Source organism: Segatella copri (genome assembly GCF_009494395.1).
Lineage (GTDB): Bacteria > Bacteroidota > Bacteroidia > Bacteroidales > Bacteroidaceae > Prevotella.
Genome location: NZ_VZCB01000076.1, coordinates 1 through 57,671 on the forward strand (window position 1 = coordinate 1; position 57,671 = coordinate 57,671).

Genomic DNA, 57,671 nt, shown 5'->3' on the forward strand with positions numbered 1-57,671 from the left:
TCAGCTGTTACTGCTTTTTTTGAATTATGCAAGGTATAAACGCGGAGCCGCTTACCTTGCATCAGGTGAAGAGTGGTGAAGAGTGGTGAAGAGTTGAGCTCACTCTTCACCACTCGCACCCCTTGTGTTTATCGGTGTTTCAAGCGATTTGGTGAAGAGTGAAGAGTGAAATCGAGAGTAGGATTTTTACGGGCAAAACAGCTCAAGCTGCAACCTCTATTCCAAATCACGATGATAGTCCTGTCGAAATTTTCCTCCCGACGTATTATTTTGGGCCCGGCAATGGCACAAAATTGCCCCAGTAGAGGGCAACATCGTGCCATAACCAGGCAATAACTGGAATGAGGCTACTTTCAAAAGCAAATGAAGCCTATTTCATTGACCGATGAAGCCTATTTCAATGGCAAACGAAGCTTGTTTCAATAATCGGTGAAGTTTTCCGACAGAACTACAATCCCAAATCTTGCATCAAAGACTGGTTTGCTTCGAACAGATCGGAATCAAAAAGGCTTTTTATATAGATAAAGGTGGTTGAAGATTTAGTATGCCCCAAAGCCTTGCTTATCAAGCTGATGTCCAGATGATGAAGATAAGCTATGCTTGCCCATGAATGACGAACCACGTAAGAAGATAAGGGTTTAGCCAGCCCCAGCATCTTAGACAACTGATGAAGATTGTAGTTGTACTGGCGCAATCGAGCCGTATATAGACGATGCTGTTGGGCAGAAACTGATGGTGAGGAAACAGTATCTTCCACCTTGTCTGAAAGTATCGGAAAGACAAATTCTGAATCTCTTTGTTCATATCGCATGATGATTTCAAGCATCGCAGGCAATAGTGCGACCTGTATCTGCTGTCCCGTCTTATGCCGGGCATAATAAATACATCCGTTTCGCAATTGGCTTTTCTTGAGATAGGCAATATCAACAAAAGGCATTCCCATCGCATAAAAAGAAAACAGGAAGATGTCACGAGCAAAGGAAAGAGAACTTCCAGGTTGTAGCGGCAAGGCTTTGAGCTGCAGAATTTCTGATTGTGAGATACAGCGTTTCTCGGTCTTGGTCCTCCCCGTAAACACTTTACTGAATGGAGCTATATTGAGAAACGGCAATACTCTATGATGCATAGCCCGCAAAGCCCGCATATAAGCAGAACATGTGTTCAGGCAGATATTGCGCCCCAGCAGCCATCGCTGATAGTTTTCCAGCTTTTCTGCCGTCATATCAGAAAAAAGCCAGTTGTCACTACCAATGAACTTTGTAAAGGAATGGGCAGCAGTAAGGTAATTACCAGCAACTTTAAAGCGTCCTTGCTGTTTTGCCCTCTCCACTTCACCTTTCACGAAGTCCCATCCAGGAATCTCCAACACAGCCTGCTCATCTGCCTGATTCGCAGAATCAGAAATCTTACCCTCACTCTTACTTCTTCCGAAACCGAATTCTAACTTGAAATACGCCATAACTTAAATGTTTAAATGATTAAAAATAAAGAATTTACGAAAATATACCCAAAGGTATGACACATCCTGTTAATTCCAATAGCTTTATTGTGAAAAATCACCGTTATCCCCATAAATCTCCACCTCGGGGCAAGAGGAGGGGACAAAAATATGATGATAACTCCTTGTGAGTAATCATATAAGAAAAATAGAGGGAAAGAAATTATAAACATTATATATTCATTTATTTAAAACGAGAGAGATTTATGGAAAAAAGACTCATGACAGTAGTTGCAGGTCTTGCTCTCAGTACGAGCATGGCTTTTGCACAAAGTCAAATCTCTGGTCACGTGACCTCTTCTGAGGACGGAAGCCCTGTTATCGGTGCTTCTATCAAGGTTGCGGGCACTAACACAGGTACAGTTACCGACATTGATGGTAACTTCTCTTTGAACGCTCCAGCTGGAGCTAAGTTGGAGATTACATACATCGGTATGCAATCTAAGACAGCCAAGGCTTCTTCTAACATGAAGATTGTTTTGGATGCAGACAACCATTCTTTGGATGACGTTGTTGTTGTGGCATACGGTACAGCTAAGCGCCAATCTATTACTGGTTCTGTTACTGCTGTTGATTCTAAGGATATCGAGAACCGTATCTCTACTTCTGTAACAGGTGCACTCGAAGGTGCTGCTCCTGGTGTACAGGTTAATAGTTCATACGGTGAGCCAGGTAAGGCTCCAACAATCCACATTCGTGGTGTCGGAACCTTGGTAAAGGATGCTGACCAGCCTCTTTATGTGGTAGATGGCGCAGCTTTCGATGGTAACATCTCTGAGTTGAACCCTAACGACATCGAGAGCATGTCTGTATTGAAGGATGCTGCTTCTGCTGCCCTTTATGGTAACCGTGCTGCCAATGGTGTTATCTTGATTACTACCAAGCGTGCAAAGTATGGCATCAAGCCTACTATCAATCTCCAGATCAACAACGGTGTTTACACTCGTGGTATTGGTGAGTATGAGCGCTTGAATGCAGACCAGTGGATGGAGGCATCTTGGTTGGCAATGAAGAACTACGCTATGTCTGGTTCTATGGGCCTGGATGCTACAGCTGCAGCTCAATACGCTACAACTCACTTGATTAGCGACTATGTAAAGCGAAATATCTACAATGCAAAGGATGATGCTCTGTTTGATGCAAATGGCAAGCTGATTGCTTCTCGCCTCTCTGGTTATGACGACCTCGATTGGCAGGATGGTGTAGAGCGTACCGGTCATCGTCAGGAGTACAATGTCTCTGGTGCTGTAAGTGGTGAGAAGTTTAATGTTTATGCTTCTGCAGGTTACTTGAACGAGAAGGGTTATACCAAGAACTCTGCTTTCGAGCGTTTCACTGGTCGTATCAACTCTAAGTTCACTCCAAACAAGTGGTTCGAAGGTGGCATCAACTTGAGTGGTAATGTTTCTAACCGACAGTTTAACGATAATGCGAGTGGTAATGCTTATGCTAACCCATTCTATATCACCCGTTACATGGCGCCAGTCTATCCTATGTATATGCATAATGCAGATGGTAGCTATGCGCTTGACGAGAATGGTGAAAAGCAGTTTGACGTTACTTCAGAGTACCTCTCTAACCGTAACATCGCATACGAGATGGTTGCGGACAAGGATAAGACTCGTCGTGCAGTAATCGATGCACAGGTTTATGGTAAGATTAATTTGCCATACAACTTCTCTGTGATGGTAAAGGCTAATGGTAACAATAGTACATCTAACCGCCAGTCTTACAACAACCCTAACATTGGTGATGGTGCTGCAAACAATGGTCGTTTGATTAGCTATGCATACCAGTATGCTACCTATACAGCCCAGGAGTTGTTGACATGGAATCAGACCTACGGTAAACACAACGTAGATGTTCTTGCCGGTCATGAGAACTATAGCTGGGAGAGAAAGATGACCCGTGGTATGAACACCAATATGGCTGTTGCAAACAACTTTGTTATGAGTAACTTCCTGACAAATTCATTCTTTGAGGGATTTGACGATGTAGATAAGACTGAGTCTTATTTGGGTCGTATCCGCTATAACTATGATGAGAAATACTTCGCAGACTTCTCATATCGTCGTGATGGTTCTTCTCGTTTTGCAAAGGATGCTCGCTGGGGTGATTTCTATTCATTCGGTTTGAACTGGAATGCCAAGAAAGAGAACTTCCTGCAGGATGTAGAATGGTTGAACGACTTGCGTGTACGTGCTTCTTATGGTGAGGTTGGTAACAATGCAGGTGTAAGCCTCTATGCTTATCAGGCTCTTTATGAGATAGATAAGAATGGTGGTAACACAGCCTTGATCAAGCAATCTTTAGCAGCTCCAAACATTAAGTGGGAGACAACTCAGACTGTAGACTTTGGTATTGAGGGTAGATTATTCAATCGATTGAACTTCAGCATCGGTTACTTCGACAAGCGTTCTAAGGATCTTCTTTTCGAGGTTCGTTTGCCATATTCAGCTGGTTCATACCCTCATAATCAAGACATGTCTAATATGTCACAGTATCAGAATATTGGTACCATCTCTAACCGTGGTTTCGAAATCGCTTTGAGTGGTGAGATTATCAAGAATCAGGATTGGAACTGGACCGTTTCTGCAGATGCTACCACCTTGAAGAATAAGGTAATCAAGTTGCCTGGAGGTAAGGATATTCTTCATGGCGTACAGAAGTATTCTGAGGGACACTCTGCATACGAGTTCTTTACCTATCACTTTGCAGGTGTTGACCAGATGACTGGTAATTCTTTGTATGATATTGCCGATGACAATGTTGAGGCAGCTAAGGCTGATGGTACACTTGTAACCATTAATGGCAAGAACTATACAACAGAGACTGCTAATGCTGAGCGTAAATGGGCTGGTACAGCTCTGCCTTCAGTGTATGGTTCATTCGGTACAAACCTCCGTTGGAAGGACTTGAGTCTTGGTGTATTGTTTACCTATAGCTTGGGTGGCAAGGTTTATGATGCTTCTTATAGAAGCTTGATGAGCACATCTTCTGCTTCTTCAGCATCAGCTAATCATAAGGACATCCTGAAGTCTTGGAATGGTGTGCCTGAGGGAATGACAGAGTCATCTCTAAATCGTCTCGACCCTAATGGAACTCCTGTCATCGACTTCAATCGCAGTACCTATAACAACGATACAAGCGACCGTTGGTTGACAAGTGCAGATTATCTCATCTTCAAGAATATCAATCTGACTTACAACTTGCCAAAGGCATGGATCCAGAGCATGGGTATCCAGGGCTTGCAGGTTAAGGCAGGTGCAGAGAACTTGTTCACACTTACCGCCCGTAAGGGTATGAACCCTCAGTACAGCTTCAATGGTGATTCTGATGATACATACGTAAGTGCACGTGTATTCAACTTCGGTTTGTCTGTAACATTCTAAGGGAATAATAAAATAAAGAGAAAATAAGATGAAAAATTATATAAATAAGATATTCGGTTGCGCTATTTTAGCTTCTGCAACAATGCTGGCATCTTGTGGCAGCGATTATCTCGAAACCAAACCGACAAGTTCTGTTGGTTCTGAGGATGCGGTAGCAACAACAGAGATGGGTTACAAGGCTTTGAATGGTATCGCTCGTTGCCAGACTACTCAGCATTATGCTTTCTCACAGGGCTTTGCTGGCGAGAATGCCATCATGCGTCTTTATGAGAACTTGCCAAGCCAGAATTATAATTATAATGCCTATGCAAATGGTTGGGCTCCTATCCATAATCAGACATTCCATAATAGAACTAACACAGTCTATGATGGATATGCTTGGTATTATTATTATCAGCTCATCGGTCAGGCTAACACAATCATTGCTCGTATTGATGCAGCAGCAGGAAGCGAGTCTGACAAGAAGTTTATCAAGGCTTCAGCCTTGGCTTTCCGTGCTTATAGCTACGAGAAGTTGATTCACTACTACTGCTATCGTTGGCAAGACAGTAACAATGGCGCTTCACAGGGCGTGGTTCTTCGTCTTGATGAATCTACAGGCGATGCTCCATTTGCAACATTGGCAGAAACAGTAAATCAGATTTACAAGGATTGCCAGGAAGCGATTACCTTGTTTGGCGAAAGTGGCATCGATCGTCCTGCAGCTGAGGTTTGGATTCCTAATGCAAACGTTGCTCATGCTGTTTATGCACGTGCAGCTTTGTTCCGTCAGGACTACCAGACTGCTGTTGATCAGGCTAAGCTTGCTAAGCAGAATTATCCTTTGATGAGCAATGCTGATTATAAGGCTGGTTTCTGTGAGCCAACATCTGAGTGGATTATGGGTAGTTATGGTGGTGATACTGAGAATAACTGGTATTGGTCATACGGTACACAGGGTGCTTGCAATGGTTACTATGCTACTGCAGAAGGCAATAACACAGGTGCTGGTACCATCGGCCATGAGTTGATTTCCCGCATTCCAAACAATGATGCCCGCAAGCAGAACTTCTTGACAGAGGATAAGTTCCCTAACCTTGACCTCTCTAAGGAGTCAAAATCTTACTATACATTTGGTATTCTTGGAATGATGGATGATGACATTTATGCACAGGCAGATTCTATCGTAAAGGCTCATGCTGTAAAAGGATTAAATGCACCTTATCAGGCTGGTTTCTATTACTTGGATGCCAATTTGAAGTTCTTTGTAACTGGCCTGCCAGGTGTCAGCTATTTGCCATTCATCCGCTCTAGCGAGATGGTACTGATTGAGGCTGAGGCAAATTACTTCCTGGGCAAGACTGCAGAGGCTCAGGCAGCATTGGTTGAGTTGAATGCTACTTCTGGTCGTAACCCAGAATATACCTGCACCAAGACTGGCGAGGAGCTTCTTTCAGAGATTCAGGACTATCGTTGTCTTGAGCTTTGGGGTGAGGGCTTCGAGTGGAGCGACTTCAAGCGTTGGAACAAGGCTGTTGTCCGCAAGTCATTTGCTGAAGGTGGTAATGCACATCCGTCTGTTGCCATCACTATCAATCCAGAGGATGGCAACAAGTGGACATGGGGCGTTCCTCTGAACGAGACCGACTACAATGCTGATGCAACTGCTCCAAAGATTAACTAATCAAATCTTTCGGAATAGTATAATATAATAAGGTGTATCCTTCTTGCCCAACATATCGGGCAAGCGGGATACACCTTTTTCTTTTTATCTCCCTCACCCTCAAACATTTTCCAATAAATCCTTGCTTCTTTCAGAAGAAAAGCGTATCTTTGCAGCAAGATTAGCTGCACTAGGCAATCTGAAAGCAAGCTTTCATTGCTCTCGCTGGCATAATCTATGCTAAAAATAAGATATTATGGAGTAATATAGAGTAAATCGCGTTTGGGTTGACGATGCCCATATTTGGGCAGAAACCCAAAATGGCTGGAAGGCTAACTATCCTTTCAGTCGTTGGAACCGTCTTGCTAACGCCACACCTGCCCAACGTAAGGCTTTCGTATTGAGCAGATATGGTATTCATTGGCCTGAATTAGACGAAGATTTATGCTTTGAAGGACTGTTCGCAGATGCTGGTATATACAAACCTTCAAATGCAGAAGATACTATTTATTATCAAACATAATAAAAGTTTTTTTGCTGCAGAAAGATAAGTGAATCATTAAAATAAGGAGGTAGATATGGACAAAAAGAAAAATGAAAACTTCTTTCTGAAACTTGTTAAGATTAAGAAAGAGATACGTGATTGTGTACAAAATGGAAGAGACCTGAAAGATGTAGAGAAAAACTATGGTATCAGATTCTCTAAACCCCTATAGTATTAAAAGATGACTGACCTGCTGAAGATTGATCATCGTAAGTGAGTATGACGCATTTCTTCGGAAGGAACGAAGAAGACAAAGAAACAAAAAGGCGACTATGAACATAGAGGAACTTGAAAGGCTTATAGCCAACGATGAAAACATACATTTGGAGTTGAAAAAAACTACAGGTGAGTTAAAAGATGGGATGCACACTGCCTGTGCATTCCTCAATGGTGCTGGCGGTTGGCTGGTGTTCGGCGTAGCCCCTAAGTCTCTTAAAATTCTCGGACAGGAGGTTACGGATAATACGCAAAGAGAGATTGCCCAAGCGTTGAGTGGTCTCGAACCAGCAGTTTCGATTGACATTCAATACATTGACGTGCCCGATAGACCTGACTGTCAAGTCATAGCAATGTATTTCGAAGCATTCGTTTGGGGAACGGCGCCTTATACCTATCATGGTAGCCCATATTATAAGGTTGAAAGTACCACAAAGCTGATGCCTCGTAATATGTTTGAGGAACGGCTGCGTGCCAACAAACCAAACTATTATGCCTGGGAGAGACAGACGGCTGACAACATAACCATTGATGATATGGATGAAAAACTCATCAGAGGAGCTATACGACTCGGCGTGGAGAAGAACCGCATGCCAGCCACGGCTTTGACAGAACCTCTTTCGGATGTACTCAGAAAACTTGAACTAATGAACGATGGCGTTCCCAATAACGCTGCTGCAGCCCTGTTTTCCACCAAATTAAGGGGTTACACGCAGATGCAGCTACGTTTGGCTCGTTTTCGCGGAATCAATAAGATAGAGTTCATCGACAACCAAAGGGTGGAAGGAAATTTCTTCCAACTCCTTGATGCCGGAATGGCTTTCTTTTTGAAGCACCTGAATATGAGTGGCAAAATTGTTGGCTTCCGTCGTGAGGAAAATATGGAGGTGCCAGCAGAAGCGTTGAGGGAAGCCCTTACAAACTGCCTTTGTCATAGGCAGTTTGAAAAGTACAACCTTACGCCAAGCATTGCCATATATGATGACCGAATTGAGATTGAGAATCCTGGTGTGTTGCCGCCACAGCTTAACACAGAAACAATCAAACTGTCACATAGTTCCTATCCATACAATCCAATTATGGCAGAAGTGCTTTACCGCACCACATTCCTAGAAAGTTGGGGTTCTGGCGCATTCCGTATTATGGAGGCTTGCAAGGCGCAGAATGCGCCTGAACCGAAGTGGAGCATCAACGGTGGCTTCATTTGCGTGACATTCGTGCGGCCTATAACCGATCCGATGAAGACTCCTGTGGGAATACAACTGGAATTAAATTTGAACCAAGTACGAACCAAGTACGAACCAAGTACGAACCAAGTACGAACCAAGTACGAACCAAGTAAAAGATTTAATTCTTGCTGTTTCTGAAGATTATTTATCAATAGGAGAAATGATGAAAACTTGTGGATTAAAGAGTCGACTGAGATTTAGGACAACCTACATTCTGCCAGCCCTCGACGAAGGGGCTATAGAGCGTAGATATCCTGATATTCCAAAACATCCTCGCCAACAATATAGGTTGACAGAACAAGCTATAGAGTGGAAACGTGAACAAAAGAAAAGTTCATAGACCTTTTGCCCATATTGAAGAAAGTACAATCACAAATTGTGACTTTGAACGCAGGGGTATGGCAAAAATAAAGAATGCAGAATAATTTAAAACAAGGAGGTAGAATATGGATTTATTTGATAGCAAAAGACAAGAAAGATTAGAGGCAGCAAGAAAGGCTTCTACTGCCAGTAAAGAAGCAGCAAGAAAATTTCTTATTGAGGCTGGAATATTGTTGCCAAACGGAGAAATTGCACCACATTTGAGATAAAGTTATGAACAAGGAGAATCTTTCATCAGTAGCGTTACTCTCTAATCAGGGAGATATGACTTCTTTTCGATATGGCAATAATAATATCCGATTTCGTTCTCCAAAATGCCTCAAACAATATACAGAGGTTAAGGAATGGGATAATGGATATATTGTTGTTATGGCAGATTATGAAGGTTTGGGCGAAACGGAAGAGTATATTGACCTTTTGCCCATATTGAAGAATCTGTATATCAATCCTGAGACTTTTCTCAAACCAATCAAGTCAGTAAAAATAGATTATCATGAAGGAAGAAGAAATTAAATCTGTAGCAGAAAAAGCTATGATGATTGTTTGCGGATATGCATTTTCGCAAAATGAAGAGGGCTTTATACGTGTAGTGTATCTACACCCGCCATACCATGCTCTTGTGATGACGAGCGAGGGGGAAGTAACAGAAACCAATATGGATGATATAGAAATCTGCATCGTTCAAAAGTATTGGAATCGAAATAAAAAATTAATGGAGCAAGCTTATGCCTAAATATTACGACTTTATGATATGTGGGTATTATCTCTATTTTACTTCCCATTGTATAGTAGAAGCTATGCATGTACATGCCAGTGACCGGCACTTAACTGAATCAGGTTCTGCTAAGTTATTTGTTATGGGAAATGGTGATACCATCGTAAAAGAGCAGGGTGTTCTGACCAATAAAGAATTGAGAATCATTCGTGAATTCATAAAAGACAACTATCAGGAAATGTTCTTAAAATGGTCGGAAATGAGCAATAATGGATTTTATCGTGGAGAATAATTAAAGATAAGGTGTATCCTTCTTGCTCAACATATCGGGCAAGCGAGGATACACCTTATTTTAAATATATATACGATATACTCCAGCTAGAATGTCTTGGAATACTTACTTTCTTCTAATGCCGTGTCGGAAACAGTAAACGAAGTGGTACTGCTATTATTGAAGAAATTACCCTCGTAACGGGTTAACTTACCCTTTACCAGATGTACATTGTCAAAATTGCACTCCTTGATGACCTTGCCATTCTTGTCCTTAGCCTGAGACTTTACATGAAGATTCTCTACATCATCAGCCTTCAAAAGCGTATAGACCGTGAAGAATAAATGCTTGTACTGGTACTTCTTGGCATCAAATACTCTTTCGTAATGGATAGGAGCCTCTGTCTTGCATGTGCCGGTAGCAGGATTGAATACCACACCGCAATCTCCGGAAATATCTATGGATTCGCCGGCTACATTTAATGGAGTTTCAATAGAGCTCCTGAGAACGAAGGCACTCACGCCCCGTGACAATGTTGCATCAAAATTCTGGTTGCTTACTTGAGGACTGACCGTAATATCCTTATAGGCATACACCATATCGGTGACCTGATCATTCGGAAATCTGACTTCGGTAGCCGACTTGATGGTAATACGATTATCTAAAGGCATAGGGGTTACTGCGGCTACAGCCACCATGTGGTAAGTGCCTTCAGGAACATCTAAGGTTACCTTGCCGAAATCATCGCCCAGACTGTCCTGTCTTACGACATAGCCTGAATCATTCTCGGAATCAATAGGTATCAATGCTACCTCCAGTTCTGAAAACCTGTGGCAGGCAGCCAAGGTCGTTTTGTTATCAGCACGGGTGGAATGCATACGTGCCGATGAGACATCTGAGGCAGAAGAGATATCTTCTATCGTTTTCTCGAAGAAGCTGATGCTTACCTCATGGTTCGTTACCTGTGATGATTCATTCATCACGTTTTCCTTGGAACAACTACATAAAAGTAGTATAGCGGAGACCAGCATCAGGCCTATGCTTTTACTGTTGTTCATCTGCTTCTTTTCGTTTGAGTCAGACGCCGGAACCCCCGGTATTATCGGCTAGTACGCATTTGAATGATACAAGCAAATAGCTTTTGTACTAACGTTGCACAAATATAGTGAAAATATGAATCCGTTGTACTTTTACTGACTTATTTCTTTGTTTCCTTAACAATTTATAACGAAAGAGGGCGATACACCATAGAGAATGCATCGCCCTTAGAAAGATTAAGTATGAATATCTAAACTGTAGAATCCATTTGGCATTGTGGCTTTCAATTACTTATCTACTGTAGAAGATACATTGTTCTTCTCGTAATAAGCCTTATATTCATTGCCACCATACTTGAGCCCGAGGTCTTCGCCTGCTATTCCATCGCAGAAACCCTTGTAAGCCCACTTGCGCTTGTAGTCCTTGTCGAAGAGGTTAGGCACCTGACCCTTGAGCCAGTATTCGTGCTCAGCCTCGTTATCAGACAAGCTCCAGATGGTAATACCGCTCTGCTGAGCTGCTGGTACGTTAGCCTTATAGCTCTCCATAATCATGCGGTAGGCATCGCTCTGTGCCTTGTACTGATTAGATGAAGGAGAAGCTGTGCCGAGAGAAAGATCGAGCTCTGTAACGCGAACCAGCTTGCCAGTAGCAGCCATGGTCTGGAACATAGCATCTACCTTCTCCTTGAGAGCTGCAATATTGGCTGCATTCTTCTCTGCATCATCGCTGCAGGAAAGAGATACGTGCATCTGGGTTCCGATACCGTCTACGATAGGAGTACCATTCTTCTCGTCGATTTCCTTGACGAACTTGATAAGAGCATCAAGCTTGTTAGGTGAGGTCTCCAGATTGTAGTCGTTCACGAAGAGCTTGGTCTCTGCTGGCAGATACTTGCGTGCCAACTGGAATGCCTTTACTGGGTAGTCCTTTACATAGTAGCCCCAGTACCAGTGGTTACTGCCCCAGTTGAGGGTCAAACCGTCTGCCTCTGTCTCTACAGGAGCTGCATCGTACATGGTCTGCTCATCTTCTGTCCATGTTCCACCGAAGATGCCTTCGTCGATTCCGCGATATTTGTTGCTGCCGTCAGCGATAGGCTCGTTGATGACATCGTAGCCATATGGAGTTACGTTCTTTTCCTTCAGGTGTTCTGCCATGCCCTTTACCCAGGCATCCATTGCACCTTCGAGAGCAGCCTGTTTCTCGGCAGCGCTCTTCAGAACAAAGTACTTGCGGCTGGCACGGGTAACCTTTCTTGCCTTACCGTTGGAAGCCTGGATGTACTGGATGCCTCTGGCTGCTGCATTCTGATCTTTGGCAAGTCCGAACTTGATATTATCAATGTAATAGGTGCCGCCTACCTTGCCATAGTTGAGGATGATGCGGTTGGCATCATCGTAAGCAGGGGTAAAGGTGAATTCGCATTTCACCCAATCGGTACCTACGCTGAAGGTATTGTAACCGCCCTGAGAACTGTATGTGGTTCCATTCTGATACTGGAACTGCAATTCACCTGCAGGAGAAGTAGACTTGGCATAGAACTGAATGATGTACTTCTTGCCTTCCTGCAGCGCATCGTCAAAGGTATAGGCACACTGAGCTTCCCAGGCATTGCCATCACCCTTGTTCTTCAAGGCGAGACCCTTGCTGTTGTTGTAACCAGCGCCTTCTTCTACTTCGGCACTTTCCTTGTTGCTACCCCAGGAACCCCAATTGCCTGTGGTTCCACCTTCAAAGTCAGATGCATCGCCTGCCATCACATTCTCCATAGGGTCATCCTGCTTCAAACCAAACTGGATGTCATCGATGGTATAGGTAGCTCCAACCTTACCAAAGTTGAGGATGATGCGGTTCACATCGTCATATTTGTCGATGGTAAATTCATACTGGAAGGTTTGCCAATCGGTACCAACAGTGAAGGAATTATATCCACCCTGAGAACCGTATGTACTGCCATTCTGATATTGGAACTGCAATTCTCCGGCAGGAGAAGTAGACTTTGCCTTGAACTTGATGACGTAGGTCTTGTTCATCTCCAAATAGTCATTGAAGGTATAGGCGCACTGAGCTTCCCAGGCATTGCCGTCACCCTTGTTTTTCAGAACGAGGGCTGCTGACCCATCCTGTCCGGCTCCTGATACAACTTCAGCACTTTCCTTGTTGCTGCCCCATGAGCCCCAACCGCCAGTGCTTCCACCATTGAAGTCGGATGCATCGCCAGAGAGAACATTGGCAATATCACCATCACTTTCTACTACGAGGGTAGGGGCGATGAGTGATTTCAGATAGCTTTGGTTCTGCTGGGTGTGCCAGAAGAAGTTATGACCGTAGAGCTTCATGTTGCCATCCAATGCTTCGATGAGCTTGTCCACAGTTGCGAAGTTCAGGGAACCGCTGTTGCCCATGATGGCATCGTTCTTCATGGCATTGCCAGGAGTAAAAATCTGATAGTTGGCATTGGCAAGGCTGCCTTCTCCATTGGCATTGTTGATATACAAGTCTGCACCCATGCCGATACCAATCAGCATGTTAGGAGTATTCTGCTGGGCATAGTCCTTGATGTTGTCGTAGTTGGCGATGACTTCCTTCACGGCAAGAGGAATCTCTGCTGAGGTTACGTCAGCGTGGTCGGCTGGCTTGCCCCATTCCATGAGCTGGTCGTCGCAACCAGTGAGTAGCATCACTGATGCTACTACTGGTATGAATATCTTATTGATTTTCATCATGATTTTCATTTAAGGGTTATTATTCTGTAGCTGTTTCGCCATCATTGAAGTCCTTTACTGCAATAGACTTGGTGCTGACAACGCGGAGGTTGTCGACATAAATCTTCTGGTTGAAGGTACTTGCCTTGTACTTGATGGCATCAGAGAATTCCAGGTCGCTGTTGACGAGGAATAATACCAGGTTCTTGTATGAACCGCTGTTGCGGTCTTCTACAATCTTCTGGAAGGTTACATCAGCTGCTTTCTCCGGGTCGTAGTTACCGAATGCTGTCATCGGAATGGTGATGGTCTGCCAGCGTTCACCGGTGGTGAATGGGGCATGAGAGCCATCCTTTTCATTCAACCATGGAATCCATACGGTAGCTGTGTTGGTATATTCATCGCTATACTTTGTAGCAGCAGAACCCCATCCATAGTTTGCCAGATTGTTCTGGAGAGAAATTTCGAGCTGACCCGTCAGATCCCAAGGTTCAGGACAGTAGATGTCGAACTGGATAGCTACTTCTGATGCCTTGGTCTCGGCAGGAATCGTGCCATACATGCGGCTCCAGTCGTCATTGGCATTGTCATTACCTGCTGTAGCCCAGTATTTGGCATTGCCACCTGCATCCAAACCGCCTGCATCGAGTACTGATAGTGGTGCGAGCAATGCAACCTTGCCACGACCGCTGTTGAGAGGATCGTCTACGAGATCGTCTGTACCGTAAGTTGCGCTCCATGAACCCAGTTCGCCCTTTCCGTCGAAATCGGTGATGAAGTCGCCGAAGTCGTTGAAATAGGTAGGAGTCTTGGCTGTACCGTTAGCGCCTTCACTGGTGATAGAGCCAGACTTGGTGAGGTCGGCTGTGCCAGGAACGGTAAAGCTGTACCATTTGCCGTCTTCATCGTTACGGATGCCACTTGTTATTTCTGTACCATCAGGTAATGTGACCTTGGTGGTTTCCTGCAGGTTGGCACCATATACGGTTACAGTTTCGCCAGCCTTAGGTAGAGTGTTGTCTACGCTGGTAATGCTAGGAGCTGCCGCACGGATGGTGAACTCGTAAGTCAACTTGTTGTTATCATTCTTATAGAATACGATGGTATTGCGTACGCTGACGTTAGCTTTTTCTACTGGTGTAGCTGCATTGAGCGTTACCCATACGTTGTTGTCAGTCATCAGAGCGTTGTTGAAGTAGGTCTCGTATCCATTTACGTAGATTCTCTTCAAACCGCTGAAGCCTGAGCCTTCGATTCTGAGCAACTGTCCCAGTCGGGCAAACTCCACAGGACGGTCTTTGTTGACTTCATCGTCCACATTCTCCAGATATATCTGGTTAATCTTCATTGTTGCCGAGCTTCCGCCGTTGTCGTCATCGCTGCACGCAGCAAAGCTGAATGCTGCCAATGCAAGGCACAATGTCCAGAGATATTTCATTGTTTTCATAATTCTCTAAATATTAATGATTAGTTATACAGGTTGGAATGCCTGTTATTTAAACAAATCGGTGTCCTGCACCTCGCGATCGCCAAACTGATAAGCCACGGTAGCGATATTGCCGCTTGCATCCGGCTTCAAGAGTGGGTTCTTGGTCTGGTCGGTATCTGCGATAGGCAAAGTCAGGTTCTTGGCTGTAGCTGTTGCTACGCTAGGGCCTGGCTCTGCATAATCCTCGCTCAATACATATTCGTGGGTTGCTGACTTGTAGTAGCTGGCATTGCGATGCTGGTGATTGACATAGTTCACCATCTCCTGCTGCTGATAATATCCGCGACGGACGATGAAGTACCAGTACAATCCCTCGAATGCAGTCTCTACACGGAACTCATGGCGAATGTCCTCGAAGGTGAGGCTATTCTTGGTTGCAACACCTGCACGGGTACGGAGTGCATTGAAATACTTGAGAGCCGTAGCATCTGTAGTCTTTCCGTTGTTACCCAATGTAGCTTCTGCATAGTTGAGATAAACTTCTGCAAGACGCATCATATAGGTATTGATACCAGAGTTGTTGTTGACAGCAAAGCCGTTGACAGCATTGGTACCGATGACGTACTTCTTGATATTGGCACCTTGTGAACCTGCGTTCTCGGTCTCACCATATACGTATGGTTTCTCAGGATTGGCAGATAATTCAGGATAAGATTCGCCATAAGATGCAATACAGTTGTGGCGACGGATGGCATCATCCACCTTTGTACCGAGCGTCTGGTCTTCATATTCCTTGAATTCTTCCCAAAGATCGTAAGAACAATAGGTAGAACCACCCCAAGAGTTTCCCTGGTTAACTTGAGTACTCCAGGCAAGGAAACGGGTCATTGACTGTGCCAGACCGCCTTCTGCACCAGCCTGGAACTGTAACTGGAAGACGCTCTCGCTATTATTATTAAAGGTAGAGGCTGCAAACAATTCGGCATAGGTATCTGTCAGTTTATAAGGCCCCTCTTCAATAACAACTGCTGCTGCCTTCTTGGCTGCATCGAGATAATACTCATTACGTGTGCCACGATTGGCATCTGTTGCTACGTTGCTGCCGTCATAGCGTCCGCTGGTAGTCAAACCTGCCATTGACAGATAGAAACGGCTGAGCATGGCATAGGCTGCATACTTGTTGACACGGCCTGTGGCAGGAGATGTTGATGGCAGATGAACTGCGGCATACTCCATATCACGGATGGCAAACTCGATTCCATCGGCTACAGGGTTAGGACTTACAACATAGTTGTTGACCAGATCCTGGGTGTTGTTGTAGATAACGGCACAACCCCAGAGTGAACTGATATACCAGTAAGCCAGACCACGCATGAAGCGAGCCTCTGCAATACCTTGTATCTTTGCCGTCTCACTTACATTAGCTGTAGAGTTGTTGGCGATATTGTTGATGGTATTGTTTGCCTGAGCTACAACAGAATAAAGCGCTCCCCAAGCTTCGGTAAGACCGGTGGAAAGACCTGTCTCGGTGAAGTTGGTATATGGATAGACATAGCCTGAGTATTGGGCGGTGATGTTGTTGGCACGTCCATCGCCCATACCATAATAGAACTTATCATTGAAGTCGTACCACACATAGCTGTAAAGTGGCATGACTGCCTGTGAAACTGCCTCGTCATTATCGAAGAAGTTGTCCTGCGAAATCTGGTAGGAATTCTTCTGCTCGAGGAAGTCATTGGCGCAGCTGGAGAATGAGAGGATTCCCGCTATCGCCAGTGTATATTTCAATATGTTAGTTTTCATATTCTCTTTTCTTTTGAAGTTGATGGATTAGAACTGCACATTCACACCGAAAGTATAGATGCGTGGTGAAGGGTAGCGGCTATAATCAACACCGTTGAGGAGAGCATTGCCGCGCATAGAACCAACTTCAGGATCGAAACCGTTATACTTGGTGATGGTAAACACGTTCTGTACATTGCAGTACAACTTGACGTTGTTCAGGAAGATATGGCTGAGCCACTTGCGAGGCAATGTATAGCTGAGAGATACGTTCTGCAGGCGGATGTATGAACCATCCTCTACGTATGCATCGCTTACACGGTTGTTCTTGTTTACACCACTTTCGGTAGACAAACGAGGCATTGTCGTATTGGTATTGACAACGTAGTAGTTACGATAGTCCTCTGGACCATTCTCGTCATATTTTGCAAGACGGGCATAGTCCATTACAGTGGTCAGCTGGTTGCTGGTAGAACCTGTTATCTCCAGGAAACGACGGCCGTAGTTCATCACCTTGTTACCATAGGAACCGCTGAACTGAACGCTCAGGTCGAAGCCTTTATAAGAGAATGTGTTGCCAAAACCAAAGGTGAACTTTGGCTCAGGATTACCGATGAAGGTCTGGTCGTTGTTGTCGATGACGCCATCACCATTGATATCCTCATAGATATAATCACCAATGAACACACCACCACTGGTAGGACTAGTGGCAATAGATGCTCCTTCTGGTAAGGCAACTGGTTTCACATTACCGTTGGCATCCTTGTACCAGAAGTCTTCTGGCTTGTCGAAACGGCCGATAACCTTGTAGCCCCAGAACTGACCGATAGGATGATCTACTACGGTATTCGTAACTGTGGCTGTCTCAGAACCAATCTGCAAGGTCTGTGGCAAAGTACCTGTTTCCGTATCGAGCGAAACTACCTTGTTGCGGTTGAGAGAGAATACAATGTTAGAGCGCCAAGAGAAGTTCTTGTTCTCTACATTGACGGTATTGATGGTGAATTCGATACCCTTGTTCTCCAGGCTACCTACGTTACCCCAAGGGTTTGATGCAGTACCATACTTGGAACCTGTACCAGAACCGATGAAGGCTGGCAAATCAAGCATCATCAGCAAATCGTTGGTCTTCTTGTAGTACCAGTCGAATACGATATCGATGCGGCTATTGAACAAAGAAAGGTCGAAACCTACGTTGGTAGAATAGGTAGTCTCCCATTTCAACGCAGGGTTGGCATTGTTGGCATTCATCACACCTACACCCCATGAAGTGGTATAGTTCTTAAGCATGGCTGCATAAGCCCACTGCTGTACGTTCTGGTTACCTGTAGCGCCCCAACCCAGACGGAACTTGAGATTATTGATTACCTCATTGCCTTTCAGAAAGTTCTCCTGACTGGCACGCCAAGCCAAGGCTGCTGATGGGAACCAACCCCAACGATGACCTTCGGCAAACTTGTTGGAACCGTCACAACGGAGTGTTGCTGTCAAGAGATAACGGTCGGCATAGTTGTAGAGGGCACGTCCGAAGTAGGAATAGAGTTTGTAACCATCCTGATTGCCTTGTGTCAGATTGATATTGGCGCCAGTTGTTTCACCGGCGATGATATCGGTTACGGAATTTGACAAGTAACCAGAGTTGCTTACTGCGAAGTTCTCCCAATAGCTCTGGCTCATTTCCTGACCTACCATCACATTAATATTATGTTTCTCTGCGATGGTACCGTTATAGGTCAGAATATTACGCCATGACCAGTACTTCGTATCATTCTTATACCAGGCACCGTCACGCTGTGTATTCTCACGTACACCAAATTTATAATCAGGCTGGTAAGTCTTGGTCTTGTTGAGATTATAATCTGTAGAAAGCTCGGTCTTGAATGTCAAGCCCTTTACAAGAGTTGCTTCCAGATAGGTGTTGATACGGAAGTTGAGACGCTTGGCATAGTTGGTCTTAATCTCAGCCAAAGCCACAGCATTGTCTGGCATCCACTGATCATCTGGACCATCATATCCACCATCTGGGTTGCGTACAGCCACAGAAGGCTGAGATTTCAAGGCAGTCATGATGATATCCCAATTCTTCTCCATCTCCTGCTTGGAATCTGAGAGAGAGAAAGAGATACCGCCCTTGAGCCATTTCTTCAACTGTGAATCGATGTTGCCACGTAAGGTCTGGCGCTTGAAACCGGTGCACAAACCGATACCATCCTGATTGAGATAACCGGCAGAAAGGGAGTATGTGGTATTTCCATTACCGCCAGAAAGCGACAAACTGTGGTTGGTCATGAAAGCGGTATTGAACAGCTCATCCTGCCAATCGGTACCATTGCCAAGGAGTTCTGGGCGCAACCAGCTGCTAGATGCTGGTTTGATCTTGGCATCAGTGATGGCATTGTAGTGTTCGGCATACTGTCTCAAGTTCATTACATCGAGCTTCTTAGGCATAGCCTGCCAACCTACATATCCATCGTATGTGATTTGAGCCTCACCATTCTGACCACGCTTGGTGGTAATCATGATGACACCATTAGATGCGCGCGAACCATAGATAGCGGTAGCTGAGGCATCCTTGAGAATGTCCATTGTCAAGATGTCACTAGGGTTGATACCTGCCAATGGGTTACTGTTACCATTGTCAGAACCATCGGAGTCGATGATGACACCATCAATAACGAAGATAGGTTGGGAAGTGGCATTCAGAGAGTTGGTACCGCGGATGCGGATGGTACTGCTACCACCTGGAGTACCAGTGTTGGCCTGAATCTGTACACCGGCGGCACGACCCTGGAGAACCTGGTCGATACTGGTTGTTACAGACTTTTCGAATGCCTTGTTGTCTACCTGAGTAACGGCACCGGTCAAGTCAGCCTTGCGCATGGTACCATAACCTACGACGACAACTTCGTTCAGAGCCTGAGCATCTGATTCCAAAGTTACATCAATAGGACCATTGCCAACTTTAATCTCTTTATCCTTGTAGCCAAGATAAGAAATCTGTAAAGTTGCACCTTTAGGAGCCTTCAATACGAAGTTACCATCCAGGTCGGTGACGGTAGCTGAGTTTGGTTGCCCCTTAACACGAACTGTCGCTCCAATGACTGGACCATCGTCTGCGACTACTGTACCTTTTACATTACCGTTTTGAGCCAATGTCTCCTGACAAGGGAACAATAAAAGCATCAACAGTAAAGACAGGTACTTGAAAGCATTACCTGCATGTTTCATGATTAATTGGTTTTGTTTTTGTTGGTTTATACTATTGTTTATTCTATGTCTTAATTTGGTTTACGGCTGCAAAGATATGCCCTTTTTCGTAAAGTGCAGTTAAAATTTGTATCTTGCGTGTTTTTAAATGTTTCATGTATAATAAAACCGACATTTTTGGCAAGAAAAAAGGGGATACGCAGCTGCAAATCCCCTTTATACCTTATTATATATAGACGTTTTAGTATTCGTATAGCTTGATGTGGAGTATTTTATTGTCGCCACATGAGATGCGGGCATGGCGTCCCTGGTGGTCCTGATCGCCATTATCACGGCGGATAAACTGTAATTTACCGTTTTTGTCTACTTCAATCTGGTCAACATATCCGATACCGATACGCTTACCTTTGAAAGTTGCGGTTTGTTTCTTTGTTTCGGTTCCACCGTTGTCAACAAATCCGTCCTCACCGAGTTTCTTTTCTTCAGCTTGCGCTTTTTCAGTCTTGCTTTGGAAGACAACAACGATTCCATTACCAGCTATGATGTATTCGTTCTTGGCGAGTTTCAGAATCAATCCGCCGCCTTCAGGCCATTTGCTTCCATCTGTAGCACGTGGATCCCATGGTAGCGTGAAGAAATGACGGCAAGTCATGGTGATATCGCCATCTTCGATGATGCGTTCTTTGTCTTTCTGGTCGAAGAGTAATCCCCAGTTTTTGCCCTTTCCCTGATGCTGGAGCAGGAGAGGAGAGAGCTGGTTGATAACCTTATATGAACGTCTGAGACTGTTCTTCACCTTGAAGTTAGCTTCATCGAGAGCAAACGGACTGAAACTGATGGCATCTGTTTCGCCGAAGGTATAATATGCCTTTACGCCGCTATTGATATCGCATTTCACTTCTGGAGTGAAGAAAGGATTGTCGGCACGCTTGTATTTCTCAACCCATCCCTTGTAACCGGTATCATAGATATCTGGTGCAAAAATATCGATACTTGGTGCACCACATTTCCAGATGTCAATCAGATGGGCAAGTGGTCCGGCAGAAGGGTATTCGCCTGGTTTTCTGCCACGACTGTTCATTGCAGCATTTACATACATCGGAATATTGTAGATGGCTTTGCCGGCTGAGGCTAGCTGCTCTACATACTTGGCATAATAATATGCTTGGAATTTCTCGTCAGCATAACGGTCTGTTCCGAAAACTTCTGCCCATGTACCTTTCTTCTTGAGCTTGAGCGCCTTGAGCAATGAAGCAGGAACGGGTTGTCTGTAAGCTTTTTCGGCAAGAGGAGAATGGTCGCGGGCAGATTCGAGCATGCCGATTTCGTTTTCTACCTGCATCATGATGACGGTATTCTCTTGACTGTCAACTGCTTTGATGTGTTTCATCAGTTCGCAGAATGCTCGTTTGTCTGCTTGAAGCAGGTTATCGCTGAAGGCTGTGCATATCTCTAATGGCTTACCGTTCTCTATGAGTGAACGAGGGAAACGCTTGGTGTTTTCCTTTACCCATAGTGGAGCATAGCAGCTCATAGAGTTCTTCCAGGCACCAAACCATAGGAAGACAATCTTCAAGTCATGCTTACGGGCAGTTGTGATGACGCTGTCTACAAGTGCAAAATCATATTTGCCCTCGTCAGGTTCAACAAACTCCCAATATGCAGGAACGAAGACAGAGTTGACTCCGCTATTCTTCATCTGTTTCAATGCTTTCCTGATGTCGGCAGGACTCGTTGCGGCAGAGTTGCTCAACTCACCAGCCAGGAGAAGCATCGGCTTGTCATTGACAACAAGCTGGGTTGCAGAGCCTTGCTTCTGCAGTTTCACTCCTGCTTGTATATTGATACAGCATAATAATGCTAGAAAAGATAATACGATCTTATTCATAAATCTTCATTTTAGAGAATGTCTGAAAATATTTGAGACAGGTATTGCGCCATTCCTTGGCGTTTTCCAACTGTACATTGAGTAATGAATCGGTATGTTGCCATTCCTGTTCATGACCCTTCATATACTGTTTGGCTGAGGTGTGCCAGAAGTCGCGATATACTTCAACCATCGCTACACCCATGTTGTACTTCATGCAAAGTTCCTGCCAGAGGGTGCTTCCTGATTTCATTTTGTAATCCCAAGCTACATGATGGAACCATAGGAGATATTCTTCTGGGCAAGTCTCGATGTTGTCATACAGACTGCGATATGGTTCCGGATACTGACCTACGGCATCTGTACCTTTGGATGAGCGGTCGAAACCAACACCCTGAGCATCAGCCTTGTGATAGTATACCGGGCACCATTCCAGAGGATAACTTGCGATGAAACCATCTGGTTCCGGACCGTAGTGGTGGTCGAACTTAAAGATATGATGCAAGCCCAGTGGCATCATATAGTTGACGCAAGCTTCGCGCGAAGTCATCATCATCATCTCTACAGGTTTAGTGAATCGCTCGTCCTGGTTTTCGTAGGTCTGTACGAGCCATTCATGAGCAATCTCTTCGGCTGTAAGGGAAGGATTCCATGCCAATCGGCCGAAAGCATACCAGTTAGCCTGTGAGAAAGGGTGACCGCACCAGTTGGCATCATCACCGATATTGGCTACACCTGAGATTCCAACCAGTTTGTTTGGATTGACAAAGCCAAAGAATTCCTTCCACATAGGAGCGAGATAGGTGAGGTGCTTAGACTGTCCGAGATATTCCTGGGTAATCTGAAGTTCTGCTATCTGTGGAGTCTGTTTGATGTTGTCGAAGATTGGAGCGTATGGCTCACGAGGCTGGAAGTCGAGCGGACCATTCTTTGACTGTAGGATTACGTTGTCACGGAACTTTCCATCCATACCTTTGAATTCGCTGACAGCTTGTTTTACACGGTCTTCTCCCTTATGGTTGGCACCATAAACAAAGCTTCGCCACATGATGATGCCTCCGTATGGTTTGACGGCATCGGCAAGCATGTTGGCTCCATCGGCATGGGTGCGGTGGTAATCGCCAGGACCAGGCTGGCCTTCAGAATTAGCTTTTACCAGGAATCCGCCAAAGTCAGGGATGGTAGCATATATTTCCTTTGCTTTTTTCTTCCACCACTGCTGAACCTTTTTATCCAATGGGTCTGCAGTCTTGGTATAGCCCAATGCCATAGGAGAAGCAAAGTTGATGCTGAGATAAACTCGGATGCCGTAAGGACGCAGGATGTTGGCGATGACCTTCACCTTATTAATATACTCTGCAGTCATCATCTTTGGCGATGCGTTTACATTGTTCAGTACGCTTCCGTTGATACCCAAATAGGCGTTGGCTCGGGCATAGGTGATGAGACGGTCGTGAAGACTCTTGCTGATGCTGCCACCCTTGCCGTTTTTGCCGAGTTTGATTTCTTCCCATTTGAAGATACTCTTTCCGGCATAGCCACGTTCGATGCTGCCATCGAGATTATCCCAATGGTTGAGAATGCGGAGACCCACTTGTGGTTTCTCGGTCTCATCGATAGCTTTGCTGAAGTTCTGCTGATTACCGCTACCTGTGTTGTAGGCATCGGTGTTCTGAAGTCGAATCAACTCGTAGGCACCGTAGAGCAAACCGATAGGATTGCTGGCGGTGATAGTTGCTTCGTACTGAATGTTGTCGCCTTGCTGTGCAGGACTGGCGTAGATGTTATAGCCCTCGCCAAGATTCAGAGCTTTGTCTATCTTGAGCTCAACATTCTTGCCACGCCAGTTGTTTTCCAACTCCTGCTTGGCAATCTTGGCTGTTGCATCATCAGGCAACTGTGAGATGACTTGGCATGAGTTAGCATACTGCTTTCCGAGCCATAACTGTGAACCGTCACTCTGTGCAGAAACATGGAGTGATGTAAGTACCGTAAATAATAAAATGAGGTATTTCTTCATATCTTTGCAGATCGTTAGTTTGTATTGTTATTGTTTCTGCTGCAAAGATACGAAAAAATACCTTATTCTCTTCTATTTGTTGTTTATTTCTCATTTCTCTTTGTTTCAGCATATTCACTTGGTGATATGCCATAGTGTTTCTTGAACACTGTAGAGAAGTGAGTCTGGTTGTTGAATCCCACAGAGTAAGCTACTTGCGTGATATTAATCTGTCCTTCTTCGATAAGACGTGCAGCTTGCTCCAATCGTAAGTTACGGATGAATTCACCGGCAGAGACGCCTGCTATTTCTTTCAGCTTACGGTGCAGTTGGGCACGGCTGATGCCTACATCCTCTGTCAGTTTTTCAACGTTGAGGTCTGGGTCGGCCAGGTGCTCGTTCATATATTTCATCACTCTCTCAATGAGAGCGTCGTTGTTGCCCTTCACCTGTATCTGCTCTATCTTAGCTTTCTGTCCCTGTGCGCCGCTGTATTTGCCACGGATGCGTCGGACATTGTCTACCAGGTTGTCGATGAGAATATGAAGTTCTTCCATATTGAAAGGCTTCGCCAGGAAGGCATCAGCACCCTTACGCAATCCCTCTAGTCGGTTTTCTACTTCGCTCTTGGAGGTGAGCAGGATGACTGGAATATCGCTTACGTTAGAGTTACTCTTTATCTTCTTGAGCATGGTAACACCATCCATTTCCGGCATCATCACATCGCTTATCACGAGATCATATTTGCTGGTGAGCAACATCTTGAGACCCTCCTTTCCGTTGCAGGCATGTTCAAATCGATACCAGTCGCTCAGTTCAGTCTTGATATAATGTGCTATCTCGGCATCGTCATCTACTATCAGGATATTGAAATTGCGGTTGGCTTGCGTTCTTTTACCGGTGGATTCGGCAGTTTTTGTGCCATCCTCCTGCAGGATCTCCTCTGGCTTGAGGTGTTCCTTGCCCAACGGAATGTTTACCTCGAAGCAAGAACCCTTGATTCCGTCAGTGCGATTGTAGGCTCTGATAGTTCCTCCATGCATCTTGACGAGGGCTCTGCAGAGGTTCAGACCAATTCCGGTTCCCTCGATATGAATGTCGTTGTTGTTATTGCCTTGATAGAAGCGTTCAAAGAGACGGTCGGTCTTTTCTTCCTTCAGTCCGATACCTGTATCTTCTACCTTGATGATGGCACTCTCTTTGTTCTTTCCTATGATAAGCGTAATTTCGCCACCGTCTGAAGTATATTTCATGGCGTTGGAGAGAAGGTTGGAAATAACCTTGTCAAAGTTGATGCGGTCTATCCATACTTGCAGGTTACCTTCCTCCTTCAGACTCTCGTCTTCCTTCAGGCTAAGAGTGATGCTGCGTTCCTGGGCATTGAAGTTGTAGAGTGACATGATGCCACGCAGGAACTCCTTGAGGTCGGTCTTCTGGCAATGCAGGTGCATCTGGTCTTTGTCTATCTTTCGCTCGTCAAGAATCTGGTTAACCAGAAGCAGCAGGCGCTGGGCGTTGCGGTCTATCATGTCGATATCCTGTTTGCTCTCTGCGTCTTCTAGTCTATTCTTCAACTTGTTGAGAGGTCCCATAATCAGGGTCAACGGTGAACGGATGTCGTGGGTGGCATTGATGAGGAACTGCATCTTGGTTTCCTCTAAGTCTGCTTTGCGACGGCGTTCGTAAGTATAGAATACGTATAGAACAGCACTCGCGATGGCCAGGAAATAGAGGAGATAGGCCTCTGGTGATGCATACCAAGGGTCACAAACCTTGATGTTGATGACGGTTGGCTTCTTCGAATATTGGCCATTGCTGGTAGCTCTTACTTCCAGCTTGTAATTGCCAGGCTTCAACTTGTTGAACGATACGGCATTAGTTCCCTCATTGGTGCTGCTCCAGTTGCCGCCATTGATGCGATATTGGAAACTGATATTGTCAGTGTTCTTGTAGTTGAGCAGAGAGAACTCCAATGTGAATGAATTCTCTGAGTATGGTATCTTGAAGTCGTCGCTCAGGCAGTTAGTTGCCTTTCCGTCTATGATGAAGTTGGTAAGGTATACATTGCCCATCTCCATTTTGTTGGCTCTCACTACGTCAGGATAGAAAGTGGTGATGCCGTCGCTTGTGCCGAAGGCTATCATGTCGTTGGCAGTATGCATGGCAGAACCTAATACATACTCACGTGTGGTGAGTCCGTTGCCATTGATGTGTCCGATGAATCGTTTGGCGTTTGTGTCATATTGCCAGATTCCCATGGTTGTGCTAACCCAATAGTCGCCCTTGTGGTCTCTTACGATACCACATATCTGCTTGCCTGTTAATGCTTCAGCGTGAGGGAAGTCTACCACCTTGTTCTTTTTGCGGTCGAAGAGATAGAGCCCTTTTTCAGTACCCATCATGATGTCTCCGTCCTTTCCTTCGCAAATGCCATTTATCTGCTTGTCTTTTAGGATATTGTGCCATCCGAAATCCTTGAAGCTGAGTGTCTGCGTGTTGAGGCAGGATACACCGTTGGCTGTACCAATCCATAGATGTCCGGTGTGGTCAAGAGCCATACTGCGAACCCAGTCATTACAGAGATAACCTTTTTTGCCTCGGGTACTCATATTGAGGACCTTTACGTTACCGGTTTCCACATTATATATATATAGTCCCTTGCTGTAGACTGAAATGTAGAGGTTTCCCTGGTTGTCATCAGTCATACAATAGATGCCGGCACTGGTAAAGCTGATTTTCTGCTGGTAAGCTCCGGTATATGGATTATAGCTGTAGAGTGCACTACCATTGCTGATCCAATAGCTGCCACGCTTGTCTTTGTAGATGATACAGGTTCCGGCTGGTGATTGAGGATGAGCGATAATCTTTCCTGAAGCATCAAAACAGAATACGCCACTGTTTTGTACGGTACACCATGTTTCTCCTCTATCGCCTGGTGCAATAGAGGATACACTACTACCTATTATATAGTTTTGTGCAGAGAAACTCCATGAGTTGAAAGCCTGTTGGCGCTGGTTGATGAGATAGAGTCCCTTTTTATAGCATCCTATCCAGAGGTTGTTGTCCTTGTCTTCGATGATGTCATTGACGAAGGCGGTGGATAGATCGAAGTTACTGTTGCTGCTTTCCAGTTGCTCCACCCGGTTGCTTCCTTTCCTGATCAGCAATGCTCCATGTTCAGAGGTACTTATATAGAGATTTCCCTCATGGTCGAAGGTTGCATTATTGATGGTTACGTTATTGGCGTAGGTGCCAAAGTCGTAGCCGGCATCTGCTATTCTGCCCGTCTTATAGTCATAATAGATAATGCCGTACATACATACAATGAGCAGGGTTTGTGGACGATGCTGTATGAAAGCCACTGGCGCTCCGTATGGCGATTTGAAGTCTTTGCGGTTTACCTTTCCCTTGTTTTCGATGAATCGTGTAAAGGTGGATAGGTGACTACTCTGCCATAGATAGTGGTGCTGGTCTTCATAGATATGGGTAAAGAATACGTCGAAGTCGCGCTCTGCGTATTGTCTTTCCTGTTTAATAAGGAATTGCTTGTCTGCTGCTTTGACAGAAACTGCTTTCTTTACGGAATAAAGTCCGTAGCCGGCAGTTCCCAACAGAATATCACCACGGTGATTTTCTACGATAGAGTAGATGCGTGGCTTTCTGCCATCAGGAAAATTGAGACGAGTGAAGTCATTCGTCTCATAATTATAGCGCATCAGTCCCTTGGCACTACCTATCCACAGGTCTCCTTTCTTATCAACAAGGAGATCTGAAATGATGTTGTCTGTGATGGATGTCGTATCCTTCTCGTCGTGCAGATAGTTGGTGAATCTGTAGCCGTCAAACTTGCTCAGTCCATATTCCGTACCTACCCAAATGTATCCGTACTTATCTTGTACGACACAATTGATGAGCGAACTGGACAGTTTGCCTGATGTGAATAATTCGCCACCATCAGCCCATAGCATGAGCGAGGCGAGGAGTGCGATAAGTGCCGCAAGGCATTTCCTGGTATACTTCATATTTTTGGTCGTTTACTTGTTCTTGTTTGGTTATTGTTGCTGCAAAAGTAGTAAAAAACTGCGAAAGCAACAAATAAAAATGCGATAATATGTTTCGTTTCCTTTTGTTTCTTTGTCTTTTATGCTTTTATTTTGTCTATGAAACAAATAGAAACGTTCTGGTAACTAGATATTAAAGAGCTTTCAATAGTTTTTTGTACATTTGCAACGTGAATAGCGAATTGTGACTAACAAAAATGCAAAACAATGACTAAACAAACAATAAAGATTTTATCGTTGGCTCTCTTGCTGGCAGGAAGTAGTAGCTTGGCTTTCGCACAGAAAGTGTGGAAGGGTTCTTGGGCGACTGCTGTTGAATGGACTGGTAAAGGGGATATGCCTAAGGAAAGCTTGAGCAACCGTTCTTGCCGACAGATAGTTCATGTATCCTTTGGTGGAAAGGAACTCAGGGTGAAGCTCAGCAACGAGCAGAGTAAGGAACCCGTGGAAATCAAATCGGTGTATATTGCAGATACCGATAAGGACAGCAACTGGTTTGTGAATGGTAAGACCGTGAAGTATCTCAAGTTTAATGGCAAGAAGAATGTAACCATTGCTCCTGGCAAGGCTATCTTCTCAGATGATTTGAAATATGCCTTGAAGAGTGGACAGCGCCTCACGATTACCATCGACTATGGCAAGCAGACTCCAGTGAATGCAACATCCCATCGTGGTTCACGTACCACATCTTATATAGTAAACGGTTTGCATCGTACTCCTAAACCGATGGATAAGAGTTTTGATGATGGCGAGGAGGTGGATCACTGGTACAATCTTTCTGCCATTGATGTGAAGACCGATAAGGCTACCCCAGTGGTGGCTATCCTCGGAAACTCTATTACCGATGGTCGTGGAAGTATAACCAATCATCAGAACCGTTGGACCGATTTCCTCTCGGATGCTCTGAATGCAGAGAAGCCATACGGCGTATTGAATCTCGGTATCGGCGGCAACTGCGTAGTGGAAGGTGGATTGAGCGAACCAGCCATGAAGCGTTTCGACCGTGACATCCTGGGACAGACGGGTGTGGATAAGCTCATCATATTCGAAGGAACCAACGATATCGGTTGCTGTGGCGGAAATTATGAACATGTAACAGATACCCTGATTGCCTGCTACAAGGTGCTGATAGCGAAAGCCAAGGCAAAGGGAATCAAGGTATATGGCGGAACCATCACCCCAACCAAGGGCAACGGATGGTATTCTTTCTGGCATGAGGCGATGCGCCAGACCGTGAACGAATGGATCAGAAAGAGCGGCGCGTTCGACGAGGTTATCGATTTCGATGAATTGACCCGCGACCCGAAAGATCCTCAGCGTCTGAAGGCTGAGTATTCTGATGACTGGCTGCATCTCAATCCGAAGGGATATGAGGCAATGGGCAAGTTTGCCGCAGAGAAACTGAAGTAAATATAGTATACGCATCTTTTATGTTAAATATATAATAAGGTGTAAACTTAATGACTGAATAAAATATGGAACAGACAACTGTAACACAGGAATCTAAGGGATTCTACAAACTGAATTGGCTACAACGCATCGGATTCGGATCTGGCGACTTGGCGCAAAACCTCATCTACCAGACCATCTGTATGTATTTGTTGTTCTTCTACACCGACATCTACGGACTCAATCCGGGTGTGGCTGCCACCATGTTCCTGGTGGTTCGCCTGGTCGATGTACTTTGGGACCCATTGGTGGGAACTTATGTAGATAAGCATAATCCACGTTGGGGTAAGTATCGTTCTTATCTCGTCCTGGCGGGTTTGCCACTCACCGTACTTGCCATCCTCTGCTTCTGGAACGGAATGGAGGGACAGACAGAAACCATCAAGCTCATCTATGCTTACGTAACATACGTAGGCTTGTCAATGCTCTATACATTGATTAATGTGCCTTACGGAGCATTGAACTCATCTTTGACTCGCGATACAGATGAGATAACCATTCTCACCTCTGTACGTATGTTCATGGCAAATGTGGGTGGACTCTGTGTATCGGCAGGTGTTCCAATCCTGGTAGCCATGCTCGCAGCAGCCAAGGATCTCCCTATCGAAATGGCGCTCTTCATGGGCTTGGGCTCTCTGCCATCCTTCATCTTTATGCCGTTGGTGCCTGCCATCAAGAAAAAGGTAGGTAAGAAGAATATGTTCTACATCTTCCTCACTGTAGCTATCGTGGGTATGGCGATGCTTTATTTCATCAGCAAGATGGGACCTGTAAAGGATCATATCACGCTGGTTTATATTGCACAGTTCATCAAGTCAACAGGTGTTATCGTGGCTACAGGTTATATGTGGGCTTTGATTCCTGAGGTTATTTCCTATGCTGAATATACCAGCGGCAAGCGTATTGCCGGTATTGTCAATGCTCTGACCGGTATCTTCTACAAGGCTGGTATGGCTTTGGGTGGTGTTGTTCCTGGTGCAGTCCTTGCATGGACCGGTTATCAGGCTGCGGCAGCTCAAGAGAGCAACTCGCTTCCTATCGATGGTAATGCCTGGTTTGTTGCCATGCTGATCTATGCTCTGGTAGGTTTCGCCCTTCTGGTATTCTGCTTTACCCAGACCAAGGAGCGTGTGGTAATGGACGAGAAGGAAACCAAGAACGTTAAGGTGAGCGACCTGTGGACAGAATTTTTCCATAACCGTCCTCTCCGTATCGTGGCTCTCTTCTTTATCACCGCCTTCGCCATGATGTCGGTTGGTAATGCTGCCGGTGCTTACTTCATGAACGATTTGGAGCAGCAGAGTGCGCTGGCACAGGAGGGTATCCGCTGGCTGGTATGCGTGATTCCTGCCATCCTGCTGGGTTTGGCGATGTTCATCATCTCTAAATATGAGTTGACCGATGAGGTTATCGACGATATCAACAAGAAGATTGAAGCTCGTCATCAGGAAGAAAAATAAGATAGAATTAAAATTTAGATAATTATATAGAAGGAGAGATACCCTGTATTCTCAAATTCTTGAAAACAAGTGTACAATGAAAAGAATATCGACTTTTGCCTTGGGCTTGATGCTTGCTTCTGCAGCTTTTGCCCAGAAAGGTAATAACGCTCAAATCCCTACATTCCAGGAAACTATGGGCAAATATTTCCTGGTTGGTGCAGCTGTTAATACTTCTCTGACAGACGGACAAGACCCGGCAGGTGAGGAAGTAGTGAAGAAACAGTTCAACCAGGTGGTTGCCGAGAACTGTATGAAGGGCGAGGAAAATCATCCGGAGGTGAATCGCTTTGATTTCACCGATGGCGATAAGCTGGCTGACTGGGCAGAGAAGAACGGCAAGACCTTGATAGGTCATTGCCTGGTTTGGCATTCTCAGCCACCTAAATGGATGTTTACCGATGCTAAGGGTAATCTGGTAAGCCGTGAAGTGCTCATCGGCAGAATGTATAATCACATCATGAATGTGGTTACTCATTATAAAGGTAGAGTAAAGGGATGGGACGTTGTGAACGAAGCATTCGAGGATGATGGCTCTTACCGCAAGTCTTTGTATTATAAGATTATCGGTCCGGAGTTCATCGAGTTGGCTTTCCGCTTTGCGCATGAGGCTGATCCAAACGTAGAACTCTACTACAATGATTATTCTACTTCGAAGCCAGCCAAGCGAGAGGCTATCTGCAAACTGGTTCGCGATTTGAAGGCGAAGGGTCTCCGCATCGATGCTGTAGGTATGCAGAGCCACAATGGTTTTGATTATCCTGACTATGCTGAGTATGAGAAGAGCATCGAGGCTTTTGCAGGTGAAGGCGTAAAGGTGATGCTGACTGAGCTGGATATGAACATGCTTCCTAATCCGGAAGGATTCGGCGGAGCGGAAATCAGCCAGAAGTTTGAACTTCAGAAAAAGTACAATCCATACGTGAAGGGACTTAACAAGAAGGCGCAGAAACTCTTCAACCAGCGTTATCTCGATCTCTTCAAGATTGTAGAGCGTCACAAGGATGTCATCAGCCGTGTAACCTTCTGGGGTGTCAATGATGGTCACTCTTGGTTGAATGGCTGGCCTATCCCTGGCAGAACCAACTATCCACTGCTCATCGACCGCAACAACGAGGTGAAGCCAGTGGTGAAGGAAATCGTCAATCTCTTTAAGTAAAATCTCTTTAGATAATATTGTATATCTCTTAAAATAATAGACAACAATGAAAGCAAGATATTTGTTCCCAAAGGATTATATGGCAGATCCATCTGCCAATGTGTTTAACGGTCGCCTGTATGTTTACCCATCTCATGACTGGGACAGCGGCGAAAGCTTCGACGATGATGGCGGTCACTTCCAGATGAAAGACTATCATGTTCTCTCTATGGACGATGTGATGGAAGGTGAGGTAACCGATCATGGTGTGATTCTCGATGTAAAGGATGTGCCATGGGCTGAGAAGCAGATGTGGGACAACGATGTAGTGGAGAAGGATGGCAAGTACTATCTTATCTTCTCTGCCAAGGATTATAATGGTGTGTTCCATCTTGGTGTGGCTGTGGCTGATAAGCCTGAAGGTCCTTTCGTTCCGAATGCCGACCCAATCCGCAAGTCATACAGCATCGACCCTTGCGTGTTCAAGGATGATGATGGCAAGATTTACTGCTACTTCGGTGGTATCTGGGGCGGTCAGCTTCAGTGGTACAAGGACAACAAGGCACTGAAGGATGAGCATCTTCCAGAAGGCAAGGAGAATCCGTTGCCATCTCGTGTAGCCATGATGACTGATGATGTACAGCAGTTTGCAGAAATGCCAAAGCCTGTTGTCATCGTTGACGAGGAGGGTAAGGTATTGCCAGCCGATGATCCTCATCGCTTCTTTGAGGCTAGCTGGATGCACAAGTATAAGGGCAAGTATTACTTCAGCTACTCTACCGGTGATACTCATTATCTCTGCTATGCTGTAGGTGATAATCCTTATGGACCATTCACTTACAAGGGCGTCATCCTGGAGCCTGTAGTAGGTTGGACAACCCATCATAGTATCTGTGAGTACAAGGGACAGTGGTATCTCTTCCATCACGACTGCGTGCCATCAAATGATACAACCTGGCTTCGCAGCGTAAAGGTGGCTCCTCTCTTCTATGATGAGGAGGGTAACATCTTGCCGGTAAAATAGAATTGATTTTTAGGTTTTAATAGTTTGATGAATAGTTGATACATGAGTTAGTGTTAGTTAGAAACGGGCAGCATCTTCGGGACGAAGGTGCTGCTTTTTTATTGCTGTAAAGCATGTTTTAGACCTGCCATATTTTTCTTTTCTATTTGTAAGTGTTTGTTGTTCAACTATATAATCTTCATAATGATTTTTTTGAAATTTAGACCATATACTTTTCTCTTTTTCTATAAAAGTTCGTATCTTTGCAACCAAAAATATGTTTTCCGCCGATGAAAAAAAGTTTTCTATATTTTTGCCTGCTATTGGTAATCTCTTTTGTCTTTTCATCCTGTCATTCCGATAGGTCAAGGATTCTTGTTTCTGCATATTCTATGGTTGATAGTCTGCCTGATAGTACCTTGGCTCTTTTAAGAAAAGTGGATTGTGATAATCTTTCTGCAAAAGATATGGCAGAATATTCATTGCTTTTCACTATGGCACAAGATAAGTCTGGGCTTGATGTGGATAATGATTCCCTTATTCGCATAGCTTATGATTGGTTTCAGCAGCATCAGGACGATTCGCTTTATGCAAAATGTCTTTATTATATGGGTAAATACTATATGTTGAATGATAGCACAGAACAGGCAATTTCATTGTTGACAGAATCGAGTGAAAAATCAAACAAGATAGGCGATTTGAAAACAGAAAGCATGGCTTTGGAAAAACTGTCTAAGGTTTATCAAGTTGTGGAACCTAAAAAATCTTTGGTATTTTCGAAAAAAGCGATTCATGTCTATACTAAATGTAATGATGCTACATTAAAGAACATGATTTATTTAAAATTAAATTATAGTGATGCATTAGCGATTTATGGCAACACTCAATTAGCGTGCCAGATTGCCAAAGAGGCATTGCAAAATGCCTTACTATTGAAAGATTCTTTTGTCTTAGCAGATACATATCAAGATTTAGCAAATTCTTATATTGATTTATCTCAATTAGACAGTGGTTTGATTTGTGCTAAGAAAGCATATGCTTTGCAACCGATTAATAATTTTTCCTGTACCTTAGCATTAGCTGATGCATATTTTGCTGCAGATTCTGTAAGGCAGACTATTTCTTTATTGAGTAATACTCGTGCAACTCGGGCTATGGATAAATATGTAAGTTTTCAACTTCTGAGTAAAGCTGCGCTTAAAGATGAGAACAGGACTGTTGCTGATTGCTATATGGATTCTGCTTATTATTATATAGAGGAAATGTATCGTAATGCATTGCAGGAAAAATCTAATTATTATGCTTCCTCCTTGCTCAAAGAGAAAGATAAGTCCGAGCTAAAAGGAAAAAAGGAGATGCAAAAGTGGGTGTTTCTATTAGTCCTTTTATTAATCTTGGTTGTATTGGCTTTTGTCATTTATGCATATATTAATTTTAAGGTAAAAGCCCAAAGAAGATTGGCTACTGAGAAAGAACGTATAAAACATAAACAAGAGATGTTTGAGAAGGAGAAAGAATTATCTGAAAGCTTTTATCGGAAAGAAATGTCTCGTAAAGAAGTGCAATTTTCTGTTTTGCGTAACTATCTATTGAAATTGGTTTCAGTATTTGATAAACTAAATACTATTAAAGGTGAGACTGGCAGACATGTCATTTTATCTGATAAGGATTGGACAGAAATAAGTGTATTCTTAGATATTACGGAAAATATGTTTGTTACTAGATTGTCAACTCTGTATCCTTGTTTGTCAAATAATGACTTGCATCTGATGATGTTACTTCGTTTGAAATTGCCACAAAAAGCTTTGGCTTCAATTTATGGTATTTCAGAAAAAGCAATCAAACAAAAACTCTTTTTGTACAAAGAAAAGGTCGGAATCAAGGGGAAAAGTCAGTCACTGCGTGAATTTATAGAAACGTTCTGATGTAATTTTAGACCTGAATCTTAAGGGAGATGGGATTGTAAATGGTTGATAATTAATTGTTTGCTGTAGATAATTGGCAGAAATAGAATTAGACCTAATTTGTTTGGAGGGTATTTGAAATAATGCTAATTTTGCAGCAGAATTATAAAATATAAATCGTATGGATATAAAAAGAATTTTGTTCGTAGTTTATATGGTAGTGATAGCTTTGTCTGTTAATGCTTCTCCAATAGCATTTAGGCGTATTGATAAAAATCATAATGCTGGAATAAGAACAGTTCTACCTAGTCTAGAAGCAGATATAGATGATTGTAGTATTGTATTAGAGGTGAGTCGGTATACAGGCATTGCTCATATTTATATATATGATGCTAATCATACAGTTATGTTGTGTGATACATTACAAGTAAGTGGGAAAAATCAGGTTGTTCTAGACTTGTCTCATTTAGGGAATGCTCAGTATAGTATAGAGGTAGTTCTAGATGATGGTACGGCATACAGAGGAAATTTTGAATTATAACAGCCGAAAATGGAATTCTATTCTTAAATCGGTAAATATAAACAATTAAATATTTTAGGTTATGGTAAAGAAAATGAGTGAACTTGCCAAAATGGCAATGAGTGAGAGAGAAATGAACTCTTTCGCTGGTGGTGCAACATGTGGCTGTGCATGTCGTTCTGTTTCAACAATGGACAATGGCTCAGCTAACCATGCAGGTGGTCTGTACTCTAAGGGACCAAAGACAGATCAAACGTTTTTTCTTGATGATGTAGTTGTTACTCCTTGAGCAATTTTGTGAGAATTTATTTGTGTGTTGTGCATGTTTTTTAAGCATGTGCAACATACATGTTTTATATAAATTGAGAAGTAATGATGCGAAGAATATTATTATCACTTTGGAACTTAATGTTGTGCAATTTTATTTTTGCCCAATATCCACCTGCGCCTGTTTCTTTAGAAAAATCAAAGCAAGTTGATAATTCAATATGTGAATTACAGTATACTCTTAAATTCAAAAAAAATCCCAAACAGAAGGACTATAATGTAGATGATAGAATAGTTCAGATTGGAAATCATGTCATAAAGGATTATAGTAAAATAATTTTTTATTTTGATTCTTTGACAACTGAAAATAACAGAAAGGGAATGGATTCTCCAGGTAATCCAAATATGGTGTTTTGTTATGAACTATTTAATGACTTGCGCCAAAGAGATTGCAGTGTAAAATATCGTATGCCTCTCAATGGTGGTACGCTTTGTTACAGCATGACACTTCCGTTGTTGGATTGGACATTAATTCCAGATAGCACAAAAGAGATTTTGGGCTATGCTTGTAATATGGCAAAAACAAACTTTGCCGGGAGAGAGTATGCGGCTTGGTATACGGTAGACATACCTTTACCTTATGGTCCATATAAATTTTATGGATTACCAGGCTTGGTCATAAAAGTAGAAGATTTAACACATTTGTATAGTTGGGAACTTAAGGGTATTCGAAATGTAGTACGTCCAATATATTTATATACTTATGAAGGGGAACAAAAATGTTTCGAGAAGGATGCCATAAAAACAATTGAACGCATAGAAAAACAGCCAATTCGTTTTTTGGAACAGATGGGTAGACATATGTATATAAAAGGAACAGATGGTAGATCTAGACCTTCTACCTCTATACAGAATATTCCAGATCAAGAATATGAACCATTAGAAAAGTATTGATATGATGAAATTAACAGCCGAAAATATAAAGACATATTTAGCAAATACTCCGCAAATTACTTTCGAGATTACGGAGTGTTGTAATTTGTCGTGCCTATACTGTGGGTATGGAAAACTTTATAATAATAAAGGGAAAAGACATAATCGCATGATGCCTATCGAAAATGCTATAGCTTTTCTTGATTATATAAAAAAGTTATGGGATGCAGGCTATGACAATAGAGGTGAAGGTACGCTAGTCATTAGTTTTTATGGTGGAGAACCATTGCTTAATATGTCATTTATTAAGGCTGTTATTAGTTACATAGAAGAGAATCTTCAAGGCTATAGAAAACATTTTGCTTATACGATGACTACTAATGCAACCCTATTGCCAAAGTATATGGATTACTTGGTTTCTAAGAGTGTGCACTTGTTAATTAGTCTTGATGGGGATGAAAAAGGTTCTTCTTGTCGTGTTTATCATAATGGAAAGCAGGCTTTTCCTGCTATTACCAAAGCAATAGATGAGCTAAGAGAGAAGTATCCTCGATTTTTCGAAGAGAATGTTCAATTTAACTCAGTACTTACCCAAAAAACTTCTGTTAAGGCAATAACTGAGTATATATGGCAAACTTATGGTAAAAAGCCTTCTGTGTCTGAGGTAAATCCAGATGGTGTCAATTTGCAATATGAAAAGGATTTTAAACAAATCTATTTGGAAAAATGGAAGTCTGTGCAAGAATTTGAACAAGGGTTGGATTTGGGTAAAATTAAGTTTGAAGACCATCCGAGGTTTGAGCAAATAGCTCGTTATGTTCTGAAACATTCCCCTTATGTTTATCAAGATTATAATGACTTGTTGTTTGCTGATAGGACTAAGGAGAAGGAATTTCCTACAGGGACTTGTCTTCCTTTTACCAAAAAGGTCTTTGTGAATGTAACTGGTAGGATTATGCCTTGTGAGATGATTAGCTATCGGTATGGCTATCCTGCAATAAAGCAAGGTAAAGTAGATGTAGACTTTCAGCTAATTGCTGATAGTTATAATTCTTATTTTGAGCGAGTAGCAAAAGTGTGTAGATGTTGTAGAGATAGTCGTGGCTGTCTTTGCTGTATGTTTAATAATGGCATGATGGACTCGTCCAAAGGAAAGTGTAAATATTTTATGGACTCAAAGACGGAGAAAATGGTGAAGAGTGAAGTGTATTCTTTTCTCTTGCAATATCCTGAGTCTTATTCGTATATAATGTCTAGTTTTGAGGTCGTATGAGAGAACAGTTTTTTGTCTGGCTGATAATTTCTCCAGAAATTTTTGTGGATTTCTTGGAAGAAAAGAGGTTGCTGATGTATAATGTCAGTAATGGTAAGTTCTTGTATTCAAATGATAAAGGACTATATGACATCGTTGTAAAAATGTATTTGCCAAAGAATCTGGGGGTAATACCCTATGAGCCTTCTTTGGAACATACAGCAGATGAGGCTATTCGGCAGGGATTCTTCTCTGTACGTACGGTGTCGAATGCTATTAAGCCGATAAGTCTTCTTCCAATGTTGAGTTTACAAAAGGATTTGGAACGAAACGAGGATGATAAATATGCTCGTTTAGGAAATAAACTGTATTATTTAAGTGGTCTTTATGTGTCTTTGGACTGCTGCGTTACTGAAAACGAAATGTTGGCCCGTTGTCGTAATATGGCTTCTCGTCAATACCCATGTGCTTGTTATGAGGAGAAGTATGCATGTTTGGATTATAAAATGTTGCAAGAATTGATAAGTCAAACTATAGCATCGAGTGTTGCCGTCATTGACTTTATTTGCTCATATAGATATTTCTTGGAATGTGATGTGCAAGATTTTGTGAATTTATTGAGAAACTATTCCTTCAAGTATAGAATTCATATTTATGTAGAGGATTATGCCCTGTTAGGTAAACAGAATGTGCAGTCTCTGTCTAGTTGTTGTCAGTTCATTATATATAAAGATTGTTTTTCGCCTACTTATGCGAACAAAGGAAAAAATGATATGGGGCTAGAAGTACGTTCTCTACAGCTAATATATGATTTCTCAGACATCGAAAATGGTGAACGAATGGAGTGCTTGCCTGTTTGGTTGGATGATAATGAACAAATGTTTAGAGAGAAGGTGTGGACATCAGGGAAGGATTTAATGAATAATCCGAGAAAAATGTCGTATCTGTTTAGAAATAAAAAGTTAAATGCTAATTTCTTTGGCATTCTAGATGTCTCTTGTACAGGAGAAGTTCGTCCGCATGGTTCTTCTTCTAAATTGGGAAATGTTAATAGTGGATATACATTGCTAGATGCGGTATCTGCCGAATTCGTAGAAAACCATTCTTGGAGGATGACCAGAAAGGATTTGGTAAATTGTCATTCGTGTCCATTTCGGTATGTCTGTCCCCCTGTATCGGCTTGTGAACTGATGAGACCTGATTTAAAAATGTGTAATTTAAATGTTTAGATTATGAAAAAATATGTAAGATTGAACAAAGTAAGTATGAGGAGTTTATTCTCAGTTTTTTTTATGTTATTATTAAGTGTAGATGTATATGGTGCTAGCAATATCAAGTTTACGCTTTTGTCTGTAGACTCTTTACCAAATATAAAAAATTTGGTAAATATGCAAGTTGTAGGGAAAAAGCTTTATGTTACTTATGAAAACCCAAAACGTTGGGGGGCTCAACTATTGAGAACTTATTGTGTTGACGAAGCCTCTCATGCGCTTAAGATGGAATATGAATATTTCAGAGACCCTGCAAGAAGTAATGGTATTGACTATCCTATACTTGTACAAGATAGTCTTGATGATTTGTGCGTAATGGATCGTACTTATCCTTTGGTCTATAATTTGGACATGGAAAAACATACGATGAAAAATACGCATAAGTTTGTCTTTTCGGCTAAGTCGAAAGTTCCTTATGCTATGGCATTGAATGTGCCTTTTGCTTATCGTAAATCGGATAAGGAATTCTATTTTGTAGGGAGGCAACCTAATATGGGAATACAGGCTGTTTATACATCGATTTTAGATACTATTTCTACTTGCGTTGGAGAAGTCGCACCATTGCTTTATACAAAGAAATATCCAGCGTGGACAACTAATTTCGGAAAGCAAACGTTTAATAAGCGTGCTCGTGTCTTGGTCCATGGCTTTTATATTTATCCAGCTGTACAATATGTAAGTTTGGATGAAAGGAAAAGTTATATCGTAAAATTAGCAGAGCCTAATTGGAAGACTATAAAGCCCCTTTCAGCAGATGTTTGGGCCGTTAATCTAATGCAAGTTAAAGATGTAACTTCATCAGAAACTTATGTGTATGCACTATGGTGGAATAAAACTCAGCAGTCTATGACTTTATTGCATAAGCAAAATAGGGCATCCTGTAAACTGGTAGTTTTAGATTGGACAGGGAACATAAAGAATACTTATGTTGTGCCTAAATATATGAGTAATATCGTTGCTTTGAGTGATGGTAAACTAATAGGAAGTGATGGAAAGAAATTTTGGTTGATTACATTGTCGTGAGAATGAAGAGATTCACTTTGTATACTCAAAGGGGTACTTTGGATTGCGGACCAACATGTTTGCGAATGATAGCTGCATTCTATGGGAAAAAACTTTCCATGGAATGCATCCATCAGTTGTGTGTGTATTCCCAAAATGGCACAACGATGTTAAGTCTCAAGAAGGCGGCAGAAGTGATAGGCTTTAAAGCTTTGGGAGTAAAGGTGAACCTCCTAACATTAGCTGAAAATATTCCTTTGCCTTGTATTTTGTATTGGCGACAAGAACATTTTGTTGTTTTATATGAGGTGAGAAAAAAAAGAGGTCATATATATTATTATGTTGCAGACCCAGTAGGCTCACGTTTTAAATATTCTGAAACAGAGATGGAAAAATGTTGGGAGATTGATGAGAATACTGGAGTTGTTTTATGTCTGGAACCCACGGAGGAATTGAATGATTTTGTAGAAAAGAAACAAAAACAAAAAAATGTGCTTAATTTTCTGTGGAGTTATATACAGCCATACAAATATGTTATGCTGAATATACTTTTGGGTATGTTTCTTGGAACAATCTTTATGCTCTTCGTTCCGTTCTTGACGCAAGCGATAATAGACTTTGGTGTAAAAGACAAAAACGTTTACATCGTTTGGATAATATTGTTGGGACAATTTCTTTTGGTATTTGGAACAACTTTTGTAGAACTTGTTCGTAATAGAATCTTGCTTTACATTGGTGTTAGAGTAGATATATTGATGATTTCTGACTTTATTTTGAAACTTACAAAATTACCAATCTCATTTTTTGATATAAAAATGAGTGGAGATATCATGCAACGTATAAGTGATCATCAGCGCATAAAGGAATTCCTTACAGGTACGAGTTTGACGATGCTGTTTTCATTAATTAATCTGCTGATTTTTAGTGGTGTTTTCCTGTATTACAATGTTATGGTCTTTTTGATCTTTACTGTATGTAGCACTTTGTATATTGGGTGGGTATGGCTTTTTATGAAAAAAAGAGCTACTATCGACAATCGGATGTTTTCTCTTAATTCTTTGAGTCAAAATAATGTCTTTGAAATAATATTTGGTATGCAAGACATGAAACTCAATGGATGTGAGAATGATAAACGATGGGATTGGGAGAAAACTCAAGTTAGTATTTATAAAGTACTTTCTGATGGATTGAAACTATCGCAATATCAATTGTCTGGTGGTGTCATGTTGAACCAAGTGAAAAATATATGTGTTACCGCTTTTGTTGCGACGAGAGTTATTGATGGAACGATGACATTGGGTATGATGCTCGCTTTACAGTTCTTGATGGGTATGCTGAATAGTCCATTGGAACAATTAGTTACTTTTGTGAAGAAGCTTCAAGATGCTAAATTAAGTATGGGACGTTTAAATGAAATATATAATTTAAAGGATGAATGTGAGGGGGAAAAAGTTGCAAAAATACCACATGATAGTATTAATGTTCATCATATATCTTTTAAGTATGATAAACTTGCAGAAGAAGCAGTTTTAAAAGATGTAGATTTTGAAATTAAAAAAGGCAAGTCAACAGCTATAGTTGGTCTTAGTGGAAGTGGGAAAACAACATTATTGAAGCTGTTATTAGGTTTTTATACACCTGATGTAGGTACAATAACTATAGGAGGTATTTCACTTCTAGACTATGATATTAGAGAATGGCGTAAGAAATGTGGAGTAGTAATGCAAGATGGATTTGTTTATTCAGACACGATTGCACGTAATATTGTTCCTTCTGGCGAAATAGATAAGAAACGTTTGATATTGGCAGCAAGAATGGCAAACGTCCTTTCTTTTGTAGAGACTATGCCATTAGGATTTCATACAAAAATCGGTGGTGAAGGCAAGGGATTGAGCTCGGGACAAAAGCAACGGTTGTTGATAGCCAGAGCTATATATAAGAACCCTGACTATTTATTTCTAGATGAAGCAACAAATTCTCTGGATGCAAATAATGAAAGAGAAGTTTTGGGTAATTTAAAATCCTTCTTGCAAGGACGTACTTCTGTAATTATTGCTCATCGTTTAAGTACGGTAAAAGACGCAGATCATATTGTGGTCATGAAAAGCGGACATGTGGTGGAGCAAGGGACACATCAAACTCTATTAGATAAAAAAGGTGTATATTATTCATTAATTAAAAATCAACTCGCAGTATGAAACATAATAAGATATTAAATGGACATAGCAAAGAACTTAACAATATGCTGAGGCAACCAATGGGACTTCTGGAGAGATGGGGATTTCTTTTCATATTTTTGCTGTCATTGTTGTTGCTTCTAGGTGTTTTTACCATGCATGCCCAAACTGCCGTCACGACTCTTCGTGGTTGCGTGAAAACAGATGCCAATTCGCCTGTTTCTGGAATTAATGTTTTTGTCAGCCAATTGAATCAGAGGTATAAGATACTGGGAGCTAGTCTGACAGACAAAAATGGTATGTTTTCTGTATCTTTTCATACATCGGCAGATAGCGTCAGTTTGTTTTGCTCAGGCATGACGATAAATAAATATCAGGAAAACGTATCCAATAAAGATGCTTTCCATACGTTGTACGTGGAGGAAAAGACACAAAAACTAAAGGAAATAACTGTGAAGGCGCAGAAAATCTATATGGGTGGAGATACCATTAATTATAATGTTGCTTCTTTTCTTAACAAAAACGACCAATCTATAGCAGAGGTGTTGAAAAGAATGCCTGGTATTACCGTATCTAATACAGGTCAGATTGCCTATAAAGGATTGCCAATCAAAAACCTTTATATTGAGGGATTGGATTTGATGAAAGGTAGATATGGTATAGCTACCAATAATGTGGATCCCAATAGTATCTCTACGGTTCAGGTATTGGAAAACCATCAAGAGATTAAAGCTCTTAAAAAACTGCGCCCTGAAGAACGCGCTTCCATTAATTTGAAATTGAGAGAAGGTGTGAAGGGTGTCTTTAACTTGATAGGTGTTTTGGGAGCAGGAAATGGTGACGATGCTCTTTGGAAAGGAGAGTTGCTTGCTACATATTTTAAAAAGAACTCTCAATTGTTGGCGATGTATAAAGGAAATAATATCGGAGAAGATTTGGAGGCGGAACTACGCTCTTTTGACGGGGATGACTATGCTCGTACAATCAATCTGACTGGAATAGAAATGCCTTCTGCACCAGGCATAGCCAAGCGATATTATTATTTTAATCGTTCGAATAGCTTGACATTTAACAATATCTATCGTTTAGGGAAGGATGTAAATCTGGGAATAAATCTTGGAGGTTTGTCTGATAGGGATAGACGTAACAATCAGTCTTTTATTCATAACCTTTTGCCTGATGGCACTTATCGTTCCATAGTAGAACGTATATCTGCTAAATTGCATAAGGAAATTGGATATGGGGATCTTGCACTCGTGAAAAATTCTGATAAGCAATACGTCAAGGAATCTCTGACGTTTGATTATTCTTCGTTCGTGGGAACCAATCGAATCGAAAATGAAGGTAATATTCTGCAAAGTGGTAAGATTAGGGATTATCGTTTGCACAATGAACTTCATTTGACAAGTAAGTTTCATCAAGGACGAGGTGTTGATTTTGTGTCTAAGTTGAATATAGAAAAGCGACCTCAGAATCTCTTTGTTGATAGGAATCTGTTTCCGGATATTCTGACTTCGGATGGCATGAATCAATGGGTGGAAAGTAAAAATGTAGAATCTAAGAATCTTCTGGGAATATTGTCTTCATTGGTGATAGGTAACTTGCAAATTAGCCCAACTGCTTTTTGTGATGTTCGTCATGATAATTTGGAGAGTACTTTGGAAAAATACAAGAACCGACTTGCCCTCACCGAAATGAAGGTGGGCTTGGGACTTGGAGCAGATTATAAGATCAACAAGTTGAATTTAGATGTAGATATGCCATTGGGATATCGCTATCAGCAATTGAATGACCAAATGGATAAGACGAAGCTGCTTTATAGGTGTTTTAATTTTGAGCCTAGTATCATAGCAACTTATTATCTTAATGCTTCTCATTCTTTCGCCTATCATGGTTCTTTATCTAATGAGTTGCCTACAATAGAAAACTTGTATGCTCAATATATATTGAATAATTATCGGCAGCTCTCGTGTTATGCCACTCCGTCTTTATATGAAGGTACCTGGATAAACCATAAGGTATCCTATCATTTTAAGAATATTTTTAAAATGTTTTTTGTGGATGTGGATCTGGCATGGAATAGCAATAAACCCAAGATACTTTATGGTAGTACTTATGATGGGGTAGTAGAAAAAGTGGAGAGCCAACCTACTGAGAGTGTTGCAAAACGTCTGAATTTCAGACTAAATACCAGTAAGGGGTTTGATTGGAAAAAAACGAAAATAGCATTGATGTTAAATTATGCTCATGTGGATAGTCCTATCCTTCTGCAAGGAGAAGAACTTAACTATTCTAGCAATACATGGAGTGTAAAGATGAATGCAAGTGCAACAATTATGAATTGGTTGGTAGCAAGTCACGAGAGTTCTTATTATTGTGCAGGAAGTAAAATGAGTGGTAATATATCAATGGCTTCCTTGCGTTCTATGACGAATGATACATCTGTAGATTTCTTATTGCCTAAAGGCTTGTCGATATCTACTACTTGTTCTCATTATTATAATAGTCTGAATGAAAAGAATAAATCTTTTGTTCTGTGTGGAGTGAGTGGTAGCTTTTCTTGTAAAAAATGGTTGTTTACTTTAGATTGTAGCAATATTTTTAACAAGAAGAACTATTCGCGCTCTAATACTTCGGCACTTACAGAAAGGATTTCAGAATATAGTATTCGCCAACGAAGTGTGCTGCTGACTGCGAGATATCGTATACTTTAAGGCTGGGAATGTTAGATTAATGTTATTTTTAGGTTATTTCTTCTAATTTGTTAGAGAATTCAGAGTTTTTTGTTTACCTTTGTGCCCGTAAACCATTGAAAAGAATGAATTATGTTGAAATTACTGTTAAGGTTATGGTGGCTGCAGCAGCGCCGTAACTTCCGCAAGAGAGACGCCTTCGTGGCTTGCTACATCATCACCCTGTATGTGGTGATGGGCTTCTGCTTCTTCCAGGGCTTCACCGAGAGTGGAGGAGAACTGAAGGGAGAGGACATGCCGGCAATGTTGGGTCCGGGCATCGTAATCGGTATGCTGATTCTAGACATCATCATGAAGATGGTGATGAAGAGGGACATCACGGCGATGGATGATTATGTGAAGTCGCGCCCTGTGCCAGAGAAAATCTGGAATAAGTTCCTGCTCACTACCAATCTCGTGAGCATCTGGAACTATGTGCTTCCGGTGTTTGCGCTTCCAGTGTTCATCTATCTCTTGCCGGCAGGTGAGGCTGTAGCCAGCTTTTTCCTGTTCCTGGAGTTCTCTTTTGTCAACGGCATCTATATCACCTGTTACCGCAAGGCTACGAAGTGGATTCTGAAATGGCCTTTGATATTGGGATGGATGGGAATGTATGCCGTGCTGATAGGATATTTGTTAGTGGCTTTCTTCTTCCCAGTATATATGGGATGGATAGGTTTCTTCTTCCTTGCTGGAGCGGTATTCACCGGACTTACCGCCTATCTCTATCACGAAAAGATTTATAACGAGCAGAAGCAGAAGGTTTCCAAGTTCCGTGGCTTCAGCCATGTCAACCTCTTCAGTCTGCAATATATCGGCACATTGAGAGCAAAGCGTTCCCGTACGATGGTGATTATGGTTACTGCCGTCTTCCTCTTCGATGCCTATCTCTTTGCCCTTCTTCCTGCAGAAGCGGGACAGGAGATAGGGGACAAGGTGGCTATGACTACCCTCTATGTGGCAGGTGCCATCCTGCTGCCATCGGTGGTATTATCGCAATGGACCTTTGGTATTGAGGCAAACTTCTTCCATGGTTTGATGACCAAGCCGGTAAAGGTGAAGCAGATGCTGCAGAATTGCTTCTATTATTATATGGTAGTGAGTGCGATTGCCTTGTTGCTCACCCTTCCGTTCCTTTTCCTGCAGGCAGGAATCGGAATCCAGGTGCTTATCGGCGGTTTCTGTCTGGCAGTATTCATCAATCTCTTCAATCTGCCTACGGCACTCTTCTCTTCCCGTCTGGAGATATTCCAGACTTCCATGTTCAGCATGCAGGGAGCGAATCTGAAGATCAATCTTTATGCCATCGCCTTCCTCTTCCCGCTGGCAGGTGTCGCTGCCATCTATCATTTCTTTGGCGAGACGGCATGGTTTATCACCTGCATAGCGCTGGCAGTCATCAGCATTGCCATCCACAAATGGTTCATCGCCAAGATTGCTGCCATCTTCGAGAAGAACAAGTACAAGCGCATGGAGAAGTTCATGAGTTAAGTGAAGAGTGAAGAACGAAGAGTGAAGAAACAACGTTCGGCGGCCGAAGGGAAAGCCAATTCAATAGCTTTACTAATCATAAAGTTCAAAGTTCAAAGCTCAACGTTCAAAGTAACAATAAAGTTCAAAGTAATATGATTAAGATTCAGAATCTCAAAAAGATATATAATGGCAATACCGTACTCGATATTGATAATCTGGGTGTTGCAAAGGGCGAGTTGATAGGACTCGTAGGTAATAATGGTGCGGGCAAGACCACCTTGCTCCGTCTGATTCTCGACCTGATTCAGGCAGATGATGGTTTCGTGGAAAGCAATGGACAAAAGGTGAACGAGAGTGAAACCTGGAAGGAATATACCGGCAGTTACATCGACGGCAGATTCCTCATCGACTTCCTCACCCCTGAGGAATACTTCGATTTCATCGCTGATGTTTATAACATCGACGATGAAACCCTGCAGGAGCGACTGGCGCAGTTTGAGGGCTTTATGCACGATGAAATCATGGGAACCAAGAAGTATCTCCGTGATTTCTCTCAGGGCAACCGACAGAAGATTGGCATCATTGGAGCGATGATCATCAATCCGAAGGTTCTTCTCCTGGATGAGCCGTTCAACTATCTCGACCCATCTTCTCAGATGACTATCGCCCACATGATTCAGCGCATCTGTAAGGAACAGGGCACCACGGTCATCATCTCCAGCCATAACCTCAACTTCGTTGCCGACATCTCCACCCGCATCCTTCTGCTGGAGAAAGGCAAGCTGGTGAAGGATCTTCCGAATGCTGATGGCGCTGCCATCGCCGAACTCAACGAGTACTTCGGTATTCAGGCGGAATAAAACATAATTTTACACATAGATAAATCTCTCTCTCTGAATCGCCAGCGAAGCAACAGAATAGCTTCCTGGCGATTCTTTATTTTAAAATCCAGTTCTTTCACTCTGTCTGTAAAGTATGGAGCATCAACAAATGAGCCCTATTTAAATGCGAAAGAAGGCTTATTCCACTTTTTGCCTGGCTATGGCACAAAGTTGCCCTTAACTGGGGCAATATTGTGCCATTGCCAGGCATAAAATAATACGTCGGGAGATAAATTTCAATAGGACTGTTACTACGATTCGGCAGAAGCTTTCTGGTTGCAGGTGGAGTCGGTTTGCGTGAGAAAAACCCTACTCTCGATTTCACTCTTCACTCTTCACAGATTCGCCTGAAACCCCGATAAACACTGGGGTTGCGAGAGGTGAAGAGTGCTTGCTCACTCTTCACAACTCTTCACCACTCTTCACCTTATTGCGAAGCTCGGTCATCATTGATGACAGGAGCTGGTCATAATAGATGATTGGTGCTGGTCATAATAGATGACCGAACCATTGCTTATATGATGCGTTTTTAAAAAATGATGAGGGTGAAGAGTGGTGAAGAGTGGTGAAGAGTCAGCTCAACTCTTCGCCGCCATAAGTGTCTCACACACAAAAGCTTACATTATGAATGTGAAGAGTGAAGAGTGTTTTTGAAAGTAGCTTTCTATGCATCGGGTGCTTGTAAATGGTTAAAAATTCGTGACTTATGGGCTGTCGGGCAGTTTGTCCGGACAAATTGAATTTGTCCGTGTTATTTTCTTTGCCTTTTAACTCTATGTTTTCCACTTCGGAACTCATAGACTTAGGAGTCATAAAACTATGACTTGTTTTTGTTAACATTGAAATTTTTCGATGAAAACCTTTGCATATATGCATTTTTCTTCGTAACTTCGCAGCGGAATATAAAAAAAGAAAAGCTATGGAAGAGATTAGAAAATATCCGGTGGGCATACAAACCTTCTCTGAGATACGAGAAGAAAACTATGTGTATGTGGATAAAACTAAGTATATTGTGGATTTCATAAGAAATGGATCCAAATATCTGTTTCTGAGTCGCCCAAGACGATTCGGAAAGTCTCTTTTTGTCTCTACGCTTCAGGCTTATTTTGAAGGAAGAAAGAATCTGTTTGATGGGCTTGCCCTTGGGGATTATGAGAAGGAATGGGTAAAGTATCCGGTTTTTCATTTTGATATGAGTACGGCAAAGCACATGAATCCTGCTGACTTAATCAATGAATTGGAAGGTAAGCTAAGCCAGTTGGAACAAATCTATGGTACAGAAGATTGGGCTATTAAGGCTAATCAGCGTTTGGAATGTCTGGTAAAACGTGCTTATAAGCAGACGGGGCAGAAGGTAGTCATTCTCATTGATGAGTATGATGCTCCATTGCTGGATGTCGTGCATGAGAAGGAAAATCTGGTAGAACTCCGTTTGATCATGAAGAACTTCTATAGTCCTATTAAATACTTGGACCCTTGGTTGCGTTTCGTCTTTATTACTGGTATTACCAAGTTCTCTCAATTAAGTATCTTTAGTGAAATCAACAACCTGGATAATATCAGCATGTTCGACCAGTATTCTGCTATCTGCGGTATTAGTAAGACGGAACTTCTGAATGATATGAAGCCGGATGTGGAGTTGTTGGCAAAGCATTTAGGCAGAACCTTGGAAGAAACAATAGGTGAACTTACGTCATATTATGATGGCTATCATTTCAGTGATCATTCAGAAGATATATTCAATCCTTTCAGTCTTGTGAAGGCCTTGAAGAACAAAAAGGTTTCGGCTTATTGGTTCAGTTCCGGTACGCCAAGTTATCTCATCAAGACTTTGCAGAAGTATCATGTGGGAGTAATGGATATAGAGCAGAAAAGTGTAGGGGTTGATGACTTTGATGTTTCGCCAGAGCAGATGACTTCAGCGCTTCCTTTGCTCTACCAGAGTGGTTATCTTACCATCAAGAAGTATAATCCGCTATTGCAATGCTATCAGCTGGGGTATCCTAACAGGGAAGTGCGCATAGGAATGGAAATTATGATAGCCAAAAGCGAACGATAGGGGATTGGAAGATAGAAGAAACATAAAAAATAGAAGATTTTGAAGGAAAGCCTCGGCTACTTTGATGTAGTCGGGGCTTTTTGAAACCTACATCATTTTTACATAATAAACTGGGGAACAAATATTATGTGAGAAATGATGTAAAAAGTTTGGCGGTTTGAACAATTTTCGGTAATTTTGCAGCTGTGATTAATAACAATTTAAATGGCAAGGTTATGAAGAATATAAAAAAGTTTGTTTTGTTGGCATTGAGTTTGTGCATTACTCTGTTTGCTACAAGTTGCAGTGAAGATGAAATGTCACAGGCTTCTTTTAACTCACTGAATATGCTCGATGAGAATCATGGCAAGACCCTGTTAGGTGAAACGGGAGTTTATATAAACGGCTCGATGAATTTCCGGTCTGACAGTTGGCAAGTAATTGATTTGGGAATTTCTTCAAGTTTTCCGAGTAAGACGATGCCAAATTTGGATAACTTGTCAAGCGAAATAAGCGTATTGCCAAATCACCGGTATGCATGTTGTAATACCGAAAATGTTTTGACTTTTCCTTCTCATAAGAATGCATATGAGATAGGATGCAAATATTATCAGTTTGTGGTATCTTCTTTCTTGGAGAAAGAAACTGGCAAGGTTGGGGCTGTCGTAGAATATACGTCGTCTTTGTCTGATGAAAAAGAATTGCCTCAAAAAGATACTAACATAGGTAACTTGTTTGGGCTAGACGAACAATTGTCGTTTGATGCTCTTGGAGCAGAAGAATATTGTTTTTTCGAAAAGAGTGAAGACTTTGCAATAAGTCTGTCTAATGGACATTTGAAAGTGGCTTTGCGTAAGTCTCCAAATGAACTCTATGGGCCTTATGGCACATATTCGATATATCTACGCAAAGGCAATGTGTATACTAAAGTGACATTTGATGTCGATCTTTAGCTTATATCAGCAAAGGTAGAAATGAAGAGACTTGGTATTCCGGAAGAATAGCAAACCTACATCATTTTTACATAATAAACTGGGTAACAAATATTATGTGAGAAATGATGTAAAAGGTTTGGCGGTTTGAGCAATTTTCGGTAATTTTGCACCGAGATATTTTTAATTAACTGAGCCTACTTTCAATAAACCTTACTTTTTAAAGTGGGCTCAGTAAATGACAAAGATATTTCTTTAAACTTAAAGGTTATATTAATATGTTTGTTAAGAGATTTTTTATAAGTATATCCATGTTGTTCTTTGTTACGCTTCTGTTGCAAGCTAAGAACAATGTGATAGACAGTGGGCAATATTTTAGACCTTTTAAATCTGAGGGGCAATTATAAGTGCTTGTTTCTTAGAATTATATGTAATTTGTGCAATGGCATAGAAATAGACCTATTTTGTTTGGATGAAGTCAAAAAACTATGTAATTTTGCAGCCGAGATTCAATAACATCTAAAAGGTAAGAATAAGAAGAAAATGTTTAAAATGCATCAAGGTGTTTTTAGGTATATACTAAGTATTCTAGTGCTTTTGTTGTTCGCAATGAAAACACAGGCCCAAGAAGTGGCTGAACCTCTTGACTCTATCATAAAAACATTAAAACTAAAAGAGGTTGTTGTGAAGGCGAAGAAGATACGCCAATCAGGTGATACGATATCCTATGCCGCCTCTTCGTATATATCAAAGGATGATAAAGTCTTGGAAGATTTGCTTCGTAAAATGCCAGGTGTAGAGGTGATTGGTAATGGGCAGATTAAGTATAATGGCCAATGGGTGAATGAATTTTATATTGAAGGGGCCGATATGCTTGGTGACAACTATGGCGAGGCAACGAAGAATTTGGATGCCAAGGCTATTGGCTCTGTGCAGATAATGGAGAATCACCAGAACATTAAACTTTTTCAGGGAACAAAAAGTGGCAATGCGCCTGCTATGAATATAAAACTCAAGCAAACGGCAAAAGGTGCATGGACTGCCATGCTTTCTGTTGCGGTTGGCGGTCAGCCTAAGCTGGCGAGGAATATGACTGTTAACTTAATGAACTTCCGCCGCAATAGTCAAAACCTGACATTGCTTAAAACGAATAATGTAGGTGATGATTTACGTAAGGAAATCAATGCCTCGTCTTCGCTGAATTCTGTTTTGGGTGCAGGAATATTGCTGCCCGATAAACCTGCTGTTTCTGATTTATATGCCTATAGGAATGATTCATATAGTGCCTCTATCAATCAGCTTTATAAGTTGGATAAGGACAGGACTTTGAGCTTTAATGTAAATTACCTTTATGATCAGGAAAAGCAAAATGCTACCGATGAAAGCCGTTATCTCTTGGATGATGGCACTCGATATGTTATACAGGAGTCTAACCAGGCTTTGGTAGGGCAGCATTTTGTTGGAGGACATGTCGCTTATAAATTGAATAGCTCCAAAAGTTATCTTAAAAACAATTTGTCGGTAAATGCTTCTTTTCCTAAGAATGAAGGCTTGGTGAATGATTTTGTCGCTCAGACTCTCTCTGGTCATAGTTTCTTGTTGAGTAATGTGATGAAGGCAAACTATAAGAAAAAGAATGGTGGAGTCGCAGATTTGGAATGGAAAGCTTCTTTTGCGGATAAGAGAGGGGTGCTGAATATATCGGAAACGAATATGAGCCAGTTACTGAGACAACGCAACTTCCAGAGTGAAGCTACTGGATCTTTGTTGGCTTTCACGATTCCTCATCTTATGTTTAATTTGAATGGCAAGGTCATGTTTGATTGGCAAAGGGTAAGTGCAGGATTGAATTCTCTGTCGGATACTTCTGGCAGCGAACAGAAAACCTGGTTGTTGGGAGCTTTTGTTAGCCCTAAAATCCTGTTGCATTTTGGAAACAGACTGCAATGGCTGGTTTATGTGCCTGTTGGGGTGAAATATTATCATTCTGCTGATGGCTCTTTGGATTATGACAAGCGTTTCTTTTCGACTTGCCCATATTCTAATCTGACATATAAACCTACTGGTCGCTTATCTTTCGACTTGACGACGATATGTGAGGAGTCGATGCCTTCTGTCTTGTCTCAGATGGTTTTAAAACATTTTGTGAATTATCGTACGACAATGTCCAATCCTCATCAGGTAGAGATAGCTCCCAATCGCTCTGTTAAACTGGCGCTTACGTCAAGTTATAAGGATATTATTAAAATGTTGTTTGGTGGTGTTACTCTGTCTTATGTGGATGCTCGAAATGGTAATAGTATGGGGTATCAGGTGATAGACGATGTTGTCAATTATATCGTCCAGCCGCAATCTACCAAAAATAGAGTTTGGCAGATAGAACAAATGGTTTCGAAGGGATTCTTTCGATGGAATTCCAAGATAAGCGAATCTCTCAGCATAGGAACGTCCAGGAGTGAATACTATGTAGGCGGAGATTGTCATGATGGTCGGAGTGACTATCTGCAAGCTAAAATCTCGTATGTTGCTTCTGTATGGAAATGGCTGAACCTGTCAATCTCTAATGATTACTCTGTGTCAAAACCATATACGGATGGAAAGGCAAGTGGGGATGTTTATAGAACTTTCATGAATGCTTCTTCTTTTACGTTTTGGTTGGGTAAGCAATTGAATGTGGTGCCCTCCGTGCAATATTATCATAACAATTACTTCTCATCAGGTCGCAACAATGTGTTCTTGAATACGGTGATGGAGTATTATTGGGGTAATGCAACATTATCGTTGAAATGTACCAATCTTTTAGATAGTCGTACATTCCATCGTATAATAGACAATGGAATAACACGTTATTCCGGTGAGTATCAATTACGGGGCAGGACAATCCTGTTCGGAATACGAATAAAAATCATATAAAATACTTCAAGATGAAAAATTATAGGAAACTGCTGGTCATGGGCATGTTGCTCGTGGGAATGAATGTGAGTGCGCAAGTAAGTGTGACTTATGCTTTGGATTCACCAACTTTTACTTTGGCGCATGAGAGTACGGATAAGTTTGAAACCTTGGATTCTGCTTATCTTAGTGTCACCTATCGTTTCAAATATCGCCAGACGGCAAAGGATGATTCCTTGCGGATGGAAGATCTTATGGATCTACAGCTTGGCAGAAAGTATAATGCTTTCTTCAGTAAAAATCTGCGCGATCTGGATCAGGAGAATACAAAGTCTTTGAAAACAACGATGCGATTTACTCCTATTCCTGAGGAATATGTGGGTTTTGACATATTGTTTAGCCATTCAGATAAAACTTGTCAGGTTACCAATCGAATTCCTTATACCAGTCAGGTGATAGAGTATAGCGAAAAAAAGCCAGATATTAAATGGCGATATCTGCCTGAGGATACCGCTACGGTGATGGGCTATCTTTGTCATGCGGCCGAATGTCAATATGGTGGTAGAACATGGAAAGTATATTATGCCGATAAAATCGCTTTGCCTTATGGTCCATGGATGTTGAATGGAGCAAAGGGACTCATTTTGAAAGCGGTGGATTCTGACCATGATTTTGTGTTTGAGGCTGTCGGGTTAACCCAGAAGTCGCAGCCTGTTATTCGTTATACTTGGAGCAGAAAGACGATGAGTAAAGAAGAATGGCAGAAGTATGCGGCAAATATGTATAAGAATGCAGGTGCGTTTGTTCGCAACACGGGAGCACGTATTATCGTGATGGACAATAGTGAAAAAGGTTTTCATCATCTGAATGAAGATTGGGAGCAATATTACAATCCTTTGGAGAAATAACATGGCACTAGTGTCTCTTAATCTCCGATTTTTAATCGGGTGCAAAGGTACGCATTTCAAAACCCGGACAGGGTATCAGAAGGCAAAAACGTTGTGCATGAACAACATAATTTCGAATTTAAATAATTTTTAAAGACATATCTTTTAGGAGGTATTGAGGTTGTGCATTGTAAAAAATGGTTATTATGAGGATTTTAATAAGTATATCGGTATTATTCTTTTATGCACTTTTGTTGCAAGCTAAGAATGAGGTTATAGATCATGGGCAATTTTTGTGCTCATATTATTATTGTTATTCGAAAGATACGATAAAGAATGATGAGAAAGGAGAAGATTTACTTTTTCTTTCTATCGGAAAGAATGTTTCAAAATGCTACAGCTATTATACGTATCAGTCTGATTCCTTGCAATCTACAGAAGATGGCAAGGCAAAGTTTCGTGCATTGTTTAAAGAAGCGTTAAAGCGAGAAGGATATCTGACTAATTCTTTTCCACATCGCAGAATGACGGCGTGCGTCTATAAGAATTATCCCCAGAATATGATGACGGTAACGGACGATCTGATGTCTCAGTATTATGAATATAGTGATAGCCTGGGTGTACAGAATTGGGTTGTAGAAGGTGATAGCATTAAAAACATATTAGGCTATAACTGCCAGAAGGCAACCTGCAGATTCCGTGGTCGCTCTTGGACGGCATGGTTTGCCTTGGATGTTCCTATGAGTGATGGCCCTTGGAAATTTTGTGGACTTCCTGGTTTGATTATGGAAGTGTATGACAAGGGGAGACAGCAATATTTTTGCATCAAGGGATTGCAGAAGGATGCTGGCACGCCTATCGTTTATGATGTTTTCAATAGAAAACGGATAAAGATTGACCGGAAAGCTTTTCTGAAGTCTAAATATAATTATTTTCATAATCAAAATAGCATAGACGAGGCTACGTCAGGTATATCCTTAGGTCTGACAGACGATAAACGTAACTATGACTTGATAGAAAGAGAATAGAATCAAAGAGTATCTTTATTTTAAACAAGGAAAAGTTATGGAGAAAATGAAAAGTTTGGTGGCATTAACAATCTTAGCCTATATGGGGATAGGATGTTGTTATGCCCAGAAAAAAATAGATGAGGCTTATCTGAAATGTCAATATGATTATACTTATGTAGTGGATACTTTGTCTGGAAAAACAGCCAAGGATTGGTTGGTGCTGCAGATAGGTAAAAATATGTCCAAATGCTATAGTTATTATAGTATGCAGGTAGATTCTATTTTTGCTTCTCCTGATAGAGATGTAATACTGCGGCAGCAAATAAATGCTGCGATAGGTAGTAAGACCGAGTGGCCTCATAAAAGGATGAAAGCCTATGTGTACAAAAACTATCCGCAAGGAAAGATGACTGTAACAGATGGTTTACTGATGCAAGATTATATTTATGAAGATACTTTATATGCTCAGAATTGGGTAATACAAGATTCTTCTAAATTAATCTTGGGACATGAGTGCCAAAAGGCAGTCTGCCATTATCGTGGTCATTGTTGGACTGCATGGTTTGCTATGGATATTCCAATAACTGATGGTCCTTGGAAATTATGTGGATTGCCGGGATTGATCATGGAGGCTACTACGGAAGATAATAGCCATACCTTTAAACTTCTTGGCATGGAAAAGGTGTCAAAGGAGCCGATTGTCTTTAGCAAGACTTACGTTGGAAACAACAAATTTGAGAAGACTACATTTGAAAAATTCTTAAAGGAACAATATGTATTTCTTTTTGGAGATTTCCAGTCACAAACGCAACTTCAGGGCATTGATATTCCCCAGATAGAAAAAGTTGGGTCTAAAAAGTGGAAATATAAACAATTAGAATGTTTGTAAAATATAAATAGATATATAGTATTGAGAAATCATGAAGAGAAAGTGTTTCGTATTTCTGTTTTTGACTATTTGTCTTATTGGGTTTGCCCAAAATAAGAAGATAGATACGGCTAATATGCTGTGTAGCTATGTATATGAATATCTTACGGATACGCTGACTGGAGAACAACAGCGCAAAGAAGATTTGCTCTATCTGCAAATCGGAGCGGAGTGTTCTAAATGCTATAGCTATTATACCTATCAGTGTGATTCTCTGATGGCTTCTCCTAATGGCGATAAACTATGGGATAGCTTCTTGACGGAAGCGATAGGGAAGGGATTGAAAGGGCGACAATTGCGCAATGCCATACCCCATCGCAGAATGACTGCTACCATCTACAAGAATTATCCGCAAGGAGAAATGACCATTACAGATTTCTTGTTGGGGCAATATTACCTTTATGAAGATGCTTTAAACTCACAGGAGTGGAATATAGAAAGTGACAGCATGAAGGTTGTTCTTGGACATGAATGTCAAAAGGCTACTTGTAGTTTCAGGGGAAGAAAATGGACAGCTTGGTTTGCCTTGGATGTTCCTGTAAGTGATGGACCTTTGAAATTCTGTGGTCTCCCTGGGTTAATCATGGAAGTATATGATAGAGGAAAGCAATACTACTTTTGTATTAATGGAATGCAACAGGTTAGTGCAACACCAATCACTTTTGGTATATTAGATAAAGATTTTAAACATTTTCAGAAAACAGATAGAAAAGACTTCTTGTTATCAAAGTATAGATATTTGAGGAATCAAAATAGTATAAATGAGGCTTCTACAGGTATCTCTCTAGGTAGCGTGGATGAAGCTCTAAAATATGATCTGATAGAAAAAGAATAAGTATCAACGTAAAGAGAGAACGGATTGGTTTCTCAAGAAGATAATTTATGAAGCAACTGTTTTTATATCTTTGGTTTATCTGTATGAGCACTTTGACCTATGCCCAGCAAGTTACCTTGTCGGGTAAGGTGGAAGATGCCTATACGGGCAACGGGTTGCAGGGGGTGATGGTTACCATCCGACCTGCTGCCGGCAATAGAATCCTGAAGTTTACCAAGACGCAGGCAGATGGAAGTTTCCTGCTGTCGCTCAATGCTATTCCGGATGGTCGTAACGTGCTGCATTTCTCGATGATGGGATATGCTGTGAAAACCATTCCTTTGTCGAAGGATACTACTGTTTATCATGTGCTCCTGACGGAGCAGGCTACAAAGCTGAAGGATGTTGTGGTGAAGGCTCCAAGCATCCGGCAGCGGGGCGATACCATCTCCTACAATGTGGCAAGCTTTGCCGATGCCAACGACAAGAGTCTGGCTGATGTCTTGAAGAAGATGCCGGGAATGGAGGTGTCGGACAAGGGAGAAATCAAATATAACGGCAAGGCTATCAACAAGTTTTATATCGAAGGACATGATATGCTCGGCGGCCGCTATTCCATCGCCACCAACAACATCCATCAGAAGGATGTCGGTTCGGTAGAGGTGATGACCAATCATCAACCTATCAAGG

The 57,671-nt window shown here is 42.0% G+C and carries 41 protein-coding genes and 1 pseudogene (1 of these 42 running past the window's edge); 32 read left to right on the forward strand and 10 right to left on the reverse strand.

What is annotated here, in order from left to right:
* Positions 1–448: 448 nt before the first annotated feature.
* The gene (locus F7D73_RS09025; protein ID WP_153124047.1) at positions 449–1,459 is read right to left on the reverse strand and encodes a site-specific integrase; all 1,011 of its coding nucleotides are present in this window, start codon (positions 1,457–1,459) and stop codon (positions 449–451) included.
* Positions 1,460–1,704: 245 nt separating this feature from the next.
* Here F7D73_RS09025 and F7D73_RS09030 point away from each other — a divergent pair, with 245 nt between their 5' ends.
* The 9 genes and pseudogenes from F7D73_RS09030 to F7D73_RS09065 all read left to right on the forward strand — a co-directional run bounded on the left by F7D73_RS09030 (position 1,705) and on the right by F7D73_RS09065 (position 9,909).
* The gene (locus F7D73_RS09030; protein WP_153124049.1) at positions 1,705–4,890 is read left to right on the forward strand and encodes a SusC/RagA family TonB-linked outer membrane protein; all 3,186 of its coding nucleotides are present in this window, start codon (positions 1,705–1,707) and stop codon (positions 4,888–4,890) included.
* A gap of 28 nt (positions 4,891–4,918) precedes the next feature.
* The gene (locus F7D73_RS09035) at positions 4,919–6,553 is read left to right on the forward strand and encodes a RagB/SusD family nutrient uptake outer membrane protein (RefSeq protein WP_153124051.1); all 1,635 of its coding nucleotides are present in this window, start codon (positions 4,919–4,921) and stop codon (positions 6,551–6,553) included.
* A 265-nt stretch (positions 6,554–6,818) separates the two neighbouring features.
* A pseudogene (locus tag F7D73_RS09040) lies at positions 6,819–7,055 on the forward strand (DUF2442 domain-containing protein); the annotation flags it as partial.
* A gap of 293 nt (positions 7,056–7,348) precedes the next feature.
* The gene (locus tag F7D73_RS09045) at positions 7,349–8,659 is read left to right on the forward strand and encodes an ATP-binding protein (protein ID WP_153124053.1); all 1,311 of its coding nucleotides are present in this window, start codon (positions 7,349–7,351) and stop codon (positions 8,657–8,659) included.
* 25 nt (positions 8,660–8,684) lie between these two features.
* Positions 8,685–8,861, forward strand: coding sequence for a Fic family protein (locus F7D73_RS16385; RefSeq protein WP_367383712.1), 177 nt, complete (start codon positions 8,685–8,687; stop codon positions 8,859–8,861).
* Between the two features lie 106 nt (positions 8,862–8,967).
* Positions 8,968–9,111 (forward strand): hypothetical protein, encoded by a 144-nt coding sequence (locus F7D73_RS09050; RefSeq protein WP_153124055.1) that lies wholly within the window; start codon positions 8,968–8,970, stop codon positions 9,109–9,111.
* Positions 9,112–9,115: 4 nt separating this feature from the next.
* Positions 9,116–9,415 carry a DUF7724 family protein gene (locus F7D73_RS09055; RefSeq protein ID WP_153124057.1) on the forward strand — a complete coding sequence of 100 codons (300 nt, stop codon included), beginning with the start codon at positions 9,116–9,118 and terminating at the stop codon, positions 9,413–9,415.
* Positions 9,396–9,635, forward strand: a complete 240-nt coding sequence (locus tag F7D73_RS09060; protein WP_153124058.1) for a DUF7723 family protein — start codon at positions 9,396–9,398, stop codon at positions 9,633–9,635. The genes F7D73_RS09055 and F7D73_RS09060 overlap by 20 nt, the downstream gene beginning before the upstream one ends.
* A 13-nt stretch (positions 9,636–9,648) precedes the next feature.
* Entirely contained in the window at positions 9,649–9,909 is a 261-nt protein-coding gene (locus F7D73_RS09065) for a DUF4160 domain-containing protein (RefSeq protein WP_228117700.1), read from the forward strand.
* Between the two features lie 86 nt (positions 9,910–9,995).
* Here F7D73_RS09065 and F7D73_RS09070 read toward each other — a convergent pair whose 3' ends face one another.
* The 8 genes from F7D73_RS09070 to F7D73_RS09105 all read right to left on the reverse strand — a co-directional run bounded on the left by F7D73_RS09070 (position 9,996) and on the right by F7D73_RS09105 (position 27,940).
* Positions 9,996–10,868 (reverse strand): FimB/Mfa2 family fimbrial subunit, encoded by an 873-nt coding sequence (locus F7D73_RS09070; protein WP_153124062.1) that lies wholly within the window; start codon positions 10,866–10,868, stop codon positions 9,996–9,998.
* Positions 10,869–11,213: 345 nt separating this feature from the next.
* On the reverse strand, positions 11,214–13,655 hold the full coding sequence (locus F7D73_RS09075) for an endo-1,4-beta-xylanase (protein WP_194256883.1): 2,442 nt from the start codon (positions 13,653–13,655) through the stop codon (positions 11,214–11,216).
* Positions 13,656–13,674: 19 nt separating this feature from the next.
* On the reverse strand, positions 13,675–15,081 hold the full coding sequence (locus F7D73_RS09080; protein ID WP_153124066.1) for a glycan-binding surface protein: 1,407 nt from the start codon (positions 15,079–15,081) through the stop codon (positions 13,675–13,677).
* Positions 15,082–15,126: 45 nt separating this feature from the next.
* Positions 15,127–16,866 carry a RagB/SusD family nutrient uptake outer membrane protein gene (locus F7D73_RS09085; protein ID WP_153124068.1) on the reverse strand — a complete coding sequence of 580 codons (1,740 nt, stop codon included), beginning with the start codon at positions 16,864–16,866 and terminating at the stop codon, positions 15,127–15,129.
* Positions 16,867–16,893: 27 nt separating this feature from the next.
* Complete coding sequence (locus tag F7D73_RS09090; RefSeq protein WP_153124070.1) at positions 16,894–20,073, reverse strand: SusC/RagA family TonB-linked outer membrane protein; 3,180 nt, start codon at positions 20,071–20,073, stop codon at positions 16,894–16,896.
* Between the two features lie 220 nt (positions 20,074–20,293).
* Positions 20,294–21,940, reverse strand: coding sequence for a DUF5597 domain-containing protein (locus F7D73_RS09095; RefSeq protein ID WP_153124072.1), 1,647 nt, complete (start codon positions 21,938–21,940; stop codon positions 20,294–20,296).
* Positions 21,933–23,939: an alpha-glucuronidase gene (locus tag F7D73_RS09100; protein ID WP_153124073.1), complete on the reverse strand. Its 2,007-nt coding sequence runs from the start codon at positions 23,937–23,939 to the stop codon at positions 21,933–21,935. Before F7D73_RS09100 ends, F7D73_RS09095 begins: the two co-directional genes overlap by 8 nt.
* A gap of 83 nt (positions 23,940–24,022) precedes the next feature.
* A complete protein-coding gene (locus F7D73_RS09105) occupies positions 24,023–27,940 on the reverse strand; it encodes a two-component regulator propeller domain-containing protein (RefSeq protein ID WP_153124075.1) in 3,918 nt (1,305 codons plus the stop codon).
* Positions 27,941–28,186: 246 nt separating this feature from the next.
* Here F7D73_RS09105 and F7D73_RS09110 point away from each other — a divergent pair, with 246 nt between their 5' ends.
* The 4 genes from F7D73_RS09110 to F7D73_RS09125 all read left to right on the forward strand — a co-directional run bounded on the left by F7D73_RS09110 (position 28,187) and on the right by F7D73_RS09125 (position 33,089).
* Positions 28,187–29,389, forward strand: a complete 1,203-nt coding sequence (locus F7D73_RS09110) for an SGNH/GDSL hydrolase family protein (RefSeq protein ID WP_153124077.1) — start codon at positions 28,187–28,189, stop codon at positions 29,387–29,389.
* 65 nt (positions 29,390–29,454) lie between these two features.
* Positions 29,455–30,888, forward strand: a complete 1,434-nt coding sequence (locus tag F7D73_RS09115; RefSeq protein WP_153124079.1) for an MFS transporter — start codon at positions 29,455–29,457, stop codon at positions 30,886–30,888.
* Between the two features lie 76 nt (positions 30,889–30,964).
* Positions 30,965–32,086 (forward strand): endo-1,4-beta-xylanase, encoded by a 1,122-nt coding sequence (locus tag F7D73_RS09120; protein ID WP_153124082.1) that lies wholly within the window; start codon positions 30,965–30,967, stop codon positions 32,084–32,086.
* Positions 32,087–32,132: 46 nt separating this feature from the next.
* A complete protein-coding gene (locus tag F7D73_RS09125; protein ID WP_089544108.1) occupies positions 32,133–33,089 on the forward strand; it encodes a glycoside hydrolase family 43 protein in 957 nt (318 codons plus the stop codon).
* Positions 33,090–33,146: 57 nt separating this feature from the next.
* Here F7D73_RS09125 and F7D73_RS09130 read toward each other — a convergent pair whose 3' ends face one another.
* The gene (locus F7D73_RS09130) at positions 33,147–33,455 is read right to left on the reverse strand and encodes a hypothetical protein (RefSeq protein ID WP_194256884.1); all 309 of its coding nucleotides are present in this window, start codon (positions 33,453–33,455) and stop codon (positions 33,147–33,149) included.
* A 5-nt stretch (positions 33,456–33,460) separates the two neighbouring features.
* On the opposite strand from F7D73_RS09130, the gene F7D73_RS09135 reads away from it, so the two are divergent.
* From F7D73_RS09135 to F7D73_RS09225, 19 genes are all read left to right on the forward strand, one after another.
* Positions 33,461–34,993: a hypothetical protein gene (locus tag F7D73_RS09135; protein ID WP_153124085.1), complete on the forward strand. Its 1,533-nt coding sequence runs from the start codon at positions 33,461–33,463 to the stop codon at positions 34,991–34,993.
* Between the two features lie 160 nt (positions 34,994–35,153).
* Positions 35,154–35,513 (forward strand): DUF3244 domain-containing protein, encoded by a 360-nt coding sequence (locus tag F7D73_RS09140; RefSeq protein WP_153124087.1) that lies wholly within the window; start codon positions 35,154–35,156, stop codon positions 35,511–35,513.
* A 73-nt stretch (positions 35,514–35,586) separates the two neighbouring features.
* Positions 35,587–35,781, forward strand: a complete 195-nt coding sequence (locus tag F7D73_RS09145; protein WP_228117701.1) for a TIGR04149 family rSAM-modified RiPP — start codon at positions 35,587–35,589, stop codon at positions 35,779–35,781.
* Positions 35,782–35,864: 83 nt separating this feature from the next.
* The gene (locus F7D73_RS09150) at positions 35,865–36,713 is read left to right on the forward strand and encodes a GLPGLI family protein (protein WP_153124092.1); all 849 of its coding nucleotides are present in this window, start codon (positions 35,865–35,867) and stop codon (positions 36,711–36,713) included.
* 1 nt (position 36,714) lies between these two features.
* Positions 36,715–37,965 carry a radical SAM peptide maturase gene (locus F7D73_RS09155; RefSeq protein WP_153124094.1) on the forward strand — a complete coding sequence of 417 codons (1,251 nt, stop codon included), beginning with the start codon at positions 36,715–36,717 and terminating at the stop codon, positions 37,963–37,965.
* On the forward strand, positions 37,962–39,173 hold the full coding sequence (locus tag F7D73_RS09160; RefSeq protein ID WP_153124096.1) for a hypothetical protein: 1,212 nt from the start codon (positions 37,962–37,964) through the stop codon (positions 39,171–39,173). The genes F7D73_RS09155 and F7D73_RS09160 overlap by 4 nt, the downstream gene beginning before the upstream one ends.
* 3 nt (positions 39,174–39,176) lie before the next feature.
* Positions 39,177–40,238, forward strand: a complete 1,062-nt coding sequence (locus tag F7D73_RS09165) for a hypothetical protein (protein ID WP_153124098.1) — start codon at positions 39,177–39,179, stop codon at positions 40,236–40,238.
* 2 nt (positions 40,239–40,240) lie between these two features.
* Entirely contained in the window at positions 40,241–42,415 is a 2,175-nt protein-coding gene (locus tag F7D73_RS09170) for a peptidase domain-containing ABC transporter (RefSeq protein WP_153124203.1), read from the forward strand.
* The gene (locus F7D73_RS09175) at positions 42,412–45,108 is read left to right on the forward strand and encodes a TonB-dependent receptor (RefSeq protein ID WP_153124100.1); all 2,697 of its coding nucleotides are present in this window, start codon (positions 42,412–42,414) and stop codon (positions 45,106–45,108) included. Before F7D73_RS09170 ends, F7D73_RS09175 begins: the two co-directional genes overlap by 4 nt.
* 111 nt (positions 45,109–45,219) lie before the next feature.
* Complete coding sequence (locus F7D73_RS09180) at positions 45,220–46,617, forward strand: DUF5687 family protein (protein ID WP_153124102.1); 1,398 nt, start codon at positions 45,220–45,222, stop codon at positions 46,615–46,617.
* Between the two features lie 134 nt (positions 46,618–46,751).
* Positions 46,752–47,459: an ABC transporter ATP-binding protein gene (locus tag F7D73_RS09185; RefSeq protein WP_153124104.1), complete on the forward strand. Its 708-nt coding sequence runs from the start codon at positions 46,752–46,754 to the stop codon at positions 47,457–47,459.
* A gap of 940 nt (positions 47,460–48,399) precedes the next feature.
* Entirely contained in the window at positions 48,400–49,539 is a 1,140-nt protein-coding gene (locus tag F7D73_RS09190; RefSeq protein WP_153124107.1) for an ATP-binding protein, read from the forward strand.
* 215 nt (positions 49,540–49,754) lie between these two features.
* Complete coding sequence (locus F7D73_RS09195; protein WP_153124110.1) at positions 49,755–50,471, forward strand: DUF5036 family protein; 717 nt, start codon at positions 49,755–49,757, stop codon at positions 50,469–50,471.
* Positions 50,472–50,993: 522 nt separating this feature from the next.
* A complete protein-coding gene (locus F7D73_RS09200; RefSeq protein ID WP_153124112.1) occupies positions 50,994–53,363 on the forward strand; it encodes a hypothetical protein in 2,370 nt (789 codons plus the stop codon).
* An 11-nt stretch (positions 53,364–53,374) separates the two neighbouring features.
* The gene (locus F7D73_RS09205; RefSeq protein WP_153124114.1) at positions 53,375–54,250 is read left to right on the forward strand and encodes a GLPGLI family protein; all 876 of its coding nucleotides are present in this window, start codon (positions 53,375–53,377) and stop codon (positions 54,248–54,250) included.
* Between the two features lie 185 nt (positions 54,251–54,435).
* Positions 54,436–55,257, forward strand: a complete 822-nt coding sequence (locus F7D73_RS09210; RefSeq protein WP_194256885.1) for a GLPGLI family protein — start codon at positions 54,436–54,438, stop codon at positions 55,255–55,257.
* A gap of 37 nt (positions 55,258–55,294) precedes the next feature.
* Positions 55,295–56,128, forward strand: coding sequence for a GLPGLI family protein (locus tag F7D73_RS09215; protein WP_153124118.1), 834 nt, complete (start codon positions 55,295–55,297; stop codon positions 56,126–56,128).
* A 31-nt stretch (positions 56,129–56,159) separates the two neighbouring features.
* On the forward strand, positions 56,160–57,002 hold the full coding sequence (locus tag F7D73_RS09220) for a GLPGLI family protein (RefSeq protein WP_153124120.1): 843 nt from the start codon (positions 56,160–56,162) through the stop codon (positions 57,000–57,002).
* Between the two features lie 47 nt (positions 57,003–57,049).
* Positions 57,050–57,671, forward strand: partial view of a carboxypeptidase-like regulatory domain-containing protein gene (locus tag F7D73_RS09225; protein WP_153124122.1) — the 5' portion only. Its footprint extends 1,241 nt past the window's final position; the window shows 622 of its 1,863 coding nt (coding positions 1–622); it begins with the start codon at positions 57,050–57,052; its stop codon lies off the right edge, out of view.

Excerpts from the sequence above, each read along its gene's own strand:
- F7D73_RS09025 (WP_153124047.1), bottom strand. The coding sequence starts at position 1,459 with ATGGCGTATTTCAAGTTAGAATTCGGTTTCGGAAGAAGTAAGAGTGAG.
- F7D73_RS09030 (WP_153124049.1), top strand. The coding sequence starts at position 1,705 with ATGGAAAAAAGACTCATGACAGTAGTTGCAGGTCTTGCTCTCAGTACG.
- F7D73_RS09035 (WP_153124051.1), top strand. The coding sequence starts at position 4,919 with ATGAAAAATTATATAAATAAGATATTCGGTTGCGCTATTTTAGCTTCT.
- F7D73_RS09045 (WP_153124053.1), top strand. The coding sequence starts at position 7,349 with ATGAACATAGAGGAACTTGAAAGGCTTATAGCCAACGATGAAAACATA.
- F7D73_RS16385 (WP_367383712.1), top strand. The coding sequence starts at position 8,685 with ATGAAAACTTGTGGATTAAAGAGTCGACTGAGATTTAGGACAACCTAC.
- F7D73_RS09050 (WP_153124055.1), top strand. The coding sequence starts at position 8,968 with ATGGATTTATTTGATAGCAAAAGACAAGAAAGATTAGAGGCAGCAAGA.
- F7D73_RS09055 (WP_153124057.1), top strand. The coding sequence starts at position 9,116 with ATGAACAAGGAGAATCTTTCATCAGTAGCGTTACTCTCTAATCAGGGA.
- F7D73_RS09060 (WP_153124058.1), top strand. The coding sequence starts at position 9,396 with ATGAAGGAAGAAGAAATTAAATCTGTAGCAGAAAAAGCTATGATGATT.
- F7D73_RS09065 (WP_228117700.1), top strand. The coding sequence starts at position 9,649 with ATGATATGTGGGTATTATCTCTATTTTACTTCCCATTGTATAGTAGAA.
- F7D73_RS09070 (WP_153124062.1), bottom strand. The coding sequence starts at position 10,868 with ATGAATGAATCATCACAGGTAACGAACCATGAGGTAAGCATCAGCTTC.
- F7D73_RS09075 (WP_194256883.1), bottom strand. The coding sequence starts at position 13,655 with ATGATGAAAATCAATAAGATATTCATACCAGTAGTAGCATCAGTGATG.
- F7D73_RS09080 (WP_153124066.1), bottom strand. The coding sequence starts at position 15,081 with ATGAAAACAATGAAATATCTCTGGACATTGTGCCTTGCATTGGCAGCA.
- F7D73_RS09085 (WP_153124068.1), bottom strand. The coding sequence starts at position 16,866 with ATGAAAACTAACATATTGAAATATACACTGGCGATAGCGGGAATCCTC.
- F7D73_RS09090 (WP_153124070.1), bottom strand. The coding sequence starts at position 20,073 with ATGAAACATGCAGGTAATGCTTTCAAGTACCTGTCTTTACTGTTGATG.
- F7D73_RS09095 (WP_153124072.1), bottom strand. The coding sequence starts at position 21,940 with ATGAATAAGATCGTATTATCTTTTCTAGCATTATTATGCTGTATCAAT.
- F7D73_RS09100 (WP_153124073.1), bottom strand. The coding sequence starts at position 23,939 with ATGAAGAAATACCTCATTTTATTATTTACGGTACTTACATCACTCCAT.
- F7D73_RS09105 (WP_153124075.1), bottom strand. The coding sequence starts at position 27,940 with ATGAAGTATACCAGGAAATGCCTTGCGGCACTTATCGCACTCCTCGCC.
- F7D73_RS09110 (WP_153124077.1), top strand. The coding sequence starts at position 28,187 with ATGACTAAACAAACAATAAAGATTTTATCGTTGGCTCTCTTGCTGGCA.
- F7D73_RS09115 (WP_153124079.1), top strand. The coding sequence starts at position 29,455 with ATGGAACAGACAACTGTAACACAGGAATCTAAGGGATTCTACAAACTG.
- F7D73_RS09120 (WP_153124082.1), top strand. The coding sequence starts at position 30,965 with ATGAAAAGAATATCGACTTTTGCCTTGGGCTTGATGCTTGCTTCTGCA.
- F7D73_RS09125 (WP_089544108.1), top strand. The coding sequence starts at position 32,133 with ATGAAAGCAAGATATTTGTTCCCAAAGGATTATATGGCAGATCCATCT.
- F7D73_RS09130 (WP_194256884.1), bottom strand. The coding sequence starts at position 33,455 with ATGCAGAAACAAGAATCCTTGACCTATCGGAATGACAGGATGAAAAGA.
- F7D73_RS09135 (WP_153124085.1), top strand. The coding sequence starts at position 33,461 with ATGGTTGATAGTCTGCCTGATAGTACCTTGGCTCTTTTAAGAAAAGTG.
- F7D73_RS09140 (WP_153124087.1), top strand. The coding sequence starts at position 35,154 with ATGGATATAAAAAGAATTTTGTTCGTAGTTTATATGGTAGTGATAGCT.
- F7D73_RS09145 (WP_228117701.1), top strand. The coding sequence starts at position 35,587 with ATGAGTGAACTTGCCAAAATGGCAATGAGTGAGAGAGAAATGAACTCT.
- F7D73_RS09150 (WP_153124092.1), top strand. The coding sequence starts at position 35,865 with ATGATGCGAAGAATATTATTATCACTTTGGAACTTAATGTTGTGCAAT.
- F7D73_RS09155 (WP_153124094.1), top strand. The coding sequence starts at position 36,715 with ATGATGAAATTAACAGCCGAAAATATAAAGACATATTTAGCAAATACT.
- F7D73_RS09160 (WP_153124096.1), top strand. The coding sequence starts at position 37,962 with ATGAGAGAACAGTTTTTTGTCTGGCTGATAATTTCTCCAGAAATTTTT.
- F7D73_RS09165 (WP_153124098.1), top strand. The coding sequence starts at position 39,177 with ATGAAAAAATATGTAAGATTGAACAAAGTAAGTATGAGGAGTTTATTC.
- F7D73_RS09170 (WP_153124203.1), top strand. The coding sequence starts at position 40,241 with ATGAAGAGATTCACTTTGTATACTCAAAGGGGTACTTTGGATTGCGGA.
- F7D73_RS09175 (WP_153124100.1), top strand. The coding sequence starts at position 42,412 with ATGAAACATAATAAGATATTAAATGGACATAGCAAAGAACTTAACAAT.
- F7D73_RS09180 (WP_153124102.1), top strand. The coding sequence starts at position 45,220 with ATGTTGAAATTACTGTTAAGGTTATGGTGGCTGCAGCAGCGCCGTAAC.
- F7D73_RS09185 (WP_153124104.1), top strand. The coding sequence starts at position 46,752 with ATGATTAAGATTCAGAATCTCAAAAAGATATATAATGGCAATACCGTA.
- F7D73_RS09190 (WP_153124107.1), top strand. The coding sequence starts at position 48,400 with ATGGAAGAGATTAGAAAATATCCGGTGGGCATACAAACCTTCTCTGAG.
- F7D73_RS09195 (WP_153124110.1), top strand. The coding sequence starts at position 49,755 with ATGAAGAATATAAAAAAGTTTGTTTTGTTGGCATTGAGTTTGTGCATT.
- F7D73_RS09200 (WP_153124112.1), top strand. The coding sequence starts at position 50,994 with ATGTTTAAAATGCATCAAGGTGTTTTTAGGTATATACTAAGTATTCTA.
- F7D73_RS09205 (WP_153124114.1), top strand. The coding sequence starts at position 53,375 with ATGAAAAATTATAGGAAACTGCTGGTCATGGGCATGTTGCTCGTGGGA.
- F7D73_RS09210 (WP_194256885.1), top strand. The coding sequence starts at position 54,436 with ATGAGGATTTTAATAAGTATATCGGTATTATTCTTTTATGCACTTTTG.
- F7D73_RS09215 (WP_153124118.1), top strand. The coding sequence starts at position 55,295 with ATGGAGAAAATGAAAAGTTTGGTGGCATTAACAATCTTAGCCTATATG.
- F7D73_RS09220 (WP_153124120.1), top strand. The coding sequence starts at position 56,160 with ATGAAGAGAAAGTGTTTCGTATTTCTGTTTTTGACTATTTGTCTTATT.